Here is a 55,111-nt window from a genome sequence, read left to right on the forward strand (position 1 = left end):
GTGGGCTTATGAGGCTCTTGAGGCGCCTGGGCGGGCCCGGAGGGGCGGCGACGGGGCCCCGCGGGCGGGCGTCAGACCTTGACGACCGCCTTGCCGACGTTGTCGCCCCGCAGCAGCATGCCGAGGAAGGCGTCCAGCCCGTTCTCGATGCCCTCGGTCACCGTCTCGCGGTACTTGAGCTTGCCGGAGCGGATCCAGGCGCCGGCCTCCTCGACGAACTGCGGGCGCAGGTCCTCGTGGTCGCCGACCAGGAAGCCCTCGATGCGGCCGCGGGTCTGGATCAGCCGGGCCAGGTTGCGCGGGCCCGGGACGGGCTCGGTGGCGTTGTAGACGGCGATCATGCCGCAGACCGCGATGCGGCCGCCCACGTTGAGCGAGCCGAGCGCCGCCTCCAGGTGGTCGGCGCCCACGTTGTCGAAGTAGACGTCGACACCGTCCGGCGCGGCCTCACGGAGCTGCTTGCTCACCGGGCCGTCCTTGTAGTTGAAGGCCGCGTCGAAGCCGTACTCCTCGGTGAGCAGCCGGACCTTGTCGGCGGAGCCGGCCGAGCCGATCACCCGGGAGGCCCCCTTCAGCTTCGCCATCTGGCCCACCTGGGAGCCCACCGCGCCGGCCGCGCCGGAGACGAAGACGCTGTCGCCCTCCTTGAACGAGGCGACCCGGAACAGGCCCGCGTAGGCGGTCAGGCCCGTCATGCCCAGGACGCCCAGGTAGGCGGAGAGCGGGACGGCGTCCGGGTCCACCTTGGTGGCGTGCCGGGCGTCCAGGGCGGCGTAGTCGCGCCAGCCCAGCATGTGTACCACGGTGTCGCCGACCGCGAGGTCCGGGGAGTTCGAGGCGACGACCTCGCCGATCGCGTGGCCCTGCATCGGCTTGTCCAGCTCGAAGGGGGCGACGTAGGACTTGGCGTCCGACATCCGGCCGCGCATGTAGGGGTCGACCGAGAAGTACAGGTTGCGGACGAGGACCCGGCCGTCCTTCAGCTCGGGCAGCTCGCTCTCGACCAGGGCGAAGTCGGAGGGCTTGGGCTCGCCGACCGGACGGCTCAGCAGGTGCCAGGCGCGGGTCTGTGCGGGAAGTTCAGGTGTATGGGACATGGGTTCCATGGTGCCTGGTCGCTGCGGAAGACGCAGCGCTAGAGTTCCCGGCATGCGTGATCTCGGGGTCGGTTTCGGATATCTGTTCAAGGGCCAGCGGTGGGTGGCCAGGCACGGCAGGCAGTACGGCTTCGGGCTCATCCCGGGGCTGATCACGCTGGTCCTGTACGTGGGCCTGCTGGTGTCGCTGGCCGTCTGGGGCGCCGACCTGGTCGCCTGGGCGACGCCGTTCGCCGACGACTGGTCGCAGACCTGGGCCGACGTGGTGCGCGTGGCGTTCACCGTGCTGCTCTGGGCGGCGGCGCTGCTGGCGGCGGTGCTCACCTTCACCGCGATGACCCTGCTGATAGGCCAGCCGTTCTACGAGGCGCTCTCCGAGCGGGTCGACCGCGACGTGTCGCCCGACGGCACGGCCGCCGTCTCCGACCTCCCGCTGCTGCGGGAGCTGTGGATCTCCGCCCGGGACAGCCTGCGGGTGATGGTCCGCGCGGCGCTGTGGGGACTGCTGCTGTTCTGCTGCGGGTTCGTCCCGGTGGTGGGGCAGACGGCGGTGCCGGTGATCGGGCTGTTCGTCACCGGGTTCTTCCTCACCGAGGAGCTGACCGCGGTGGCCCTGCAGCGGCGGGACGTCCGGCTGCGGGAGCGGCTGCGGCTGCTGCGGTCGCGGAAGCTGCTGGTGTGGGGGTTCGGAGCGCCGCTGGCGGCGTGCTTCCTGGTGCCGTTCGTGGCGGTGTTCCTGATGCCGGGAGCGGTGGCGGGGGCGACCCTGATGGCCCGCGACCTCCTCGGCGAGGACGAGCCCGCCCGCGACGCCGCCACGCTGGACCTCACCAAGCCCTGACCCACCGAGCCTTGACCCACCGAGCCCTGACCTCGCCCTGTCGCCCCGAGGGGCGGGGGCGGTGCCCGGGGCCCCGCCGGTGCCGCCGAAGGCGGGGCCGCCGTGTCCGGGGCCCCGCCGGGCGTCAGCGGGTCGTGAAGCCGTAGACCGTGCGGGAGCGGAACGTCTCGCCGGGGCGCAGGACCGTGCTGGGGAAGTCCGGGCGGTTGGGGGCGTCGGGGAAGTGCTGGGTCTCCAGGGCCACGCCGTCGCCGGGGGCGAACCCGCCCTCCAGGAAGTCCCCGGTGTACACCTGCATGCCCGGCTCCGTCGTGGCGACCGTCAGCACCCGGCCCGTGGACTCCTCCCACATCTCGCCCACCGGCTCCGCCTGGGCGGTGACCCCCTTGTCGAGGACGAGGTTGTGGTCGTAGCCCTCACCCGTGAGACGCCCCTCGGCCCCCCGGAAGTCGAACCGCGTGCCCTCGACGTCCGCCACCGGGCCGACCGGGATGTTCGCCTCGTCCACCGGCGTGTACCGCGAGGCCTCCAGCCGCAGCCGGTGCCCCCGCGCCGTGCCGGACCCCGCTCCCGCCAGGTTCCAGTACGTGTGGTTGGTCAGGTTCACCACCGTCGGCGCGTCCGTCACCGCCTCGTACGTCAAGGACAGCGACCCGTCCTCCTCCAGCGCGTAGACGGCGGAGACCTCCAGACGGCCGGGGAAGCCGTCCTCGCCCGCCGGGCTCACCCCGGTCAGCCGCAGCGCGTGCGCACCGTCCGGCTCGACGTCCCAGACCCGCTTGTCGAAGGCCTCGTCCCCGCCGTGCAGGCAGTTCTCCCCGTCGTTGCGCGGCAGCGCGTACTCGGCGCCGTCCAGGGTGAACCGGGCGCCCGCGATCCGGTTGGCGTAGCGGCCGATCAGCGCGCCGTAGAACGGGCCGGTGAACTTCCGGTACCCGTCGAGCTCGTCGAAGCCGAGCGCGATGCCCGCCATGCGGCCCTCGCGGTCCGGCGTCTCGACCGACTGGACGATCCCGCCGTACGACAGGACCCGCACCCGCACCCCGGCCCGCTCCAGGGTCCATCGGTGCACCGAGGCGCCGTCGGGAAGGGCGCCGAAGATTTCGCTGTTCATGATCGCCACCCTAGGCCGTGACCGTGCGGTAGGCGATGTCGGCCAGCCTCGCCTGGCCGTCCACGCCCGGATGGAAGAGGTCCCACCGGCTCAGCTGCCGGGCGCCGAACCGGTACGCGTAGACGGCCCCGCCGTCCGTCCGGCACCGCCGGTCCCGCGCGCACACCTCGGCCAGCGCCTCGTTGTACTCCTCCACCCGCTCGCGCACCTTCTTCCGGCGCTCGACGGCCTTGCGGTCCATCGCCTCAGCCTCCCCCAGCATCGTCGGGCAGATGCCCAGCTTCCAGATCTCCTGTGCCATCGACGTCCCCCGGCCGACCTCCCACAGCCGCTTCAGGTCCGGGATCGACGCCACGTACACCTGCGTCTTCGGGGACTCCCGGCGCAGCGTGCGCAGGGCCGCCCCGAACTGCTCGCGGAACGTCTCCACCGGGGTCATCCCCTTCACCGACCCGCGGCAGGCGTCGTTGGCGCCGGCCAGAACCGTCACCAGCTCCGGCCGCCGGGCGGCGGCCAGCCGCATCTGCCCCTCCAGGTCGGACATCCGGGCGCCGGTCTCCGCGAAGTTCCAGCTGCGCGCGCGGGCCGACGCGCCGTCACCCAGCAGACGGGCCGCCAGGCTCCGCACCTCGGGGGAGTCCCCCGTGGACCAGGACACGCTCGGGCAGTCGGAGAGGACCTGACAGGAGTCGAACCCGGTGGTGATCGAGTCGCCGACGGCGGCCACCGAATCGGGCGAGCGGTCCCAGGAGGAGGGCGACGACGAGACCTTCGGAGGGGGCGCCGCGGCACCCTCGCCGCCGCCGCACGCGGCCGACGCCGACAGCGCGGCGAGCGCCAGGGCCGCGACGCCGGCGCGCCTCGGCCTCACGCGGCAGGGGGTCGGCATGCCCGGGGCTCCTTCCGGTGCTCTCGTGGTCCGTGGTGGTCATGGTCGCGGAATACGGGGGCACAGGTCGTTCGTGTCCCACACCATGAGAACGCGCGGGAGTTCCCGGTGCCGCCCGGAGGCCGCCCCGCCCGCCCGTACAAGCGTCCCACCGGGTGAATGGCGGCGTTTCGCGGCCGTGGGACCGACGGTACGTCACTCCCGCCACCCGTCGGCACGGTAGCCTCGCTGCGTGGCTCCCCCGACACGCCGTCAGGACGCTGTCCGGGAACCCGGGAGCCCGTCCGTCCGTTCTGTCCGTGGCGAGCGCGCCGCTTCGAGGAGGTCTCGGTGACGACACGTGGGGTTCTGTACGTGCACTCCGCTCCCCGCGCGCTGTGCCCGCACGTCGAGTGGGCGGTCGCCGGAGTGCTCGGCGCCCGCGTGAACCTGGACTGGATCCGGCAGCCCGCCTCCCCCGGCACCTGGCGCTCGGAGCTGTCCTGGCAGGGCAAGGCCGGCACGGCCTCCAAGCTGGCCTCCGCGCTGCGCGGCTGGCAGATGCTGCGCTTCGAGGTCACCTCGGAGCCCTGCGCCGGAGCCGAGGGCGAGCGGTACAGCTGCACGCCCGGGCTCGGCATCTTCCACGCCGTCACCGGCGTCCACGGCGACATCATGATCCCCGAGGACCGGCTGCGCGCCGCGCTGGCCCGCGCCCGCAAGGGCGAGACGGAGCTCGAGGCCGAGGTGGCGAAGCTGCTCGGCAAGCCGTGGGACGACGAGCTGGAGTCCTTCCGCCACGCCGGAGAGGGCGCCCCCGTCCGCTGGCTCCACCAAGTCGTCTGACCGCCCGCGCACACACCGCGCACAGCACGCGGCGCACCGAACACCGCGCACGGAAGACCGCGCGACGGAACGCGAGAGGGCCCCCGCCGGAGCGGGGGCCCTCAGCCGTGCGGGCGGTCTCAGACCGTCCGGAAGGCCAGCACCACGTTGTGGCCGCCGAAGCCGAAGGAGTCGTTCAGCGCGGCGATCCGGCCGTCGACCGGAAGCTTGCGCGCCTCGTCGCGGACCACGTCGGCGAGCCCCGCGGCCGCCGGGTCCAGCTCCTTGATGTTGATGGTGGGCGGCGCCACCCGGTTGTACAGCGCCAGCACCGTGGCGACCGACTCGACACCGCCGGCGCCGCCGAGCAGGTGACCCGTCATCGACTTGGTGCCGGAGACCGCGATGTGGTCCGCGTCGTCGCCGAACACCGCGCGCAGACCCTTGAGCTCCGCGATGTCACCCGCGGGCGTGGAGGTGGCGTGCGCGTTGACGTGGACCAGCTCGGCCGGGTCCAGGTCGGTGGAGGCCAGCAGGTTGCGCAGCGCGGCCTGGATGCCGCGGCCCTCGGGCTCCGGCTGCACGATGTCGTGGCTGTCGGCGGAGATGCCCTGGCCGACCGCCTCCGCGTAGACGCGGGCGCCGCGCGCGGCGGCGTGCTCGGCGGACTCCAGGATCAGGACACCGGCGCCCTCGCCCATCACGAAGCCGTCGCGGTCCGTGTCGTAGGGACGCGAGGCGCCCTCGGGGTCCTCGTTGTTCTTGGACATCGCCATCATGTTGGCGAACGCGGCCATCGGCAGCGGGTGGATCGCCGCCTCGGTGCCGCCCGCGACGACCACGTCCGCGCGGCCGCTGCGGATCATCTCGATGGCGTAGCCGATGGCCTCGGCGCCCGAGGCGCAGGCGGAGACCGGCGTGTGGACGCCCGCCCGGGCGTTCACGGCCAGACCCACGTTGGCCGAGGGACTGTTCGGCATCAGCATGGGGACGGTGTGCGGGGAGACGCGGCGGACGCCCTTCTCCTTCAGCACGTCGTACTGGCCCAGCAGGGTGGTCACGCCGCCGATGCCGGAGGCGATGACGGCGCCCAGACGCTCGGGCTCGACGCCCGCGCCCTCCTCACCGGCCTTGGCGGTGAAGCCGGCGTCGGCCCACGCCTCCTCAGCGGCGACCAGCGCGAACTGCGCCGAACGGTCCAGCCGGCGGGCCTGCGGGCGCGGGATCACCTCGGTCGGCTCCACCGCGATCTGCGCGGCGATGCGGACGGGCTGCTCGGCGGCCCACTCCTGGGTGAGGGGGGTGACGCCGGAACGTCCGGCGACCAGGCCCTCCCAGGTCGAGGCTACGTCGCCACCCAGCGGTGTGGTTGCGCCGATACCGGTGACGACCACGGTGCGATTGGTCGGGCTCACGGGAACTCTTCTCCAACGAGGTACGAGGAATAACGGCGCCACCGCACAGTCACCGCGGCGGGTGCCGTCGCCCGGGGGGCTGGGCACCCCCCGCGGCGACGCTGCCGGGTGGCGGGGTCGAGCGCCAGGCGCTGAGGGTCGCTCAGCTCTGGTGCTTGAGGATGTAGTCGGCGGCGTCGCCCACCGTCTTGAGCGTCTTGACGTCCTCGTCCGGGATCTTCACGTCGAAGCGCTCCTCGGCGGCGACGACGACCTCGACCATGGACAGCGAGTCGACGTCCAGGTCGTCGGTGAAGGACTTGTCCAGCTGGACGTCCTCGGTGGGGATGCCGGCGATCTCGTTCACGATCTCGGCGAGACCGGCGACGATCTCTTCCTGGGTGGCGGCCATGTCGGCGCTCCTTCGTAGATGTATTTCTGAGGGTGTGGCGCTCTATGTCCACATGTCCGTGCCGGAACGCTTCGTCCGGAACGGAACGCCTAGGGGAGGGTAACGACCGTCGCGGCGTAGGCCAGCCCGGCACCGAATCCGATGACCAGCGCCGTGTCGCCGCTCTTGGCCTCGCCCGTCTCCATCAGCCGGTCCATCGCCAGCGGGATGGAGGCGGCCGAGGTGTTGCCGGTGGTGCGGACGTCCCGCGCGACGGTGACCGTCTCGGGAAGCTTGAGGGTCTTGAACAGCGAGTCGATGATGCGCTCGTTGGCCTGGTGCGGGATGAACACGTCCAGCTCGTCCGGGCCGATGCCGGCCGCGTCCAGGGCCTGCTGGGCGACCTTCGCCATCTCGAAGACGGCCCAGCGGAACACCGTCTGGCCCTCCTGGGTGATGGCGGGGAACTTCACCCGGCCGGCCTCGTCCAGCGGCAGGCTGGAGAGTTCGGCGCCGACGCGGTAGTCGTTCCAGGAGACCGTCTGCTTGATGACGCCGGCCTTGTCGCCCTCGGAGCCCCAGACCGTGGGGCCGATGCCGGGCTCCTCGGAGGGGCCGACCACCACGGCGCCCGCGCCGTCGCCGAACAGGAAGGCCGTCGCCCGGTCCTCCAGGTCCGTGAGGTCCGACAGGCGCTCCACGCCGATCACGACCACGTACTCGGCGGAGCCCTCGACGACCATGCCCTTGGCCAGCGTCAGCGCGTAGCCGAAGCCCGCGCAGCCGGCCGAGATGTCGAAGGCGGCGGCCCTGTCCGTCCCGAGCTTGGCGGCGATCTCGGTGGCCACGGCCGGGGTCTGCTCGAAGTGGGAGACCGTCGAGACCACGACCGCGCCGACCTGCGCGGCGTCGATCCCGGCGGCGGCCAGCGCCTTGCCGGCCGCCTCGAGCGACATCGCGGAGACGGTCTCCTCGTCGTTCGCCCAGTGCCGCGTCTGGATGCCGGAGCGCGACCGGATCCACTCGTCGGAGGAGTCGATCGTCTCGAGGATCACCTCGTTCGGCACGACCCGCGCGGGGCGGTAGCCGCCCACACCCAGGATGCGCGCGTACGGGGCGCCCTTGCTGGGCTTGATCTTCGACATGTTCGGTCGGCTCCTTCTGGGGCGTCAGGCGTGGTCGGCGATGAGCGCGCGAGCCGCGTCGAGGTCGTCGGGGGTCTTCAGGGCGAGCGTCTTGACGCCCGGCAGGGCGCGCTTGGCGATGCCCGTGAGGGTGCCGCCGGGGCAGACCTCGATCAGCGCGGTCACGCCGAGCTTCTGGAACGTCTCCATGCACAGGTCCCAGCGGACCGGGTTGGCGACCTGACCGACCAGCCGCTGCAGCACCTCGGCGCCGGAGGAGACCACCGCGCCGTCCTTGTTGGAGACGTAGGCGACCCGCGGGTCGGCCGGAGCGAGCGCCTCGGCGGCCGCGGCGAGCGTGTCGACCGCGGGGGCCATGTGGTGCGTGTGGAACGCGCCGGCCACCTTCAGCGCCACCACGCGGCGCACGCCCTCGGGCTTGTCCTCGACCAGCGCCTCGATCTGCGCGGCGGTGCCCGCCGCCACGATCTGGCCCGCGCCGTTCACGTTCGCCGGGGTCAGGCCCAGCTTCTCCAGGTGCGCGACCGTCACGTCGGGGTCGCCGCCGAGCAGCGCGGCCATCCCCGTCTCGGTGACGGCGGCGGCCTCGGCCATCGCCAGACCGCGGGTGCGCACCAGCGACAGGGCGGCGGAGTCCTCCAGCACGCCGGCGAACGCGGCGGCGGTGATCTCGCCGACGCTGTGGCCGGCGACCGCGCCGGGCGTCACGTCGCCGAGCGCGGACGCGGACAGCAGACCGGCCGCGACCAGCAGCGGCTGCGCCACCGCGGTGTCACGGATGGCGTCCGCGTCGGCCTCGGTCCCGTAATGGACGAGGTCGAGTCCGATCGCGTCCGACCACGCGGCGAGGCGGTCGGCGGCGCCGGGGAGTTCGAGCCAGGGAGTCAGGAAGCCGGGCGTCTGGGCGCCCTGGCCGGGAGCGACGAGTACGAGCACTTTCACACTCTCTCTCGGAGACGGCGGCCCCCGCCCGTGGGGACAGGGACGAAGAACGGCAAGGCTAGTTGTAGGACCTGGACAAACACTCAGGCGAGGTGATCACCCTCGGTGAGGCGCCCGAGGACCAGGGCCACCCGCAGGGCGAACGCCGAGCGGACGTCGGAGGGGGACCACCCGGTGACGTCGGTCACACGTCGGAGCCGGTAGCGCACGGTGTTGGGGTGGACGAAAAGCATGCGCGCCGCTCCCTCCAGACTGCTCGCCTGCTCAAGATAGACGCTGAGCGTCTCCAGCAGCGCCGATCCGGCCTCTTCCAGCGGTCTGTAGATCTCCTCCACCAACTGCTCGCGCGCCGTCGGGTCTCCGGCGATCGCGCGCTCCGGCAGCAGGTCGTCCGCCAGCACCGGGCGCGGGGCGTCCGGCCAGGCCGAGCACGCCTTGAGCCCGGCGGTCGCCGCCTGCGCGGAACGGGTGGCCGCCAGCAGGTCGGGCACCACGGGACCGGCCACCACCGGACCGGCGGCGAACGGCCCGATCAGGGACTTCGCCACGTGGAGCGGGTTGTCGCTGCCGCCGGCGATCACCACCAGGCGGTGGCCCAGCACGCCGGTCAACACCTGCAGCTTGGTGTGCCGCGCGGCCCGGCGGATCGCCTCCACGGTCAGCTCGCTGTCGCCCTCGGGTGCGGTGCCCAGCACCACGCAGACGTGCTCCGGCGAGTTCCAGCCCAGCGCCGCGGCCCGGCTCACCGCGCCCTCGTCGGCCTCCCCGGAGAGCACCGCGTTGACCACCAGCGACTCCAGGCGGGCGTCCCAGGCGCCACGCGCCTCGGCGGCCTGGGCGTACACCTGGGCGGTGGCGAAGGCGATCTCCCGCGCGTAGACCAGCAGCGCCTCGCGCAGCACCGACTCGTCGCCGGGCGCGGCGACCTCGTCGATCGCGGACTCCATCACCTCGATGGTGGTGCGCACCATCTCCACGGTCTGCCGCAGCGTGATCGCGCGGGTGAGCTCGCGGGGGGCCGTGCCGAAGACGTCGGTCGAGATCGCCTGCGTCGGGGTCTGCGGGCGGCGGAACCACTCGGTGAACGCGGCGATGCCCGCCTGCGCGACCAGGCCGATCCAGGACCGGTTCTCCGGAGGCATCGCCCGGTACCAGGGCAGCGTCTCGTCCATCCGCGCGATCGCCTGCGCGGCGAGGCTGCCGGACGACCGCTCCAGGCGTTTCAGCGTGGCGGAGTGACGGTGCGAGGCGGGCGGGCCGAACGAGGACGGGGCGGCTTCGGAAGGATCTGGTGCGGGCACGCCCCCAAGGGTGCCCCATGCCGGACGGCTTGCGACGCGCCGGGTGGCAGCGGTACGTGTGCGGACCGTCACACCGGGCTGGCGGCGCCCGCACGCGCACCCGGGTGGGTCGGCGCCCACCCGGCGGGAGGGCGCGGGGGCGCGGGTAGCGTGAGGGGCGTGAGCATCGACGTACGGCGGGCGGACGGCCGGTACCCGGGCGGCGACCCCGGTGCGGGCGTCACCACCCGCCACGCCTTCTCCTTCGGCCCCCACTACGACCCGGACAACCTCGGCTTCGGCCCGCTGATCGCCGTCAACGAGGAGCGGCTGGAGCCGGGCGCCGGGTTCGACGAGCATCCGCACCGGCACGTGGAGATCGTCACCTGGGTCCTGGAGGGCGAGCTCACCCACCGCGACTCCGGCGGCCGGGAGCGGCGGGTGCGCCCCGGCGACCTCCAGCACCTCAGCGCGGCCGCGGGGGTCCGCCACGTCGAGCGCAACGACGGCGCGCGTCCGCTGCGGTTCCTGCAGATGTGGCTGACGCCGCGGGAGGCGGGGGGCGAGCCGGCGTACACCCTGGTGCGCGAACTGGGGGCGGGGGCGTACGAACTGCCCGAGGCGGGCGCGGTGTTGCACACCCACCGGCTCGCCGCCGGCGCGAACGTGGCGCTCCCCGACGCGGGTTCCCTCTACCTCCACCTCGTCTCCGGCCGACTGGTCCTCGCCGGGCGGGCGTTGGCGCCGGGCGACGCGGCCCGGGTCACCGGGGAGCGCGGGCTCGTGGCCGAGGCGGCCGGGGAGGGCGGCGCGGCGGAGTTCCTGGTCTGGGAGTTCGCCGGCTGACCCGCCGCCTCAGCGGGCCTGGGCCAGCACCGCGTCGGTGAACGCGGGCCACGCGTCGATCGCCCACTGGCCGAAGGGGCGGTCGGTGAGGGCGACGCAGGCCAGGCGGGCGTCGGGGTCCACCCACAGGAAGGTGCCGGACTGGCCGAAGTGGCCGAAGGTGAAGGGGGAGGAGGCGGAACCCGTCCAGTGCGGGGACTTGCCGTCGCGGATCTCCACGCCGAGGCCCCAGTCGTTCGGGTTCTGGTGCCCGTACCCGGGGAGCACCCCCTTGGTGCCGGGGAACTGCACCGTCATCGCCTCCAGCACCGTCCGCGGGTCCAGCAGCCTCGGCGCCTGCAGCTCCGCGGCGAAGCGGAGCAGGTCGGAGACGGTGGAGACGCCGTCCTTGGCGGGCGAGCCGTCGAGGGTGGTGGCGGTCATGCCGAGGGGCTCCAGCACGGCCTGGCGGGCGTACTCGGGGAAGGGCATCTCCGTGGCCTTCTCCACATGACGGCCCAGCTCCTCGAAGCCGGCGTTGGAGTAGATCCGCCGCTCCCCGGGCGCGGCCATCACCCTGGGCTCGTCGAAGGCGAGACCGGAGGTGTGGGCCAGGAGGTGGCGGACGGTCGCGCCCTCGGGGCCCGCCGGCTCGTCGAGCTCGACCGCGCCCTCCTCGTACGCCACCAGCACCGCGTACGCGGCCAGCGGCTTGGTGACCGAGGCCAGCGGGAAGCGGTGGTCGGCGGGGCCGTGGACGCCGGCCACCGTGCCGTCGGCCCGCACGACGCCCGCCGCGGCGGTGGGGACGGGCCAGGACTCGATCATCGACAGGCTGTTCATACCGGAAGCCTAGGGCCGGTCGGGGAGCAGCGGCACCGAGGGGTCGGGCCGCCGGCCGGCACCCTGGCGCGTCGCCCGCGCCGGCACCCTGGCGCGGGTGACGCCGCCGGTCCGTTCGTCCGCCGTTCCCCTCCGACCGCGCACGAACGGACCGACGCCCCCCGCATGTCCTGCGGAGGGCCTGACCCGCTGTGACCTTGGGCTGCCCATGGGGGCCGGCGCCCAACCCTGGCTCACCCCAACAGGTGAAGCAATCGCACTTTTGTGCGGATTTACCGGACGGCGCCGAAGAGTCAGCTCCCCGAAGGAGCTGCTCCTCGACGCCGCCCGGTCACCCGTCCTGCGGGTCCCGGCCACCCGTCCTACGGGTTCGGCACCGTGTCCTGGAAGGCGGTCCCGGCCGAGCGGTAGGCGGCCACCTTGGCCGCCACCTGCGCCGGGGTGAGGACCTGGTCCTTCACGTGCAGGACGTAGTCGACCTTCTGGTCGTAGGAGCGCGGCGTGGTGCTGCTCTGGCCCGCCAGGTCGATCAGCCACTGGTTGAAGTTGATCGACATCGGCCGCTCCGGCAGGTACCGGGAGTCGTGGCGGCCGAACTCCTGGCCGTCCACGTAGTAGACGATGACGCTGTCGTCGATGGTGACGACCAGGTCGTGCCAGCCGGCGTAGCTGGTGCGGGACTCGCTGTGCGCGTTGACGGCCTCCCAGGGGTCGGGCCGGTAGGTCTCCCAGGAAGTGGTGTACAGGATGTTGGAGGGCTCGCCCCAGCCGCCGTTGGGCAGGTACTCGAAGTCGTACTCGGCGTAGTCGTCGGCCATCGGCGCCTTGAGGTCGTTGATGGTGAAGAAGGTCTGGACGAGGTGGTCGCCGTCCGGACCGCTGCGCGGGGCGTCGGAGAAGTGGACCCGGGCCGCGTAGGTGCCGTTGCGGAACTTGACCGCGCGGGTGAGGACCTCGGTCATCTCGGTGGTCGCCGCGGTGCCGGCCGTGGAGGTCTCCAGGTTCATCACCGTGGTGGAGCCGTCGCGCACGAAGGTGACGTTGTCCGGCGCCCAGGTCGCGCCGGGCACGCCGGGGCCGCCGGAGTTGGAGCGCACGCTCCAGCCGTGGGAGGCGAGCGCCGGGTCGGTGTGCGAGGTGTAGGTGAAGTCGTCGAAGAGCGTGGCGCCGCCGCCCGGCGGGTTCGTCGGCGGGTCGGTGGGACCGGTCGGGTCGGGGGAGGGGCTGTTCCCGGCGGGGGCGGTTCCCCAGACCTGGGTGCCGCCGACGGTCGCGGTGACCTTGCTCCAGTCCCCGTAGGAGGTCTGGGAGGGCCCGAAGGAGTAGTCGTCGCTCTGCACCAGCGCGCGCCAGTCGGAGCGGTGGAAGCGGAGCTGCAGGTCGCCGCTGTCCGTGCCGGGGGAGAGGCTGCCGGCCCCGGAGGTGAACCCGATCTCCAGGTACCGGTCCGCGGTGGCGGTCGGGTTGGCGAGGGTCCCGAAGGTCCCGGTGACGTTGGCGCAGCCCTTGACCGCCCAGGAGCAGCGGAAGGTGTACGAGGCGCCCGCCTCGGCCTTGAAGTAGTACCTCAGCCTCACCTGGCCGAGGGACACCGGGGAGGAGCCGGTGTTCACCACCTTGAACCAGGGCTCGGCCTGGTCGCCGCCGGTGGAGCTCTGCCGGTACTGGACCTTGACCTGCTCCCCGGCGGCGGCCGCGGGCAGGGCGGTGAGGGTGGCGCAGCCGACGCCGGCGGCCAGCGCCGCTGCGAGGAGGGTGGCGCGGATCCGGTTGCCTCCGGCGTGCGTGGGGCTCGTCGTGCTGGGGGTCATGCGGGCGTCCTCTCCTGAGGGGTGGGGGCCGGGCCGGCAGGGGGGCGCCGGACCGGAGGACGTACGGGGTGGGACGTGCGGGGTGGGGGAGCGGCGCGCACGCGCGGTGGCGCCCTACCCCTTCACCGCGCCGCCGGCCATGCCGGCGGCGACCCGGTGCTGGAGCACCAGGAAGAGCAGCAGGACGGGAAGGGCGAACAGCGTGGAGGCGGCCATGGTGGCGCCCCAGTCGGTGCCGAAGACGTTGGAGAACGAGGAGAGCCAGACCGGCAGGGTGCGGTCGTCCTGGTTCTTGATGATCAGCATGTTGGCGAAGGCGAACTCGTTCCAGGCGGTGATGAAGCCGAAGAGCGAGGTCGCCACCAGGCCGGGCGCCAGCAGCGGGAAGGTGACACGGCGGAACGCCTGCGAGCGGGTGCACCCGTCGACCCGGGCGGCCTCCTCCAGTTCCACCGGGATGCCGGTGAGGAACGACCGCAGGGTCACCACCGTGAAGGGCAGCGTGATCATGAAGTAGATCAGGGTGAGCGTCGGCAGCCGGTCGAGCATGCCGGTGTCCCGGGCGATGACGTACATCGGGATCAGCAGGGCCTCCCAGGGCGCGACCTGGGCGACGAACACCATCAGCACGAACGCACGGCGGCCCTTCCAGCGCATCCGCGCGACCGCGTACGCCGCGCCCAGCGCCACCACCAGCGCCAGCACCACGCAGGTCAGCGTCACGAGCAGGCTGTTGCGCCAGAACTGCGCGAAGCCGTCCGCCCGGGCGGCGGTCGCGAAGTGCTCCAGGGTGAGGGAGGAGGGCCAGAAGACCGGGGTCTCCGCCTGGATCTCAGGCGTCGGCTTGAACGCCGTGAGGATCATCCAGTAGACGGGGAACGCCGAGAGGACGAAGACGAGCGCCGCTCCGGCGTTCAGCGGCAGACGGCGCCGCGCTGTCCGGCTCACTCCGCGGCTCATTCCTCGGCTCATTCCTCGGCCTCCTGACGGAGCATCCGGCGCAGGTAGGGGATCAGCACGGCGAGCAGCAGCAGCACGGTCAGGGTGGAGACCGCCGCGCCGAGGTCGTAGCGGTGCAGCGACTGGGCGATCCGGTAGGCGTGGACCGGCAGCGTGGTGGTGGCCCGGTCCGGTCCGCCGCCGGTGACCGCCCAGATCTGGACGAAGCAGCGGAAGACCCAGATGATCTCCAGGCAGAGGACCAGCCCGAAGACCGGACGCAGGATCGGCAGGGTGACCGACCGGAAGATCCGCCACGCCCCCGCCCCGTCCAGCCGCGCCGACTCGTGGAGCTCGGCCGGCACCGTCAGCAGCGCCGCGTGCAGCGTGATCGCGACGAAGGGCACCGACTGCCACACCACGAGCAGGAGCAGCACGACGAAGGCGGCCCTGCCGTTCGCCGTCCAGGAGAAGTTCTCGAACGACGCGAAGCCGAGGCGGGTGAGGGCCCAGTTCACGACGCCGAGCCGGGAGGCGAACAGCCACTGGAAGACCGTGGTGGTGGCGATGACCGGGCTGGCCCAGGCGAGCACCAGCCCGCTGGTCACCACGATCCGCATCACCCGGCCCAGGCGCTCCAGCATCAGCGCCACCAGCGTGCCCAGCACCATGATCAGAAGGACGTTGAGCCCCGTCCACCACAGGGTGCGGTGGACGACCTCCCACAGCTCGGGGTCGGACAGGATCTCCCAGTAGTTGGCCAGCCCGACGAAAGGGGCGTCGCCGCGGATGAGCTCGCCCATCCCGTACTCCTGCACCGACATCAGCAGGTTCCGGACCAGGGGGTAGCCCAGCAGCAGCACGGCGCCCACGACGGTGGGGGCGATCAGCAGATAGGGCCACAGGTTGCGCAGGCCGCGCAGGCCGAGGCGGCCACGGGCGGGGCCGTCACCCGGCGGGCCGGGGCGCGCACCCGCCGCGGATGCCGGCCGGTTCATGAGTTCAGGGTCTTGGTGATGTCCTCGGAGGCCTTGCGCGCCGCCTTCGCCATGTCCTGACCGGTGAGGACGGCCGTCATGTACTCCTTGATCGGGTTGGCGGCCTCGACGGCGGCCCACTGCGGCGAGTTGGGCGTCGCCCGGCCGTGTGCGGCGGCCGCGGCCATCGCCGCGGTGCCCTCGTTGTCCTGGATCACGGAGGCCAGCGAGGTCCGGTTGGGCACGTAGCTCATGGTTCTCGCCATGTCCCTCTGCCACGTGTCGCCGGCCAGCGCCGCGATCACCTGGTAGGCGGCGTCCTGGTGCGCGGAGGCCTCCGGGACGATCAGGTCGGACCCGCCGGTGAAGGTCGCGCCCGGCTTGCCCGCCGTGTTGCCGGGGACGGGGAAGAAGCCCAGCTTGCCCGCGAGTCCGGGATTGGCCTGCTCGATGATCTTCGCGCCGCCGGGCACCGCGATCATCTGCGCGACGTCGCCCTTGGCGAACACCTCCGCCTGCGGCGGCTCGGCCTCGTCGGAGTCCCTGGGGCCCTTGCCGAGCGCCTGGAGCTCCTTGTAGAACTTCATGCCGCGCAGCGCCTCGGGAGTGTGCAGCGAACCCTTCCACGGACCCTGGGTGTGGACCGCGAGGTCGCCGCCGTCCTCCCAGACGAAGCCGGCCAGCGTGTACCAGTTCTGGCCCGGCAGGTAGATGCCCTGGACCGTGTCGCTGTTCAGCTTCTCGGTGACCTCGATCCACTCGTCCCGCGTCTTCGGGAGCTCCTTGACGCCGGCCTTCGCGAAGTGGTCCTTGTGGTAGATGACCACCCGGTTGGCCGCGTACCAGGGGATGCCGAACTGCTTGCCGTCGATCCTCCCCGGCTCGGCCAGGCCCGGCAGCCAGTCGGAGCCCTTGAGCTCCGCCACCTTGTCGCTGAGGTCCTTCACCCCGCCGCTCGCCGCGTACTGCGCGACCTGGGTGTTGCCCACCTCGATCACGTCCGGGGCGTCGTTGCCGGCCAGGGCCGCGGTGACCTTCTCCCCGATGCCGTTCCACTCCTGGATCTGGATGTCCAGGTCCAGGCCGGGGTGGTCCTTCTCGAAGTCCTTGGTGAAGCGGGCGAGGAAGTCGTCGGTGACGCTGTCCTTCATGATCCACACGGTGATCCTCCGCGGGCCGTCGCCCTCGTCGGAGGACGAACCCGAACTGCAGCTGGTGAGCGCGGCTGCCGCCGCCAGGGCGGACAGACCGGCGATGATGCGGATCTTCACGGTCACCTCGATGAGACCTGACCAATTGGTCGTCCGGCATGGAGTGGTAAACGAAGTTGGCACCGTCCCGGGGACCCGTCAATCCCCCCAGGTATTACTCAACACCCTTGTGAATACTGGCCACTTGGTGATGAGTGAAGGTGCGGCACGCCGCTTGACCAGTTGACCGGTCGGCGGGTTGGGTAGGTGACCAGCCGGTCCGCCCGCGGCCGGGGAGGGAGGCCGTCATGCGCAGCGGCTCGTCGAGCGCCATGCTCAAGCGGGAACGCGTCCGCGAGCACCTGCGCGTCCTGATCGAGGCCAGCAGGCCGGGTGACGCGATCCCCTCCGAACGCGCCCTGTGCGCCGAACTCGGCGTGTCCCGGCCGACCCTGCGCGCGGTGGTCGACGGCCTGGTGACCACCGGCCTGCTGACCAGGGAACAGGGCAGGGGTACCTTCGTCGCCCCCGCGAAGATCACCCAGGAGCTGACCTCGGACAGGGCCCCGCTCGACGTCCCCTCCGCCTCCGGCTCCTGGTCCAGCCGCATCCTGGAGCGCGCCACCCTGCAGGCCGGGGCCCGCATCGGCCGCCGCCTGCGGATCTCGCCGGCCGCCGAGCTCGTCTACATCGCCCGGCTGCGCCTGGTGGACGGCGCCCCGATGGCCGTCGAGCACCTGCACTTCCCGGCCACCCTGGTGCCGGCGTCGCTCACCTCCGAGGAACTGGAGGCCGGCGACCTCTACGACCACCTCAGGGAGCACCACGGGGTGACCGTCCACGAGGCCACCCAGTCCATCGAGCCGACCGTCGTCAACGAGGCGGAGGCCGCCGTCCTCGACGTGCCGGTGCTCTCCCCGGCGCTGCTCATCGAGCGCCTCACCACGGACACCTCGGGGCGCCCCGTGGAGTACGTGCACTCCGTCTACCGGGGCGACCGGTACCGCATCGTCTCCCGGCTGGCGCTCGGCCCTCCCGGCCCGCGCCCGCGGCCCGCAGGGCACCACCCCGGCATCCCGCCGGGGGACTTCGCCCACGACGGCATCATCACCTCGTCGACCACCGGGGACGCCTACTGACCCGGCGGGCGGAGGCCGTGCTCCGGAGGCCGTGCTCCGGAGGCCGTGCTCAGAGTTCGGCGAGAAGGTCGGCCTTCTTGGCGGCGAACTCCTCGTCGGTGACCAGCCCCGCCTGGTGCAGCTCGCCGAGGTGACGGATCCGGTCGGCGATGTCCGCCGGGTCGCGCCGGGTCACCCCGACCGCCACCGGCGTCATCCGCTCGGTCGCGTTCTTGGCCGCCGCGCCGCCGACGGCCCGCGCCGCGGCCAGGACCGCCGCCGCGAACGGGAGCGACTCGTGCACCGGGCCGTACCCGAGCCCGAACACCACCGCCGAGGGGTCCTGGTCCACCGGCACGTGCGCCCCGTGGGCCGGGGCGCCGCGCCTCAGCAGCCGCAGATGCCCCTCGAGCGCCTCCGGCGAACGCCACTCCACCCCGGCCAGGTCCGCCACCGGCACGTACTGGTCACCCGTCTTCCACTTGGCGGACGAGGCGCCCGTCCAGGACCAGCGGAAGGTCACCGTCGAGCCGTCGAAGGACGCCTTCGCGTCGTAGGCCTTGAACTGCCGCGGCGGGTCGGGCGGAGCCACCAGGCAGCTCGTCGTCGGCCCCGGATCGCCCGGCAGCAGGGCGCGCAGTTCGTCGGCGTAGTACTCGGCCAGCGTCTCCCGGTCGCCGGGCAGCACCAGCCGGTACGGGTCGCTGCCCTCCGGCAGCTGGCCGTCGGCGGCGTCCATCAGCGGATCGGCCCCCGCTCTCGGCCGGGCGCGCAGCACGACGGTGCCGCGCCGCCCGCGGGACAGCTCGACCCCGGCGAGGGCGGCGAGCGGCACACGGCGCTCGCCGAGCGCCTGGAACAGTCTCGGTGTGCGGATCCCCCGTTCGTAGCGGATGAGCACGGAGTCGGACTCGAACTCCCAGGCGGCATGAAATCCGGCCAGTACGTCACCCATGCGGCTCATCGTATGCGTGCCTCCCCCTCGCCGTCCCGTGTCCGACAGGCCCCAAATTTTTCCGGCGCTACGCGCTTCTGACCGGCGAGCCTCCGGTAGGAATGGTTCCGCACGCGTCTTCTTCGCGTGCGCAGTGCACGGCCGACGGATCACCGGCCGCGATCAGAGCGAAATTGTTCAGACTTTCGCTGCCTGGCGCGAAGTATCCGGTGTGCCCGTCGGCCCCCGCCGCGGACAGCACCCTGGCGCCGAAGGCGGGGGAGACCGGGTCGGCCCCGTGACCCAGCCCGCCGAGCTCCACGTGGGGCAGCTCGGCGATCCAGTCGTCCTCGGCGCGGGCGGCCCAGATCCGCGCCCGGGAGCCGAGCCGGGAGGCGCGCCCGGCGCGCATCCCGGGGCTGCCCGCCACCACGATGTCGGTGACCCGCCCGGGCAGCGACCGCGCGGCCAGCCCGCACACCACCGAACCGTAGCTGTGGCAGAACAGCGCGACGCCCGCCTCACCCGGCAGCGCCCCCACCAGCGCGGACAGCCGGCCGGCGCCCGCCGAGGCGTGCGTGGCGGTGGCCGCGTCCACGCCGAGCCCCTCCGGCGCCGTGTAGTCGGCCCAGGCGATCACCGCGGTGCGCACCTCGGGCCGGGCCTCCCGCTGGGCCCGGCGGAGCGCCAGCGCCATGCCGACCGGTGCGGCGCGGGGGAGGGCGGAGCGCTGGAAGGTGAGCAGGTCGGTGCCCGCGCCGGGCACCACCACGGAGATCCGGTCGGCGCGCTCCAGGTCGCCGAAGACCTCGGCCACCCGCCCGCGCCCCTCCGGGTCGAACGCCAGCACCTTGCGGTCCCCGTCCGCCAGCGAGGCGAACCGGTGCAGTCTGCGGCGGGCCTCGGCCCGGCCCTCCGCGCCCAGCCGGGGATCGCGGGGCCGGGCGCGCTCGCCGCGCAGCGCCTCGGCGAGCGCCAGCCGGTTGGCGTAGTAGCGCAGCCGCACCGGCGCGCCGTTCATGTTGCCGACGGCCAGCGGGTGGCTGCGGGCGAGGCGGCGCCGCTCCCGAGAGGTGAGGGAGGCGAAGAAGGCGGCCAGCAGGTCCGGGGGAGAGGCCGGGTCGGGCAGCGGCCGGCCGTCGATCCGGCCCCGCCCCCAGGCCGCGAGGTCCGCGGCGAGCGCGCCGGCCGGCCGGTGGTCGGGGACGGCGGCCCAGCCGGAGGTGGTCAGCAGGGCGAAGACCACCGCGAGGGCGGGCAGCGCGTGGGCCGCTCCTCGCCGCAGGCCGCGGTGCGGCGGCCCGGCGGCGGGGCGGGTCGGCGTGGTCGTCATCGAGGGAACCCTAGGAGACCGGCCCCCTCGCCGGAAAGTAACTGGCATGAGTGGCAGGCCGATTGCGGGCAATGCGAACAGTGAACCCGATAGGCGCCCCTACAAGGCAGAGGGTGCAAGGGAGTTGATATGGCCGGCTTCGGACAAGGCGCGCGCAGGCACCCCCGCTCACGTGGCGTGAACCCGTCACGGACCGGGCCGGACAGCGCGACGCTCGCGATCATCGGAGTCGTGTGCGCGGTTGCCGGACTCTTCGTCGCCGGGATCATCCTCGGCCCGGCGGCGGTCGTGTGCGGCTGGCTCGCGATGGGACGCACCTGGAAGGGCGCGAGCGCGGGGTGGCCCGCGCTGGTCGCGGTCGTCCTCGGTGCGATCGACACCGTCCTGGCGTTGATCGCTCTCGCCGGGGCAGGAACGGGCGCGGGAATCCTCTGACCCGTCCGTTCCCACGAAGGGCGCCGGAGCGCCTCCTCTCCGCTCCGGCGCCCTTCGTCATGCCCGGGCCGCGGTCACGCGCCCCCACCGCGCGGCCGGGCGGCCCCGGGCCCCGGCGACGTCGTCGGGAGGCCCGGGGTGTCAGCGGTCGTCGGGGGTCGCCGCCGAGGTGGACGCGGTGGCGGGGGCCGGGACGGGAGGGCCGGGGCGGGCGGCGGCGAGGGCGGCGACCTCGGCGCGCAGGGCGCGGACCTCCTCGGTGAGGGTGCGGATCTCCTCCGTCTGCCGCCGCTCCTCCGCGTCGTCCTTGTCGAACTGGGCGATGAACCACGCCGCGATGTTGGCGGTCACCACACCGAGCAGCGCGATGCCGGACAGCATCAGCCCCACCGCCAGCAGCCGCCCCAGCCCGGTCGTCGGCGCCAGGTCCCCGTAGCCGACCGTCGTCATCGTGGTGAACGCCCACCACACCGCGTCGCCCAGCGTCCTGATGTTGCCGCCCGGCGCGCCGCGCTCGACCGACAGCACGGCCAGCGAGCCGAAGACCAGCAGCCCCACCACCGAACCGGCGACGTACGTCGTCAGCCGCACCTGCGAGCTCAGCCGCGCCCGCTGGCCGACCAGGACCAGCGTGGAGACCAGCCGCAGCAGCCGCAGCGGGCTCAGCAGCGGCAGCAGCACCGCCAGCAGGTCCAGCACGTGCGTGCGGAAGAACTTCCCGCGGTCCTGCGCGAGCCACAGCCGCGCCGAGTAGTCCACCGCGAACGCGGCCCAGACCGCCCACTCCACCCACCGGCACGCCAGGAGCACCCACGCGGCCGCGTCCGGGTCCACGATCGGCACCGCGTAGGCGACCGCGAACACCACCGCGAGGAACAGCAGCGGCCGCTGGGTGCGCCGCTCCCACGCCGCCGCCCGGCACGGCGCCGTCGCCCCTCCCGTCGCCGTCCCGGAGGCCGCGGAGGCCGGGGGAGCCGCGGAAGCCGTCGTTTCGTCCATGACCATCCGTGAATCGTAGGAAGGGCCCCCTCCGCCCGGAAAGGCGGTGGGGGCCCGGGACGCGCGAAGGATCAGGCGTCGCCGCCCATGGTGCCGGGGTCGGCCGCCCGCACGTCGAGGATCCGGTACCGGTCGATCGCCTGCTTCAGCACCCCGCGGTCGACCTGGCCGGCCTTGGCCAGCTCGGAGAGCACCGCCACCACCACCGACTGCGCGTCGATGTGGAAGAAGCGGCGCGCCGCCCCGCGGGTGTCGGCGAACCCGAAGCCGTCGGCGCCCAGCGAGGTGTACGGACCCGGCACCCACCGCGCGATCTGGTCGGGAACCGAGCGCATCCAGTCGGAGACCGCCACGAAGGGACCCTCCGCGCCCGACAGCTTCCGCGTCACCCACGGCACCCGCGGCTCCTCCTCCGGGTGCAGCAGGTTGTGCTCCTCCGCGTCGACCGCCTCGCGCCGCAGCTCGTTCCAGGAGGTCGCCGACCAGACGTCGGCCCGCACGTCCCAGTCCTCGGCGAGGATCCGCTGCGCCTCCAGCGCCCACGGCAGGGCCACGCCGGAGGCCATGATCTGCGCGGGGATCGAGCCGGCGGTGCCCGGCGCGTACCGGTGGATGCCCTTGAGGATGCCCTCGACGTCCACGTCCTCCGGCTCGGCCGGGTGCACGATCGGCTCGTTGTAGACGGTCAGGTAGTAGAAGACGTCCTCGCCGTGCGGGTGCTCCGGCGAGGAGCCGTACATCCGCCGCAGACCGTCCCGCACGATGTGCGCGATCTCGAACCCGAACGCCGGGTCGTAGGCCACGCAGGCCGGGTTGGTGGAGGCCAGCAGCTGCGAGTGGCCGTCCGCGTGCTGCAGTCCCTCACCGGTGAGCGTGGTGCGTCCGGCGGTCGCGCCGAGGACGAAACCGCGCGCCATCTGGTCGGCCATCTGCCAGAACTGGTCGCCGGTGCGCTGGAAACCGAACATCGAGTAGAAGACGTACACCGGGATCAGCGGCTCGCCGTGCGTCGCGTGGGCCGAGCCGGCGGCGATCAGCGAGGCGGTGCAGCCGGCCTCGGAGATGCCGTCGTGCAGCAGCTGACCGGTGGGCGACTCCTTGTAGGCGAGCAGCAGGTCACGGTCGACGGACTCGTACTGCTGGCCCATCGGGTTGTAGATCTTGGCACTCGGGAAGAACGAGTCCATGCCGAACGTGCGGTACTCGTCCGGCGCGATCAGCACGAACCGCCTGCCGATCTCCTTGTCCCGCATCAGGTCCTTCAGCAGCCGGACGAACGCCATGGTGGTGGCGATGGTCTGCTTCCCGGAGCCCTTCTTCATCGCGGCGTAGGCATGGTCGCCCGGCAGCGTCAGCGGCTTCGCGCGCAGCACCCGGGTGGGCACGTACCCGTCCAGCGCGCGGCGCCGGTCGTGCATGTACTGGATCTCCTCCGAGTCCTTGCCCGGATGGAAGTACGGGGCCTCGTAAGGGTCCTCCAGCTGCTTGTCGGAGATCGGCAGGTGCAGCCGGTCCCGGAAGCGCTTGAGGTCGTCGACCGTCAGCTTCTTCATCTGGTGCGTGGCGTTGCGGCCCTCGAAGTTCGGCCCCAGCGTCCAGCCCTTGACCGTCTTGGCCAGGATGACCGTCGGCTGCCCCTTGTGGGCCAGCGCCGCCGCGTACGCCGCGAAGATCTTCCGGTGGTCGTGACCGCCGCGCCCCAGGTGGAGGACCTGGTCGTCGGTCATGTTCTCGACCATCGCGCGCAGCCGGTGGTCGCCGCCGAAGAAGTGGTCGCGGATGTACGCGCCCGACTCGGTGGCGTAGGTCTGGAACTGGCCGTCCGGCGTCCGGTTCATCTTGTCGACCAGCACGCCGTCGCGGTCCTGGGCCAGCAGCGGGTCCCAGCTCCGGTCCCAGATCAGCTTGATCACGTTCCAGCCGGCGCCCCGGAAGACCGACTCCAGCTCCTGGATGATCTTGCCGTTGCCGCGCACCGGTCCGTCCAGCCGCTGCAGGTTGCAGTTGACCACGAAGGTCAGGTTGTCCAGCCCCTCGCGGGCGGCGATGGAGAGCTGGCCCAGCGACTCCGGCTCGTCCATCTCGCCGTCGCCGAGGAAGGCCCACACGTGCGAGCGGGAGGTGTCGGCGATGCCGCGCGCCTCCATGTACCGGTTCATCCGCGCCTGGTAGATCGCTCCCAGCGGGCCCAGGCCCATCGAGACCGTCGGGAACTCCCAGAAGTCCGGCATGGAGCGCGGGTGCGGGTACGAGGACAGGCAGTCGGGCGCCTTCGACTTCTCCTGGCGGAAACCGTTCAGCTGTGCCTCGGAGAGCCGGTCCAGCAGGAAGGCGCGCGCGTAGATGCCGGGGGAGGCGTGGCCCTGGAAGAAGATCTGGTCGCCGCCGTCACCGCCGTCCTTGCCCCGGAAGAAGTGGTTGAAGCCCACGTCGTAGAGCGAGGCGGAGGAGGCGAAGGTGGCGATGTGGCCGCCCACCCCGACGCCGGGACGCTGCGCGCGGGAGACCATCACCGCGGCGTTCCACCGGGTCGCGTTGAGGATCCTGCGCTCGATCTCCTCGTTGCCGGGGAAGAACGGCTCGTCCTTGGTGGCGATCGTGTTGACGTAGTCCGTGCTGCGCATCTCGGGCACGGCCACGCGCTTCTCGCGGGCCCGCTCGATCATGCGCAGCATCAGGTAACGCGCCCGGTCGCGACCGCGCTCGTCGATCGCGGCGTCGAGGGAGTCGAGCCACTCCCGGGTCTCCTCGGGGTCGAAGTCGGGGACCTGGCTGGGCAGGCCGCCGATGATGATCGGGGCGCGATCTGGTCCGGGTCCGGAAGCCACGGCAGTCCTTCGCTCTCGCTGGGGGTCCAGTCGTTCTCGGTGGGTATCTCCCATGGTGTACCCGCTGATCGTGAACCTCACCTCCCGCGCGTCCGGGCGGAAGTCGAGCCGATGGCCGACCCCCGTGACGCGCGGGACACGGAAAGCGAATACGCTCACTCCAGACACGTTTCGCAAAACAATTCGCACGTCGCACGCATGGTGTCCGCCGAAAGCGGCAAAGAGGACAGAATAGTGTGGCCTGCGTCACCCGGGCCCGGTATCGGCGCCCGGAACTTGCCACGGTGCCGCCGGGAACGTCACCGTTTCGGCGGTCTCGACGGCCGGGTACTTGCGCGATCGGTCCCGCCCGTGTGGACTACGGCCAATGCTTCGCGCACGCGCGTGGCTCGAACCCTTCCCCCGGCAGCCTGGAGCGAGCCGGAGGAGACACAATCGCAACATGATCAGGAGGCAACCCGTGAGCGCGACCGCGGACCACGCGGAGGAGCGGACGAACCCTGCCGCCAGGCTGGGGTTCCAGCCCGAGCAGGTGGTCCAGGAGATCGGCTACGACGACGACGTCGATCAGGAGCTCCGCGAGGCCATTGAGGAAGTCATCGGCAGCGAGCTGGTCGACGAGGACTACGACGACGTGGCCGATGCCGTGGTGCTGTGGTTCCGCGACGACGACGGCGACCTGACGGATGTGCTGGTGGACGCCACCACGTACATCGAGGAAGGCGGCTCGATCCTGCTCCTCACGCCCAAGACGGGCCGTGACGGCTACGTGGAGCCGAGCGACATCGCCGAAGCCGCGACGACCGCGGGCCTCTCCGCGACCAAGAGCGTCAGCGTGGGCAAGGACTGGAGCGGAAGCCGCCTGCTGACGCCGAAGGGCGCCAAGACCAAGCGGTGACGCCCCCGCCGGCCCCGGGCGGGCCGGCGGACGGCGGACCGACGTCCGCGGGGGGACGTCCGGACCACACGGTCCGGACGTCCCCCCGCGGTGTTTCCGCGCGCCCGCCACCGGCCGCGTAGGGTGTGATCCACCTGATCAGCAGCAACGCGGTGCCACCGAAGGGAACACGAAGAGATGGCGATCGAGGTCGGCAGCCAGGCCCCGGACTTCGAGCTGAAGGACAACCACGGCCGGACGGTGCGGCTCTCGGACTACCGCGGCGAGAAGAACGTGGTGCTCCTCTTCTACCCGTTCGCCTTCACCGGGGTCTGCACCGGCGAGCTCTGCGACATCCGGGACAACCTGCCGTCCTTCGTCAACGCCGACACCCAGGTGCTCGCGGTGTCCGCCGACTCCATCCACAGCCTGCGGGTCTACGGCGAGCAGGAGGGCTTCGAGTACCCCCTGCTCTCCGATTTCTGGCCGCACGGGAACGTGTCGCGCGCCTACGGCGTCTTCGACGAGGAGAAGGGCTGCGCGGTGCGCGGCACCTTCATCATCGACAAGGAGGGCATGGTCCGCTGGACCGTCGTCAACGCCCTCCCCGACGCGCGTGACCTCGACGACTACGTGAAGGCCCTCGAGGCCATGTGACGCGACGCCGGCGTCCGTGGCCGGTTCACCGCCCGCTGGGAGGGAACGGGTCACTACGATCGGTCGTTGACCACTTACCGACGCACCACCAGGGGCGCCCGGCCCCCGGACAGCACAAGGGAGAACTCGTGGGAGTCAGCCTCAGCAAGGGCGGCAACGTTTCGCTGAGCAAGGAGGCGCCCGGTCTGACGGCCGTCATCGTCGGCCTCGGCTGGGACGTCCGCACCACCACCGGCACCGACTTCGACCTCGACGCCAGCGCGCTGCTGCTCAACGCCGCCGGCAAGGTCGCCAGCGACGCGCACTTCGTCTTCTTCAACAACCTCACCAGCCCGGACGGGTCGGTGGAGCACACCGGCGACAACCGCACGGGTGAGGGCGAGGGCGACGACGAGCAGATCAAGGTCAACCTCGCGGCCGTCCCGGCCGACGTCGACCGGATCACCTTCCCGGTCTCGATCTACGACGCCGAGGCCCGCCAGCAGTCCTTCGGCCAGGTCCGCAACGCCTTCATCCGCGTGGTGAACCAGGCCGGCGGCGCGGAGATCGCCCGCTACGACCTCTCCGAGGACGCCTCCACGGAGACGGCGATGGTCTTCGGCGAGCTCTACCGGCACGGCGCGGAGTGGAAGTTCCGCGCGGTCGGCCAGGGCTACGCCTCGGGCCTGCGCGGCATCGCGCAGGACTTCGGCGTCAACGTCTGACGTCACCGCACGCGCCGCGGCCCGCGCCCCGGCTCCCGTCCGGCACCGCCTCGGCGGCCGCCCGGACGGGGGCCGGGGCGCGGGCGCCGTGGCGGCCTCGGCTGCTCGCCGGCCGCCCGCTCGGCGCAGCCGTCATCCGCCACGGCAGCCGTCATCCGTACGACAACCGTCATCCGTACGACAACCGTCATCCGCACGGCAACCGTCATCCGCACGGCAAGCGGCATCCGCACGACAAGGGGAGGATCCGTTCATGGGCGTCACGCTCGCCAAGGGAGGCAACGTCTCCCTCTCGAAAGCCGCCCCCAACCTCACCAAGGTGACGGTCGGGCTCGGCTGGGACGCGCGCTCCACCACCGGGGCGCCCTTCGACCTCGACGCCAGCGCCCTGATCTGCGGGGCGGGCGGCCGCATCCTCGGGGACGAGTGGTTCGTCTTCTACAACCAGCTCTCCAGCCCCGACGGTTCGGTGACCCACACCGGCGACAACCTCACCGGCGAGGGGGACGGCGACGACGAGTCGATCGTCGTGGACCTGCCCCAGGTGCCGGCGCAGTGCGAGCGGATCGTCTTCCCCGTGTCCATCCACGACGCCGACCTGCGGGGCCAGAGCTTCGGTCAGGTCTCCAACGCCTTCATCCGGGTGGTCAACGAGGCCGACGGCCAGGAGCTGGCCCGCTATGACCTCTCCGAGGACGCCTCCACCGAGACGGCGATGATCTTCGGCGAGCTCTACCGGTACCGGGGCGAATGGAAGTTCCGCGCGGTCGGCCAGGGGTACGCGTCGGGTCTGCGCGGAATCGCGCTCGACCACGGAGTCAACGTCTCCTGAGCCCCGGGCGTCACAGGAGCGCGACACGACCCTAGACTTCGGGTCAACGAAGAGTAAAGCCGGGTGCGGGGCGGTCCCCCGCCACATGATGGGGTAGCCAGTGGTACTCAAAACCTTCGGCTGGTCGTTCGCGGTCACCGCGCTCGGCCTGGTCGTAGCGGTCATCTACGGGGGATGGACGGCCTTCGGCGTCGTGGCCATCCTGTCGATCCTCGAGATCTCGCTGTCCTTCGACAACGCGGTGGTCAACGCCGGGATCCTGAAGAAGATGAGCGCCTTCTGGCAGCGCATCTTCCTCACCATCGGCATCCTGATCGCCGTCTTCGGCATGCGGCTCGTCTTCCCCGTCGTGATCGTCGCCATCAGCGCCAAGCTCAACCCGATCGACGCGGTCGACCTGGCGCTGAACAACAAGGACCTCTACGAGCAGTACGTGACGGACGCCCACCCGGCGATCGCCGCGTTCGGCGGTATGTTCCTGCTGATGATCTTCCTCGACTTCATCTTCGAGGACCGGGACATCAAGTGGCTGGCCTGGCTGGAGCGCCCGCTCGCCAAGCTCGGCAAGATCGACATGCTGTCGGTCTGCATCGCGCTGATCGTCCTGCTGATCACCGCGATGACCTTCGCGACCCACGCCCACACGCACAGCGGCCACGCGGACAAGTCCGCCACCGTGATGCTGTCCGGCATCGCCGGTCTGATCACCTACCTGGTGGTCGGCGGTCTCTCCGGCTTCTTCGAGGACAAGCTCGAGGAGGAGGAGGAGCGCGAGCACGAGGCGGAGGAGAAGGCCGCCGCCGAGGGCAAGCCGCGTTCCGCGGTCGAACTGGTCGGCAAGGCCGCCTTCTTCATGTTCCTCTACCTCGAGGTCCTGGACGCGTCGTTCTCCTTCGACGGCGTCATCGGCGCCTTCGCCATCACCAACGACATCATCCTGATGGCGCTGGGTCTGGGCATCGGCGCCATGTACGTCCGTTCCCTCACCGTGTACCTGGTCCGCCAGGGCACCCTGGACGACTACGTCTACCTGGAGCACGGCGCGCACTACGCGATCGGCGCCCTGGCGGTCATCCTGCTGGTCACCATCCAGTACGAGATCCACGAGATCATCACCGGCCTGATCGGCGTCGTCCTGATCGCCAGCTCGTTCTGGTCCTCGGTCCGCCGCAACCGCCGGCTGGCCGCGGCCGAGGGCGGCTCCGACGGCAAGGCGGAGGTCACCTCCGGGGCGTGACCCGTGTGACCCCCCTCCGTGCCCGCGTGCGACCCCGCGTGTGACCTTCGCCGCGTGTACCGCACCCCGCACGGAGGGAACGCTCTTGGGCGGGGCGGTCGTCGAGGACGGACAGTCCTCGGGGCCGCCCCGCCGGCGTGTGCGCGGGGCGGGCCGGCGGTGACGTTGCGATGCGAGGGGTGGGCGGGGATGGCTTCCACGGAACAGCGGTCCGGCGAGCGGGGGACGAGGCCGGGGTCCGCGGCGTTCTCCGGATTCTTCGACGGTCTGCGGCCCTGGCACGCGGCCGGGTTCGACACCCGGGGCGCCCGGGGCGGTCCCGTCCGGCTCACCAGCCGGCGGCGCCGGGTGTCGCTGACCAAGCAGGGCGCCGACACCGGAAACCTGCGGGTCCAGCTGGCCTGGCGGATGCGGACCTCCGACCTCGGCGGCGGCATGCGGGAGAGCCTGCTGCGCCACCCGCTGCGGGCGCTCCGGCCGCCGGAGATCGTCGGCCACACCCAGTCCATGGTCCGCGTCGACCTCGACCTGGGCTGCCTGTACGAACTGACCGACGGCTCCAAGGGCGTCGTGCAGCCGCTCGGCGGCCTCTACGGGGCGATCAACGAGGCGCCCTACGTGAAGCTGGACGGCGACGACCGGGCGGGCTCCGGGTCCGGCGAGACGATGCACATCAACCTCGACCACCGGGACGACATCCGGCGGCTGCTGGTGTTCGCCTACATCTACGACGAGACCCCCGCCTTCGACCGCACCGAGGCGACGGTCACGCTCTTCGCCGGGGCGGACCCGGTGATCGAGATCGACCTCGACGAACGCCATCCGCAGGCGCGGTCGTGCGCCGTGTTCACGGTGGAGAACGTCAAGGGCGAGATCTTCGTCCGCCGCGAGGCGCGGTACGTCTACGGCTTCCAGGCCGAACTGGACCGCCTCTACGGCTGGGGCCTCAACTGGGGCCGCGGCTACAAGACCACCGGCCGCTGACCCGCACGACGCCCCGGGGCCCCGGCCGCGCCCCGCGGGGTCAGCGGGAGAGGAACTGAGGGCCCATGGGCGGCATGCGGAACCCGTGGTCGCCCACCGGCTGGGGATACCCGTACGCGGACGGCTGCGCCGGCACCCGCTGCACCGTCGCCGGCGGCGGATACCCGTACCCCGCGGGCGCGCCACCCGCCGCCGGGGGATACCCGTACCCCGTGGTGGCGGGCGGGGCGACGACCGCCGCGGCCGTCGGTTCCTCCGCCCGCGACGGCCGCGAGAAGTCCGGCCCCGAACCGGGCGACTCGATGCCGTTCCCCGGCTGCTCGCCCGCCCCCGCCGCGTCCCCGTCGGGGTCCTCCACCGAGATCCCGAAGTCCGAGGCCAGCCCTTCGAGCCCGTTGGCGTACCCCTCCCCGAGGGCCCGGAACTTCCAGCTCCCGCCCCTGCGGTAGAGCTCGCCGCAGATCATTGCGGTCTCCTCGCCCGTCTCCGGCACGATGTCGAAGTACGCCAGCGGATCCCCGTCCGGCACGTCCGCGTCGTACAGCAGGATGCGCAGGTCCTCCACGCGGGAGAACGGCACCCCGTCCGCCGAGGCGACGATCAGAACACGGCCGACATCCGCCTCGACACCGTTCAGATTCGTCTGGACCGTGTCGGTGAGGCCCTCGGTGACGCGCTTCTTGCCGAGCCGCCAGACCTTCCCGGAGGGATGCCGTGGCTGGTTGTAGAAGACGAAGTCCCCGTCCGAGCGCACACGTCCGTCCGTCCCGAGCAGAAGCGCCGAAGCGTCCACGTCGGGCGCGCCCGGCCCCGCCGACCAACGGAGCACGGCGCGTACCGTGCCGGCCTCCAGCGGGACGTTCGACCCCTTCAGCATCGCGTGCGTCATGCGGGCAATCCTGCCCTCTGGCTCCGGCCAGGACAACGCGGGGGTCGGACGGACCGATCGGGACGGGCCCGGTCCCGGGAGGACTGTCGCGGTCCGTGACGGACATACGCCGGTCACCCGAACTTCACGGACCTCGGGGAACAGCAGAAATAGATCTGTACGTACTATTACCGGCCACCCTCTTCGGTCGCTGAATCCTCACGGGGGACCCCATGCGTCATTTCGGGCACGTAGCCCCGGAGGTGCGACAGCGCCTCTTCCACCAGGAGCCCTGCCGGTTCACGGCCGACTCGCCCGCCCCCGTGCTCGCCGCGGCGCTGGGCGCGACCCTGTACAGCCCGGCCACCCGTCCGCGGCTGGCCGACGACATCCTCAAGCAGGCCGGCCGCGGCGTCGTCTCCATGGTCCTGTGCCTGGAGGACTCCATCGACGACGCCGACGTCGAGGCCGGCGAGGAGAACCTGGTCCAGCAGTTCGCCGCCCTGGACGCCGGGCTCGGCGACACCTCCGGGGAGCGGCTGCCGCTGCTGTTCGTGCGGGTGCGGCACCCCGGCCAGATCGGCGACCTGGTCCGCCGCTTCGGCGCGTCCGCCCGGCTGCTGTCCGGTTTCGTGGTCCCCAAGTTCACCCAGCGGCACGGCACCCCCTTCCTGGAGGCGGCGGTCGAGGCCGAGGCGGCGAGCGGCCGGCGGCTGTTCGTGATGCCGGTCCTGGAGTCGCCCGAGCTGCTCCACCTGGAGACGCGGACCGAGACCCTGACGGGGATCTTCGGCACGGTCGACAAGTACCGCGACCGGGTGCTGGCGCTGCGGCTCGGGGTCACGGACTTCTGCTCCGCCTACGGCCTGCGCCGCGCCCCCGACATGACCGCCTACGACGTGCGGATCGTCGCCTCGGTGATCTCCGACGTGGTCAACGTGCTGGGGCGCGCCGACGGCACCGGCTTCACCGTCACCGGGCCGGTGTGGGAGTACTTCCGGTTGCAGGAACGTATCTTCAAGCCGCAGCTGCGGGAGAGCCCGTTCCGCGGCGAGGCCCAGGAACTGCGGGAGAACCTGATCGAGCACGCCCTGGACGGCCTGCTCCGGGAGATCGCCCTGGACCACGCCAACGGCCTGCTCGGCAAGACCTGCATCCACCCCACGCACGTCCAGCCGGTCCACGCGCTCTCCGTCGTCAGCCACGAGGAGTTCTGCGACGCGCAGGACATCCTGCGGCCCGAGCGGGGCGGCGGCGGGGTGCTGCGGTCGGCGTACACCAACAAGATGAACGAGGTGAAGCCGCACCGGGCGTGGGCCGAGCGGACCATGCTCCGCGCGCAGGTCTTCGGCGTCGCGCGGGAGGACGTGGGGTTCGTCGACCTGCTCGCCGCGGCCTCCGACGCCTGCCCGTGAGGGCCCGCGCCTCCCGGGCGCGGTCCCCGTGGGCCGGGTGCCCAGGGGCCTTGCCGCCACAGGCTGTCCGCGGGCACGCGAGCCCCACGCAGGTGGGCCGCATGCAGGTGGGGTCCATGCAGGTGGGCTCCATGCAGGTGGGCTCCATGCAGGTGGGCCGCACACGGGCGGGGCCCACACGGGCGGGGTCCACACAGGCCAAGTCCACCCGGGCCGGGCCCGTGCGGGCCAGGCACATGGGGGTCAGGCCCGTGCGGGCCGGGCACACACAGCCGGGCCTGACCCAGGCCGGGCCCACACAGCCGGGCCTGACTAAGGCCGGGCGCACACAGGCCGGACCCACGCAGGCCGGGCCCACATAGGCCCGCGGAACACACACCCCTCGGCAGTCTGGGACGACCAGGCCGCCGGGCCCCTCGCCCACCGGGGCCACCGGGGCCACCGGGCCCGTCCGGGCCCCGCGAACACGGACGGGCGCCCCGCACGCGCGCCGCAGGCGCCGCGGGAAGACGGACGCCGGAGGCGGCGGCACACGCCGCTGCGCCGGCCCGACACACAAGGGACTCATGAAGACAGCCGACACCGCCGAGGACCGCACCGGCCCCTGGACCGGCACCTGGGTGGCCGAACGCCTGGGCGTCGCCCTGGAGGGCGACCCGGCCCTGCGCGACCTGCTGGGGCTCGCCCTGCGCCGCAACCCCCGCCGCGCCCACCTGCTCGTCTCCCACGTGCTCGGCAAGCACGTGCCGCAGTCGCCCGCCGTCGTCCACGGACACGGCGTGGCCCTCGGCCGCCGGGTCCGCGAACTGCTGGGCCCCGAGGAGGCGTCGCGGGCCGTCGTCCTCGGCTACGCCGAGACCGCCACCGGCCTCGGCCACTCGGTCGCGGACGGCCTCGGCGACGCCCCCTGCCTGCACTCCACGCGTCGCCCCGTCCCCGGCGTCGACGCGGCCGGCGGCTTCGAGGAGTCCCACTCCCACGCCACCAGTCACCTCCTGCTGCCCGAGGACCCCGCCCTGCTCGCCGGGGACGGCCCGCTGGTGCTGGTCGACGACGAGTTCTCCACCGGCAACACGGTCCTGAACACCATCCGCGACCTGCACGCCCGCTACCCCCGGGAGCGGTACGTGGTGGTGGCGCTGGTCGACACCCGCTCGCCCGCCGACAGCGGCCGGCTCGCCGCGTTCGCCGCGGAGATCGGCGCCCGCGTCGACCTGGTGGCCACCGCGACCGGCCGGGTCCGGCTGCCGGAGGGCGTCCTCGAGAAGGGCCAGGCCCTGGTCGCCGCGCACGAGACCCCCGGCGCCGCCGGGCCCCGGGCCGCGGCCGCCCCGGGCGACGCGCGCCGCGAGGACCTGGTCCCGCGGCAGCGGACGACCCCGGTTCCCCGCGCCCGCCGGGTGGACCTCGGCTGGCCCGACGGCCTCCCCGACGGAGGCCGGCACGGCTTCACGCCGCAGCACCGCGCCCGGCTGGACGCCGCCCTGCCCGCGATGACCGCGCGTCTCGCCGAGGCCCTGCCGGCCGGCGCCCGCCGCGGCCGCGTGCTCGTCCTCGGCTTCGAGGAGCTGATGTACGCCCCGCTGCGGCTGGCCGCCGGGCTGGAACAGCTCCTCCCCGACGCGCGCGTGCGGTTCTCCACCACCACCCGCTCGCCCGTCCTCGCGGTCGACGACCCCGGCTACGCCATCCGCAGCCGCCTGGTCTTCCCCGCCCACGACGACCCGGCCGACGGGCCGGGCGACCGCTACGCCTACAACGTGGCCGGAGCCGGCTTCGACGCCGTGATCGCCGTCGTCGACTCCGCAGGCGACACCCCGGCGCTGCACGCCCCCGACGGACTGCTCGGGCAGCTCGCCGCGCACACCCCGCACGTACTGCTCGCCGTCGTCCCCAGCCACGTCCCGGGCCGCGCCGCCGATCACGACCCCGACCACGACCCCGGCCATGTCACCGGGCGCCGACCCGGTCACGACCACGACCCCGGTCACGACATCGCCCGCGCCGCCCGCCACGTCTCCCGCCCCGCCCCCGCACGGACCGCCCGCGAGGGCGGCGCCGCGCGCGCATCCGAAAGGCCCGCCATGCTGCCGGAGCCCCTCCGCGGACCGCACTTCTCCTCCTACGCCCCCGACGAGGTGGGCTGGCTGCTGCAGGACCTCTCCGACGTCACCCTCGAGGCGCCCACCGAGGAGCGCGAGGAGGCCATCCAGAGCGGTGGCGCCCACTACGCCGAGTCGCTGCCCGTCGAGTACCAGCCCAGCGAGGACTACCAGCGGCTCTTCCACGCCGCCCTGGACACCTCCGCGGCCCGGATCGCCGAGGCCGTCGGCGTGGTCACCGAGACCGTCCTCGCCGAACGCGGCGCGCGCTCGGGGCGGACCGTGCTGGTCTCACTGGCCCGCGCCGGAACCCCGGTCGGCGTCCTGATGCGCCGCTGGGCCCGCCACCGGCACGGCCTGGACCTGCCGCACTACGCCGTCTCCATCGTGCGCGGCCGCGGCATCGACGCCAACGCCCTGCGCTACCTCGCCGCCCACCACGACCCGCGCGACGTCGTGTTCGTCGACGGCTGGACCGGCAAGGGCGCCATCACCCGCGAACTCGCGGCCGCCATCGCGGAGTTCGAGGCGGCCGAGGGGATCACCGGCTTCGACCCGGAGATCGCGGTGCTCGCCGACCCGGGCTCGTGCGTGAGGACCTACGGCACCCGCGAGGACTTCCTCATCCCGTCCGCCTGCCTCAACTCGACCGTCTCCGGGCTGATTTCGCGTACCGTGCTGCGCTCCGACCTGGTCGGCCCGCACGACTACCACGGCGGCAAGTTCTACCGCGAGCTGGCGGACGCCGACGTCTCCGTCGCCTTCCTGGACGCCGTCTCCGCCCGCTTCGACGAGGTCGCCGACGCCGCCGAGGCCCGCGCCAAGGAACTCGTCGCCGCGGACCGCACGCCCACCTGGGAGGGCTGGGCCGCCGTCGAACGGATCAGCGAGGAGTACGGCATCCACGACGTCAACCTGGTGAAGCCCGGCGTGGGCGAGACCACCCGGGTGCTGCTGCGCCGGGTACCGTGGAAGATCCTGGCCCTCAAGGACGCGGGCGCCGACCTTGACCACGTCCGGCTGCTCGCCGCCCAACGCGGGGTGCCGGTCGAGGAGGTGGACGAACTGCCGTACAGCTGCGTCGGACTCATCCACCCGCGCTACACGCGCGGGGCCACCGGCACCGACGGACGGGCGGTGGCCGCACGATGACCGAACTCCGGACCGCACCACAGTCCGAATCCCATACCGGCGGCCCTCGCGCCGTCGTCGCCAGCGACCTGGACCGGACCCTGATCTACTCCACGGCCGCCCTCGCGCTCACCATGCCGGACCAGGACGCCCCCCGGCTGCTGTGCGTCGAGACCCACGAGCACAGACCGCTCTCCTTCATGACCGAGGCCGCGGCGGAACTCCTCGCCGAACTGGGCGAGGCCGCCAGCTTCGTGCCCACCACCACCCGCACCCGCGCCCAGTACGAGCGGATCAGCCTGCCCGGCCCCGCCCCCCGCTACGCGATCTGCGCCAACGGGGGCCACCTGCTGGTCGACGGCGTCTCCGACCCGGACTGGCAGCGGGCGGTGGCGGCGCGGCTGGCCGAGGAGTGCGTGCCGCTGGAGGAGGTCTCCGCACACCTCCGGCGCACCGCCGACCCGCAGTGGCTGCTCAAGCACCGGATCGCCGAGGACCTCTTCGCCTACCTCGTGGTCCAGCGCGACCTGCTGCCCGACCAGTGGGTCAAGGACCTCGCCGAGTGGGCCGAGAACCGCGGCTGGACGGTCTCCCTCCAGGGCCGCAAGATCTACGCCGTGCCCAAGCCGCTCACCAAGAGCGCCGCGGTCCGCGAGGTCGCCCGCCGCACCGGCGCCGACCTCGTTCTCGGCGCCGGCGACTCCCTCCTCGACGCCGACCTCCTGCTGGCGGTGGACCGCGGCTGGCGCCCCAACCACGGCGAACTCGCCGACACGGGGTGGGGGGCGCCGACGGTCGTCCCGCTCGTCGAGCGCGGCGTCCTCGCCGGCGAACGCATCCTGCGCGAATTCCTCGCCGCCACCCGCGCCTGACCCGCCGGCCTTTCCCCGCGGGCGGCGGGGAGCACCACCTCCACCGCCCGCGGGCGCCCGGGCCCACCTGCCCCCGCCCGCACGCAGCGGTCCGCTCCACCGGGGCCGGGGCCGGGTGCCAGCCGGACCTGCCCACCGTCGCGAAGAGTTGGCCCTCCGCGGGTGAACGCCGCGCATAATGACGTCATGCCTCGCTACGAGTACCGCTGCCGCAGCTGCGGCGACACGTTCGAACTCAGCCGCCCCATGGCGGAGTCCTCCGCCCCCGCCACCTGCCCCGCGGGCCACGAGGACACCGTGAAGCTCCTCTCCACCGTCGCCGTCGGCGGCCGCACGGCCGGGTCGGCGGCGTCCGCCCCCGCACCCTCCGGCGGAGGCGGCTGCTGCGGCGGAGGCTGCTGCGGCTGACCCCGCCCGACACCCTGCCGCCGACACCCCACGCCGATGAGACGCGACGACAGCCCCCCGGAGACCCGGCGGCTCCACCTGAGCCGGACCTTCGACGAGGACGCGGAGCTCTACGACCGCGTCCGGCCGGGCTACCCGCCCGAGCTGTACGACGACCTCGCCGAGCTCACGGGCGCCCGCCCCGGCGCCCGCGTACTCGAACTCGGCTGCGGAACCGGCCAGGCGACCGTGCCCCTGGCCGCCCGCGGCTACCGCGTCACGGCCCTCGACGCCGGCCCCCACATGGCCGAGGTGGCCCGCCGCAACCTCGCCCACACCCCGGCCGCGCAGGTCGTGACCACGGACTTCGAGAGCTGGCCCCTCCCCGCCGAGCCGTACGACGTCGTCCTGTCGGCGACCGCGTTCCACTGGATCGACCCGGCCGTCCGCACGGTCAAGGCGGCCGACGCGCTGCGCCCGGGCGGCGCCCTCGCCGTCGTGCGCACACAGCACGTGCGGGGCGGCACCGAGCAGTTCTTCGTCGACGTCCAGCGCTGTTACGAGCGCTTCGACCCGCAGACCCCTCCCGGGCTCCGCCCTCTCGCACCCGAGGCCGTGGACGGTGCGGACCACGCCGAGGAGGTCGCCCGCAGTGGCCGGTTCGGCCCCACGGTCTTCCGCCGCCACCTGCGGGACCTCACCTACGCGACGTCGGACTACCTGGACCTGCTCCGGACCTACTCCGGCCACTGGGCTCTGCCGCAGCCCGCCAGGGACGGGCTGCTGAACTGCGTGGCGGCCCTGATCGACGGCACGTACGGCGGCCGGGTGACCAAGCGCTACCTGCTGGAACTCGCGGTCTCGCCCCGGCACTGACCCGAGGCGCCGGTCCGGCCCCCGTCAGCCCGCACCCCGTCAGCCCGCACCCCATCAGCCCGCACCCTGTCAGCCCGCCGCCTGCTCCTCCCGTATGGCGGCGACGACCCGCGCCACGTCCTCCCGGACCGCCCGCGTCTCCTCCAGGAAGTGCCACCAGTCGGGGTGCCGTCCGGCTTCCTCGACCGCCGCCGCGGCCCGCTCCAGCCGCGCCGCCGCCGCGTCCAGCGGAGCCGCGTGCCGGGGGTCGGGCCGGTGCCGACCCGCCATCGCCAGCCGCTGGGCGTCCCGCACCGCGAACCGGGCGCGCTCGACCTCCGCCTGCGGATCCTTGCGCACCGCCTCCAGCCGCCGCAGCCGGTCCCCGGCCGCTGAGACCGCCTCGTCCGCCGAGTTGAGCAGCGCCCGCACCGTCGCCAGCAGCGCCGTCGCGTCGGCCCACCGCTGCTCCTGCCGCGCCGCCCGCGCCTCCGCCAGCCGCTCCCCGGCCTGCGTGACACCCCGCTCCGCCTGCTCCGGCACCGACTGCAGGTCCTGCCAGCAGGCCAGCGCGAACCCCCGCCGCAACTCGCTCAGGACCGGCCCGACCTGCGCCGTCCTCGTCTGCAGCGCCTCGGCCCTGGTCCGCAGCGACACCAGCCGCCGGTCGATCTCCACGGCCCGCTCCGGCAGCCGCGCCGCCTCGGCGCGCACCGCCTCCGCCTCCCGCGTGACCCGGTCGGCCCGCTGCAGCGTGGCGGCCACGCCGTGCCGTCCGGCACCCTCGTTGAGCAGCGTCAGCTCCGGCCCCAGCGCCGCCAGCCGCGCCGCCAGGTCGTCGGCCCGCAGCCCCGCGCCGCGCGTGGCGTCCAGCTGCTCGGCCGCGTTCCGCAACGCCTGCCTGGCCCGCTCCACCGCCGGGGCCAGCCGGGCCAGCTGCGTCTCCGCCTTCCCCAGCAGCGGCCCGAGCCCTTCGGCGAACCGCTCCAGCTCCCGCCGCACCTGGTCCAGCTCGTCGCGCGCCCGGCTCAACTGCTCCCGCGCCCGGCCGGCCGTGGCCGCGTCCAGGTCGTCCCGGTCGAGGTCGTGCGCGTCGATCGCCTGGATGTACCGGTGGCTGACCTCGTCGACCCGCCGCCCGAAGTCCTCGAAGGAGGCCAGCGCCCGCCGGGCCTCGGGGGAGTCGTCCACCGCCCTGATCGTCTCGACCGACAGCCGCATCTCCCGCTGCGCCGTGTCCAGCTCGTAGAACGCCTGCGCCGCCGCGTCCTTCGCCTCCTGCGCCTGCGCCCGCCGGTCGTCCGTCCGCCCCCCGAACCAGCGCCGCGTCCCCCCGCCCGCGAACGCCCCCGCCAGCACCGGCGCCAGCAACAACGGCAGCGCCATCAGGGCCACCACGTCCTTGACCGGCCCCGGCGTCCACGACTTGTCCGACACATCCACTCCCCGTCACACCGCCGGGCCGACCCCGCCATTGTCCCACCTGTGTCGACGCGCCACACGGCCCGGACAGTTCGCTCCCCGGACCGACGGTTTGCGGGAGGCCGGGCGAGGCAAGGTAGGCTGTCGGCTCGTATTGTCCTGCGCGCGTAGCTCAGCGGTAGAGCGCCGCCCTTACAAGGCGGATGTCGGCGGTTCGAAACCGTCCGCGCGCACCAGCGAAAAGGCCCCCGCGAGCAGCTGTCGCGGGGGCCTTCGGCGTGACGGTCCGGTCGCGGTGGCTCGGGTCAGAAGGCGCTCCGCCACCAGCGGTGCGGGGGATCCCCGTACGGCACGGCGTCGGGGCGCTCGAGGATCCTCGCGTCGAGCGGCCCGACGAGGGCGCGCAGCTCGCGTGCGCTCTTCCTGGGGAGCGCGCAGAGGGCCAGCTCCAGCAGGTCCCGTACGTCCGCCGGCTCCGGGCAGCATTCGGGCACGCCGCACCGGTCGGCGAACGGCCGGGGAAGCCGGTCCACGGGCGCCTTGGCGACGGCGGTCCAGCTGGACAGCGCACGCTCGACCACACCGGGCCCGAGCCGCGTGCGCTCCAGCCGGACGAGTTGCGCCTGAGCGGGTCCGGAGAGGCGGCCGATCCTCGAGCAGCGGCCCCACGCGGCGGGGAAGCGTCTGTCCTCCGCTCTGAGGCGGGCGGGGCGCCTACGCGGCACGAGCCTTTCGACGGTGAGTCACGAACGGCAGTGTGGCAGGCGTCGAGCCGTCACGCACCCGCCGTCGTTGTCGTACCCCGTCGCCGTACCCGGGGCATGACCGCCTTCCGCGACGTCGACGTCGAGCTCCTCGTCGCCTGGAAGTTCATGTACGTCGGCGGAGCCACCGGCCGGGGTGAAGGAGTTGGCCCGGGGCGACCGGTCGCCCCGGGCCCCGCCGGTCACTCCCGTCCCGTCCGGGTCAATACGTCGACGGGCCCGTCGGCGGGGCGGTCGAGCGGTCGGCCCGGGCGGCGGTCGCGGTCGCGGTGACGACGGTCTCGGTGAGGCCGGGGCCCTCGGTCCCGCTGCCGCTCGCCGCTATCGCGGTGAGGACCGCCAGGACGGCGGCGAGCCCGCCGATGCCGAACGCCTCGCCCCAGTCGACGTCGAGGATGCCGATGCCGTCGGCACCGATCGCGCCGAGGGTGCCCTGGGCGAACGTGCGGACCGCGCGCTCGGCGGTGGCCGTCCAGAACGCCTTGGTGGTGAGACTGCTCATCTGCGGTGGTCCCCTCTTGCCGGATGGGTGCGGATGGACACCCTGTTCGTGCGGGTAGGCACCCTGTTCCTCCTCCGCGCCGAGATATCCCCAACAGCCGCCCGTACGGGCCGCCTTGGCGACCGGTGGCCCGCCGCGTCCCGGCCGGGCCCGGGCGAGTCGGCCGGTCGGGCGGCAATGCGGGCCGTTGTCGGTGGGAGCTGGTAGCAGTGGGGTGACCCACGGCGGGCGTGGGCGGAAGGGAGTCGGCATGGCGGCGAAACCGGTGCTGGACGGCAAGGTCGCGCTGGTCGCGGGAGCGACGCGCGGGGCCGGGCGAGGAATCGCGGTGGAACTCGGGGCGGCGGGGGCGACCGTGTACGTCACCGGGCGGACCACGCGTCAGGCGAGGTCGGAGTACGGGCGGCCGGAGACCGTCGAGGAGACGGCGGAGCTGGTGACCGAGGCAGGCGGCCGGGGGATCGCCGTCCCCACCGACCACCTGGTGCCGGAGCAGGTCCGCGGCCTCGTCGAGCGGATCGAGGCCGAGCGGGGCGGGCTGGACCTGCTCGTCAACGACATCTGGGGTGCGGAGAACCTCTTCGAGTGGGAGAGCCCCGTTTGGGAGCACGACCTCGACAGGGGGCTGCGGCTCCTCCGGCTGGCCGTGGAGACCCACGCGATCACCAGCCACTTCGCCCTGCCACTGCTGCTGCGCCGGCCCGGTGGGCTGGTGGTGGAGATGACGGACGGGACCGCCGAGTACAACGCGGAGCGCTACCGGAACTCCTTCTTCTACGACCTCGCCAAGGCGTCCGTGCTGCGGATGGCGTTCTCCCTCGCCCACGAGCTCGGCCCGCGCGGCGCGACGGCGGTGGCGCTCACCCCGGGCTGGATGCGGTCGGAGATCATGCTCGACCACTTCGGGGTCGGGGAGGAGAACTGGCGGGACGCGGTGGAGCGCGAACCGCACTTCGCGATCTCCGAGAGCCCTTACTTCGTGGGCCGGGCCGTCGCCGCCCTGGCCGCCGACCCTGAGGTGAGCCGCTGGAACGGGCAGTCCCTCTCCAGCGGCGGCCTCGCGAAGGAGTACGGGTTCACCGACCGCGACGGCAGCCGCCCGGACGCCTGGCGGTACATCGTCGAGGTCCAGGACGCCGGGCGGGAGGCGGACGTCACGGGCTACCGGTGACGGGGACGGTCACCTGAGCGGCTGTCGCGGGGACGGTCACCCGGGCGGCGTTGGCGGGGACGGTCACCTGAGCGGCGGTGGCGGTGGCTTGTCGGTGTCGGTGTCTAGTCGTCGTTGGGCCGGGCTTGGGCGTGCTTCACGACCGAGCGCGCCTCGACGGCTTCGGCGCCCTGGAAGTTCTGCCAGAAAGGGTGGGTCGTCACGAACACCGCCAGCTCGTGCTCGCGTCGGCGCAGCTTCTCGACGTAGGCCTGTTCGTCCGGCGACCAGCCGGGGGTGGCGGGACGCTCGACCTTGCGCCAGCCGTTGTCGTCGCTGAAGCCGTCGTGGGGCGCGACGGACCAGGGGAGACGCTTCAGGAGGGCCGAGAGCTCGGCCCTGACCTGATGCAACTCCGCCTGACCGTCGAGCAGGTCGCTCGGGAAGTCGTAGGTCTTGGCCACGACGGCAATGCTACGCCTGTTCGATTTCCCGAGGCGAGTTCGACCCGGCGGTTTCCCTCGAACGGGTGTCCCGCGTTGTCGACGTTTGAGCGGGCGTCGGTGAAAAGTCCTTGGTGGATCAAGGTGGCCCGGGCGTACGGTGCGCCGCATGACGGACGAAGGCTTCAGGCATCCACGGCTTGCCGCGCTCTACGATCCGCTCGACCCCGACCGCGGTGATCTCGAGGCGTACCTCCGGATGGCGGAGGAGTTCGGGGCCCGCCAGGTCCTGGACATCGGCTGCGGGACGGGCGTCTTCGCGCTCCTGCTGGCCGGCCGGGGGATCGAGGTGGTCGGCGTCGATCCCGCCGGGGCGTCCCTCGACGTGGCCCGGGCCAAGCCGGGGGCCGGGCGCGTCCGGTGGATCCACGGCGACGCGACGGATCTCCCGCCGCTACGGGTGGACCTCGCGACGATGACGGCGAACGTGGCCCAGGCGATTACCGACCCCGAGGCGTGGGCCGGGACGCTGCGAGGGGCCCGCGAGGCGCTCCGGCCGGGTGGACGGCTCGTGTTCGAGACCCGCGACCCGGCGCGGCGCGGCTGGGAGGAGTGGAACCGGGAGGCCTCCTGGGGTGTGACGGAGATCGAGGGGGTGGGTGCGGTCGAGAGCTGGGTCGACCTGGTCGAGGTGAGCGGACCGTTGGTCGCCTTCCGCTGGACCTACGTCTTCGCGGCCGACGGGGCGGTGCTGACCTCGGACTCGACGCTCCGCTTCCGGGAGCGGGACGAGGTGGAGCGGGACCTCCTCGCCCACGGTTTCGTGCTGGAGGACGTCCGGGACGCGCCCGACCGGCCCGGGCGGGAGCTGGTGTTCGTGGCGCGACGGCCCTGACGGAGGAGGGGCGGCCGGGAGCCCGTCGCCGAGCGGTCCGGTCCATGCGGAAACGCTTCCGCGGCGGGCGGCCCGCGCGACACTTGACGTATGTGTCGCAGCATCAAGACGCTCCGTCCGCCCGTGTTGCCGGGTGAGGCCACGGAGGAAGAGATCAGGGCCGCCGCGCTGCAGTACGTGCGGAAGGTCTCGGGGTTCCGGGCGCCCGCGGCCCACAACCGTGAGGTGTTTGACGCGGCGGTGGACGCCGTCGCCGAGGCCACGGCCGAGTTGCTCGCCCACCTGGAGGTGAGAGGGGGCAAGGCGCCCGCCCCGACCGCGTAGGCGCGCCGCCTCCCCGGCGGCCAGGTCCGCCCGGCTGCCCGTGCGTCCGGCACCTGGGGCGGCAGGCCGCCGGGTGGTTCCGACCGGCCCGGTGGCAAGCCGGGCCTGGTGGCGCGCCGTCCTGGCGGTCGAGTGCCCTGGCCTGGTGGCCGACTGGCCCGGCCCGGTGGTCGACTGGCCCGTCAGCCGGCAGCTGCGGTGGTTGGCAGATCGAGCAGGCTCGGCGGCCCGGCATGCGAGGCGGCGGTCCGGCGGGCGGCCAGGCAGTGGTCGACGGGCCCGGCAGGTCGACGGGCCCGGCGACGCGCGGGGTCCACCGCTTGCCGGCACTGCCGGGACTGCCGCGCGCCCGCGCGCTGCGGATGGGCGCCGCGCGCTGGGCCGAACGGGGGACACACTTCGCAAAATGCGGCAACCGGGCCAATGCGGTGCGTACAACGGACGTGCAAGTCCATCGGGACGCGGAAACGTACCTTCCGGGCATCCGCCCGGGGTGCGTGCGTCCCGGACAGTCCATGGAGGGGATCATGCGCATCCGCCAATTCGCCGCTACCACAGTCGCCGCCCTGGCGCTCGTCGCGGGTCTGGGCGCGGGCACCGCGTCGGCCGCGCCGGCGACCTCGGCCGCGGCCACCGCGTCGGCCACGCAGAGCGTCAGCGCGGACCGGCACTGCCACCGCCACAACGGCAACCACTACTGGCGTGGTGACCGTTGCCGCGACCGTCGTTGTCACAACCACCGCGACCACGGCCGCCACCACTGGCGCGGCGAGCGCTGCCGCGACCACGGCAGGCACCACGGGCGTGACCACCGCTACGACCGCGATCGCGACCACCGCTACGACCGCGACCGTTACGACCGTGACCACCGCTACGACCGTGACCACGGTCGTCGCTGACCCTCCTACGGACCTGAACCCGCCCCCGCCGGCCTCAGCCGGCGGGGGCGGGCGCGTGTCCGGCCGGGGCCGGGCAGGAAAGGGGGAGTCCTCACATGCCCCTCGGATGTCCCCACGCGGGGCCGGCGGCGGCCGCGCCGCCCGCTTCGAGCGCCGGACGGCGGAGCAGGAGGGCGGCAGCCGATCCGGCCAGGAACAGGGCGAGCACCGAGACCGCGGTGGCCAGCCAGCCCGCGCCCAGCCACTCGCCGCCGAAGTAACCGAGGGCCACGCTGTACCCGGCCCAGCTGATCCCGGCCAGCGCCGACCAGGGCAGGAACTCCCGCACCCGCCGCTGCGCCACGCCCGCGCCGAAACTGACCACCGAGCGGCCCGCGGGGGCGAAGCGGGCGATCAGGAAGAGCGCGCCGCCGCCGCGCGCCAGCGCGACGCCCAGGCGGGCCTGCGCGGTGCGCAGCCGGCGTGAGCGGGCCATCACCTGGTCCAGCCGCCGTCCGCCGCGCAGACCGACGCGGAACGCGGCCAGATCACCGAGGACCGAGGCGGTCGCCGCACAGGCGACCAGGACCAGGAGATCGGGAAGGGCGGTGGCCGCGGCCGCCCCGTTCGCCCCGCCGGCGCCCACGGCGGCCGCGCTGGTCTCGGCAGCGGCGGCGGTGGCCGCGGCGGCGACCAGGATGCCGCTGGGCAGAACCGGCAGGAAGACGTCCAGCAGGATCGAGGCCGCGATCAGCCCGTAGATCCACGGACTGGTGGCCAGCGATCCGGCACTCTCCCACACGGCTTCCTCCCGGACCTCTCTCCCGGCTGGTGCCGGGCCGCGGCGTCGCAGGGGGCGGCAAGGGCGGCCGATGGCGGACAACTGGCAAAGACTACGCCGATCAGGTGATTGGCGTGCATGAGGGGCACGTATGCCCGCAAGATCACGTTCCTCCTTCTGCCGGTGCCGACGAGCGCGGCGGGGCCGCCTCCCGTATCAACGGAGGTGCAGACCGACGGTGAGCAGTGACGACAGCGAGGAGCGGCAGAGATGGCGGCTTGGGTCGGAGTGTGCGCGGGGGTCGCGGCGGCGGCCGTACTGGGAGCGGGCGGGGTTGCCACCGCGGACGACGGCGGGCAGCGCGGGAAGAGCGAGCGGCCGGGCTACACGATGACGACCGACGGCGTGTTCGCGGGGAAGAAGTCGGCGACGACGGCGTTCACCTACGACAAGAAGCTGGTGCCGGTCGGCTCCTGGGTGAAGGTCGGTCAGCGGACGGCGCCCGGCGGAGCGACCACGGTGTCCCTGCGGGTCAAGGGGCTGAAGGCGGGTCACACCTACGGGGTCCACGTACACGCCAAGCCGTGTGCCGCCGACCCGGCCGCGGCGGGCGGCCACTACCAGCACAGGCCGTCCACCGACCCGTCCGCGGTGAACCCCCGCAACGAGGTCTGGCTGGACTTCACGGCGGACGGCAAGGGCTCCGGCAAGGCGACGGCGCACCACGACTGGGGCTTCCGCAAGGGCGGTGCGTCCTCCGTGGTGATCCACGACAAGCCGGGTTCCTCCGGGGCCAGGGTGGGCTGCTTCACGGTTCCGTTCGGCTGGACGACCGCGCGCTGACCCGACGACCGGCCAGGGCGCCCAACGAGAGGGCGCCCGGGCCGGACACGACGAGAAGGAGGAACGACCAGCAGAAGAGGGCGGCCGGTTCGCCCCCGTTCTCCAGGGGCCACAGCCCGCGCGCCTGGTGGACGCCGAAGTACGCGTAGGCCATCGAGCCGGAGCAGATGAGGGCGGCGGTGCGGGTGCCGACCCCCAGCAGGACGAGGCTGCCGCCGACGAGCTGGATCACGGCGGCGTACCACCCCGGCCAGGCGCCGGCCGGGACGGTGCCCCCGGTTCCGTGGGTTCCGCCCAGGACGCCGAACAGGGACGCGGAACCGTGGCAGGCGAAGAGGAGTCCCGTCACGATGCGGAAGAGGGCGAGCACGTGGCGACGGGCGGCGGTTGTCCCCTGGTCCGCCACGAGGGCGAGCGAGGCGAACATCCCGCCGGTGGCTGCGGTGGCTGCGGTGGCTGCGGTGGCTGCGGTGGCTGCGGCTGACGCGGTGGGCGTGGTTGCGGCCGGAGCGTGACCCGAGGTCTCGGGGGAGACCGCGTCGGTGTCGCCGGGCCCGGGGGACGCGTCGGGGTCGGCGTGGGAGACGTCTCCGGCGGCCAGGGAGTCGGTGGCGGGACCTGCGGTGACGGTCGCGGCGGGGACGGCGCCCGGGTCCGGTTCCGCTTCGGCGGGGACGGCCTTCGGCTCCGGTTCCGCTTCGCGCCCAGGCCTGGGGTCGGGCCCGGACCGCTGGGCGGCGCCCGCCGACCCGGACGACCCGGTCTCCGACCCGGTCTCCGACCCGGGGTCGAGTTGGGCAGCTCCGGCCGACCCGGGCTCTGCCCCGGAGGCGAGTTGGGCGGCGTCGGTCGACCCGGGCTCTGACCCGGGGGCGGGTTCGGTGGCGTCGGTCGACCCGGGCGCCGTCCCGGTGGTGGTCGCAGGCCCCGGTTCAGGCACGGCCGCAGCCGCAGCTCCAGTGCCAGCCGCAGCCGCAGCCGCAGCCGTCGGCGGGGGTGAGAGCGAGGCGGCCGGCGCCGACGGTTCCCCGGACGTCCGGGTGCACGGCGCGGGAACGGTGGCTGACCGGGCGGGCGGTGCGTCGGGGGCGGAACCGGACGTCGTGGCCGGTGCCGGGATCGACGCGGACTCCGCGCCGTGCGGGGGTTGGGGCATGAGGGCTCCTCGGAGTGGGCCGATCGAGGTCAGTGTGATCGGACCGAGGAGCCGCGCCCCGGCCGTGGCCCGCCAGGTCACCGGGGAGAGTGAAGGCGGAACCGGGACCGGGGCGACGGAGCCGGACGGGAGACGGCCCGGCGCGTCAACCACCAGGAGGGAGGGACGCGCCGAGCCGGCCCGGTCACCCGGCGGGGTGGCCGGTGGCCGGTGGCCGGTGACCAAGGCCGGCCGCGAGGGTCGGTGGCGGTGGCTGGCCGCGATGGCCGTCGGCTGTGGCCGGGTGGTGGATCAGCAGCTCGCCAGGTAGCTGGTGAGCGCGCTCTTCTCGGCGGAGTCCACCGAGAGGTTGTAGTAGTACTTCACCTGCACCCAGGCGCGCACGTAGGTGCAGCGGTACGCGGTGCGGGACGGCATCCAGGTGCCGGGGTCCTGGTCGCCCTTCGCCTGGTTCACGTTGTCGGTGACGGCGATCAGCTGCGGGCGGGTGAGGTCGTTGGCGAACGCCTGGCGCTGCGCGGTGGTCCAGTTGCGGGCGCCGGAGTCCCAGGCCTCGGCCAGCGGCACCATGTGGTCGATGTCCACGTCGGAGGCGAGGGTCCAGGTGGCGCCGTCGTAGGGCGAGTACCAGCTGCCGCTGGTGGCGGCGCAGGCCGAGTCGGTCACGACGCCCGAGCCGTCGCGCTTGAGGACGGTCTCGCGGGTGTTGCAGGCGCCGCTGATGGTGATCCAGTGCGGGAAGAGGTCGCGGCTGTAGCCGGTGCGGACCTCGGTCTGGACCGGGAGGGCGGCGAGGTAGCTGCGGGCGGTGGCGGCGCTGACGGGCGTGGGGAGGGCGGCGGAGGCGCTCGGGGCGGTGAAGAGGCCCAGCGAGGCGAGGAGCCCGGCCAGCGCCGTGACTATGCCGAACCGGCGGCCGTGACGCGCGTAGAACTTGGGCATGCGAAGTCCCTGGAGTGGTGGGGAGGTGGAACGCGGACGGACGGCATGCTCGTCACGTCACGTTGCCGGCGGATGAGCAGCCGGTGAGAAGTTAGCGACGCGTACATGCCAGGACAAGAGGCCGGCGGCGGTTCCGGCGGGTTCGCCCGGATGTTCGCACCGCACGTTCACGTACGATGGGCGCAGCGGAAGGGGAGTAGCCCTACGCCGGGACCGTCGACATACTGCTCAGCTCGCTGAGCCGGCGCCCGGAGGCCGTGCACCGGTGGGAACCGGAACGGCCGGCGAGACCTTCGGCAAGCAGTGCATACCCGTGTACATCCGTGTGTGCTGCCGTGCCGAGGTGTTCGCGATCGCGCAAGCTCTCGGTGGGGTGGCCCCGACCGATTGAGGAACTGTGATCAGCATTGGTGTGACGGCGCTCGTCTTCGGCGTCGTCTTTCTCGCGGAGCTCCCCGACAAGACCGCCCTGGCCGGTCTGGTGCTCGGGACGCGTTACCGCGCCTCCTACGTCTTCGCCGGCGTCGCGGCGGCCTTCCTGGTCCACGTGGTGCTCGCCGTGGCGGCGGGCAGCGTGCTGACGCTGCTGCCGCAGCAGATCGTGCACGCGATCACCGGTGTGCTGTTCCTCGGCGGCGCGGCGGTGCTGCTGCTGAAGAAAGGCGAGGACGAGGAGGAGGTCCGCAAGCCGGAGAACCAGTCCTTCTGGAAGGTCTCCGGAGCCGGCTTCATGCTCATCCTGGTCGCCGAGTTCGGCGACCTCACGCAGATCATGACGGCCAACATGGCGGCCCGGTACGACGACCCGCTGTCGGTGGGTCTCGGTGCCGTGCTGGCGCTGTGGTCGGTCGCCGCGATCGGCATCCTCGGCGGCAAGGCGCTGATGAAGAAGGTTCCGCTGGAGCTGATCACCAAGATCGCCGCCGTGGTCATGCTGGGCCTGGGCCTGTGGAGCCTGTGGGAGGCCGTGACCGGCTGAGCCGAGCGTCGGCATGTCCACATCGTGGACCCCCGGCTGGCGTGGAGCGCGGCTGTTTTGTATCGTTGAGGAACAAAGTGGTTCCCGCTCGTCACCCCCTGACCGGCGGGCGGGGCCACCTTGGTTTTTCTCCCTCGTGTCTGGAGCCGTGCCGCATGGGTGCCGCCGTAGAACTGTCCGTACGCGCCCTGCTGCTCGACATGGACGGGACCCTTGTCAACTCCGACGCCGCGGTCGAGCGCGTCTGGCGCCGCTGGGCCGCCGACCACGGGCTGGACGGCGACCTCGTGATGAAGGTGGCGCACGGCCGCCAGGGGTACTCCACGATGGCGCTGGTGCTTCCCGACCGCCCGATGGCGGAGAACTACGCCGACAACACCCGGCTGCTGGCCGAGGAGACCGCCGACACCGAGGGCGTGGTGGCCGTGCCCGGCGCCCCCGAGTTCCTGGCCTCGCTGCGGGACGTCCCGCACGCCCTGGTCACCTCGGCCGACGTGGGGCTGTCCACCGCGCGCATGGCGGCGGCCGGGCTCACGGTGCCGGAGACCAAGGTCACCGCCGAGGACGTCGCCGTCTCGAAGCCGGACCCGGAGGGCTTCCTGAAGGCGGCCGCGGAACTGGGGATCGCGCCGGAGGACTGCCTCGTGTTCGAGGACTCCGAGGCCGGGATCGCCGCCGGCCGGGCCGCCGGGATGCGGGTGGTCGGCGTGGGTCCGCGGGCCAACGCGTACGCGCCGGACGTGGTCGTGCCCGACCTGCGCGCGATCCAGGTGTCACCTGCCGCCGACGGTTCGGTACTGGTCAGGGCCGAGCAGGGCTGACTGCCGATCGACCAACCGGGCCCGGCCCTACACCGCCCGCCGGCCGGGCCCGGTTACCAACGTCTCCGCCGCTGCCGCCACCGGCGGATCAGCGGCCCCACGACGAGCGGCCGTCGCGCTGCCCGTCGTCGTCGTGGCGCCCCGTGTGACGGCCGTCGGCGTCCCCGTCGCCCCGGGTGATGGACTCGAGGGCCGCCCGGGTGGCCGCGCCGTAGACGCCGTACTCGTCGTCCTTGATGCCGTTGATGTACTGGAAGGCGCTGACCCCGTTGCGCACCTGGTCGTCGTAGCGGCCGTCGGCGTCGCCGCTGTAGAGCCACAGCTCCGCGAGGCGGCGCTGGAGTTCCACCACCTCCGGGCCGCTGTCCCCGGGACCCAGTGAGCCGGAGACCGGCGTGGTGCCGCTCTCCGGGGCGTCGGCGGGCCGGGAGGCCGAGGTGCTGGAACGTTCCGGCTCGGGGGACTCGGAGGCGTCCGCGGAAGGTGACGGGTCAGCCGAGGCCTCGGTCGACGTGCTCGGTGACGGGGAGGGCGAGGTGTCCGGCGTCGCCGCGGCCACCGGCGAACCGCCGGCCACCGGGTCGGTGTCGGTCCGGGTCGGGTCCACGTCCGGCACGCTCGCGCGCTGCGGCAGCGAGGTCGTCCGGGACGGCACCTGGTACGAGAACAGCCCGCTGGTGACACCCGCGATCACCGCGCCCACGCCCACCACGGACCCGGCGGTCACCATGGCGACCCGGCGCCTGGGCGTCCGGCGGCGGCGGTGCGTGCCGCGCGGTCCGGCGTCCTGGCCGGCCTCCGGCTCCGCGTCCTGCGCCCCGGCTGCCTCCGGCGGCTCCGCCCCGGCGTACGCGGGCCCGGGAGCGGATGTGGCCGCCGCGCCGTGCGCCCCGTGCGGCGGGTGGCCGTCCGGGCCCTGCGGGGCGGCGTACCCGTCGTGCGGGCCGTGGTCGGCTCCCGGCGCCGGCTGCTCGGGCGGCAGGGGACCCGCGAGGGTCACCTCGGAGTCCCGGACGGCGACGATCTCGCCCTGGATCACCCGCGGCTCCGCGGCGGGCGCCGTGCCGGACGTCCCGCCCAGGCCGACGTAGGGCCTCACCCGCAGCGGGTCGAAGTCCTCCGCCTCGGCGGCCTCCCGCTCGCGCGCCTCACGCAGCGCGTCGGCGGCCCGCACCGCGCAGGCGCAGGACGGGGTCCGGTCCGCCTGGCGCGGCGAGCCGCACTCGGGGCAGTCGGTCCCCTGGTTCTCGTTCACGCGACGGTCCCCTCCCCTGTAAATCTCCCGTGATTATGCAGATTTTCAGACCATGCGAATACGCGGCCCCACAATTCCCGGCCGTCCCGGAGGACTCAACAGGCCATAACGGGTCACTCCGGCCACGATGGATGTGTAGGTCGAGAGCCCGGGAGGACCCATGGCCGACGACGCACAGCGGAGGACCGACGGCGCCCAGGCCCGCGCGGGGCACCAGGGCTCCGGCTCCGGGCCGCCTCACCGGCGGCAGGCGTCCCCGGTAGCCGCCCGGGACGCGGTACGGGCCCCCCACGCCGCCGACCGCCCCGGGCCGCCCGGCGACGCGGATCCGCACCTGCACGACGGCGGCGTCCCCGAGGAACCCACCCACGTGGCGCCCAACGTGCTGGTGTCGATCGGCGCGCTGCTGCTGGGCATGCTGCTGGCCGCCCTCGACCAGACCATCGTCTCGACCGCGCTGCCCACCATCGTCAGTGAACTCGGCGGCATGGAGCACCTGTCCTGGGTGGTCACCGCCTACATGCTGGCGGCCACCGCCGCCACCCCGCTGTGGGGCAAGCTGGGCGACCAGTACGGGCGCAAACGCCTCTTCGAGACCGCCATCGTGATCTTCCTGGTCGGCTCCGCGCTGTGCGGGATGTCGCAGAACATGCCCCAGCTGATCGGCTTCCGTGCCCTGCAGGGACTGGGCGGCGGCGGCCTGATGGTGCTGGCCATGGCCATCGTCGGCGACCTGGTGCCGCCCCGCGACCGGGGCCGCTACCAGGGCCTGTTCGGCGCCGTGTTCGGTGCCACCAGCGTCCTCGGCCCGCTGCTCGGCGGACTGTTCACCCAGCACCTGAGCTGGCGCTGGGTCTTCTACGTCAACCTGCCGCTGGGCGTGGTCGCGCTGGCCGTGATCGCCGCCGTGATGCACATCCCGCGGCGGCGGGAGAAGCACCGCATCGACTACCTGGGCACCCTGCTGATCGCCTCGGTCGCCACCTGCCTGGTGCTGGTCACCTCGCTCGGCGGCACCACCTGGGCCTGGGGCTCCTGGCGGATCGTCTCGCTCGCGGTGCTGGGCGCGGTGCTCGCGCTCGCCTTCGTCGCCGTCGAGCGGCGCGCCGCCGAACCGGTGCTGCCGCTGAAGCTCTTCACCATCCGCACCTTCAGCCTGACCGCAGTCATCAGCTTCATCGTCGGCTTCGCCATGTTCGGGGCGATGACCTACCTGCCGACCTTCCTGCAGGTCGTGCACGGCATCTCGCCGACCATGTCGGGCGTGCACATGCTGCCGATGGTGGTCGGCCTGCTGCTGGCCTCCACCGCCTCCGGGCAGGTGGTCAGCCGCACCGGGCGTTGGAAGGTGTTCCCGGTGGCGGGCACCCTGATCACCGCGCTCGGCCTGGTCCTGCTGCACCTGCTGGACCCGAACAGCTCGACCTGGGTGATGAGCGCCTACTTCTTCGTCTTCGGCGTGGGTCTCGGCCTGGTCATCCAGGTGCTGGTGCTCATCGTGCAGAACGCGGTCTCCTACCGGGACCTCGGCGTCGCCACCTCGGGCGCCACCTTCTTCCGCTCCATCGGCGCCTCCTTCGGCGTGGCGGTCTTCGGCACGGTCTTCGCCGGACGCCTCGACGACAAACTCCTCAGCAGCTTCAGCGGCGTCACGTTGCCGCCCGGGGTGACCGTGGAGGGACTGGAGGCAGACCCGCGCGGGATCGCCACCCTGCCCGCCGCCCTGCGCACCCGGGCCCTGGGCGCCTACTCCGACGCCATCACCGACGTCTTCCTGTACGCCGCCCCGGTCGCCGCCCTGGGGTTCCTGCTGGCGCTCGCGCTGCGCGAGGACCCGCTGCGCGGCTCGGTGACCGCACCGGACGGCACGGAGACGCTGGCCAGCAACCCCGTGTACCGCTCGTCCCACGACGAGGCGGCGCGAGGGCTGTCGGTGCTCGCCAGCCGCGAGGGGCGGCGCGACGTCTACCGGGGGATCACCGAGCGGGCCGGCTACGACCTGCTGCCCGCGGCGAGCTGGCTGCTGCTGCGCACCCGCCGCCACGGGTGGACCGAACCCGCCGTGCTGGCCGAGTACAGCAAGGTGCCGCTGGAGCGGATCATGGCGGCCGGACGGCAGGTCGAGGAGCGCGGACTCGCGGTCCGGCGCGGGATCGACCTGGAACTGACGCCCGCCGGGCACGAGGTGGCCGACCGGCTGTCCCGGGCGCGTGAGGAGTCCCTGGCCGAACTGCTCGGCGACTGGTGGGGGCCCGACCGGCCCAGGGACCTCATCCAGCTGGTGGACGAACTGAACGGCGAGCTGTCCGGATCGGACGCCGAACGCCCGCGCCGGGCCGGCGGATCGACCTCCCACCGCTACTGGCGGGCCGCCTGACGGACCGACGGGCATCCGGGAACCTCCGCGAGCGCGTCCCCGCGCCTGCCCTGCCGCGAATGCGCCGTTTGAGCGTTGAGGCCGAGGCAAGACGAACGGGACGAAGCGGTCCGCGTCCAGAGCGGGCCGGGAGCGACCCCGGAAGGCATCCATGTCCAAAGGCGTGATCATCGCTCTGATCGTCATCGTGGCCGCCGTCGTGCTGATCGCGGCCTTCATCGCCAAGTCCCGCAACGCCAACGGCGGCCGGAACCTGCGCAAGCGATTCGGGCCGGAGTACGAACGCACCGTCGCCCGGTACGACGGCGACACCGGCGCCGCCGAGCGCGAACTGTCCGCCCGCGTCGAGCGCCACGGCCAGCTGCGCACGCGACCGCTGGAGCCGGCCGAGCGGCAGCAGTACGAGAACCGCTGGGCGGCGGCGCAGGAGCGCTTCGTCGAGTCGCCCCGCGAGTCGGTGGCCGAGGCCGACCGACTGCTCGCCGAGGTGGCCGCCGGCCGGGGCTTCCCGGGCGGCAACGACTACGACGAGCAGGTCTCCGCGCTCTCCGTCCACCACCCGCACCACGTGAACGGCTACCGGCGCATCCACCGCGCCGCGCTCGCCGCCGCCGGCGGCGCCGCGGACAGCAGCTCGGCCACCGAGGAACTGCGGGAATCCCTCGTCGAGGCCCGCGCGCTCTTCGACGAACTGATCCACGACCGGGGCCACCGCCCGGGCGCCACCACGACCGGTGCCCGCGACACCCACGAGCAGCGCGAGCGGAGCGGCGGCACGGCCCGGTCCCACCTGCCCGGGGCCCTCACCCGCAACCACGCGAAGGGGAGCTGACGCATGAGCGACCGCATGACAGACCGCATCACCGAACGTCTCACCGGCCGTACCCACGACGACCGCACCACCGAGCAGGGGACCGGCGACACCACCGACCGCGCCCACCACGCGACCGACGGCCACGGCACCGACGGGCACTACACCGACGGACACGGCACCGACGGGCAGTACACGAACGGCCAGAACGGCAACGGGCAGTACGCGAACGGGCAGAACGGCGGCGGGCAGTACGCGGCCGGGCAGAACGGTGGCCAGTACGGCGACGGCCGGTACGGCAACGGCGCGTCGGACACCGCCGTCACCCCGGTCCGCCCGCTCAGCGACCCGGGCATCCCGCCGGGCGCGGACAACCACGACCTGCGCAACGAGAACGACCGGTCGGCCGGCCAGGGCATCAAGGACGGCAAGATCTTCCAGGACGGCCACGACTCCACCGACGGCCTCGGCGCGCGGAGCGGCCAGGGCACGCCGGGCGCCACCGGGGCCGCCGACAACGGCGCCCACAGCGTCGGTACGGACGACCTCGGCGCCCGCGGCGCCGGCACCCCCACGACGGACTCCTCCGCCACGGGTGCCACGGGTGCCACGGGCACCGCGGTCGGCGGACCGTTCGGCGGCGTCACCGGTGCGCACGACGGTCCGCACGGACACAGCGACGCGGCCCAGGGCGACCCGTCCTACGGCGACGCCTCCCACACCACCGGCACGCACACCACCGGCACGCACGGCACCGCGACCCACGGCGACAGCACCCATGGCTCGGGCACCCATGCTTCCGGCACCCATGGTGGCGAGAAGGCCCACAGCGGCCTCACCCATGGTGGCGGCGCACATGGTGGCAAGCGCCACACGGACGACGGTCCGGGCGAGACCCTGCACCGGCTCTTCCCGCACGAGGACACGGACAAGCTGACCACGCGCCTGCACCAGGTGGTCGGCGGCTTCGTCGACGCGCCCCGTGGCTCCGTGGCCGAGGCCGAGAAGGTCCTGGACGAGGTGGCCGAGCGCCTCACGTCCTGCCTGGCCGCGCGGCGCCGCACCCTGCGCACCGCCTGGCACTCCCTGGGCGACGAGACGGCCGACCCGGCCGCCGACACCGAGCAGCTGCGGCTGATCCTGCGCGACTACCGCGAGCTCACCGAGCGGCTGCTGCGCCTCTGACCCGCGCGGCGCACCGCACGGCTCACCCCCGCCGGGCCCGCCGCTCGGCCAGCACGCCCTCCACGTCGAAGGGCTTGCGGCCGAGCGGCGGGCCCGGCGGCGGCTTGTACATCATGTCGCGGATCCTGACGTTGACGTCTTCGAGGATCTTGCGCGCGGCCCGCTCGGAGGGCGCGTCCAGCGCGGCCTCGTAGGCGTCCTCCGCCTCCTTGCGCAGGGCCAGCGCCGGGGGCAGCACGGACAGGCCCTCGCGGGCCATCTTGCGCTTCACCCACCACAGGTCGTCGTGCGCGGCGCCCAGGTCCGGCAGGGGTTTCCCGGCGCCGGGGAGATCGGCGAACTCGCCGCGGGCCTCCGCCTCGCGGATCTGCCGGTCCACCCATGACTCGAAGTTCACACCGGGCGGCTTGCGATCGGTCATGGATCCATTGTCCAGGAGAGGGCGACCGGGGGACGAGCGGCATCCGGCCGATCTATCATCGGCACCGGTCCCGCCCCGTACCCACCGAGGAGCTGAGCGCAGTGCTCGAACT

Annotated in this window: 54 protein-coding genes and 1 tRNA gene (1 of these 55 cut by a window edge); 28 read left to right on the top strand and 27 right to left on the bottom strand. The window is 73.2% G+C overall.

The genetic code is table 11. The features are described 5' to 3' along the window. Positions 1-71 precede the first annotated feature (71 nt). A complete protein-coding gene (locus tag Sfr03f_RS10575; protein ID WP_108954044.1) occupies positions 72-1,097 on the bottom strand; it encodes an NADP-dependent oxidoreductase in 1,026 nt (341 codons plus the stop codon). Between the two features lie 52 nt (positions 1,098-1,149). Between Sfr03f_RS10575 and Sfr03f_RS10580 the strand changes: the two genes are divergently transcribed. Then, entirely contained in the window at positions 1,150-1,938 is a 789-nt protein-coding gene (locus Sfr03f_RS10580) for an EI24 domain-containing protein (protein ID WP_108953589.1), read from the top strand. 124 nt (positions 1,939-2,062) lie between these two features. Here Sfr03f_RS10580 and Sfr03f_RS10585 read toward each other — a convergent pair whose 3' ends face one another. Both Sfr03f_RS10585 and Sfr03f_RS10590 read right to left on the bottom strand, forming a co-directional pair. Beyond that, a complete protein-coding gene (locus tag Sfr03f_RS10585) occupies positions 2,063-3,052 on the bottom strand; it encodes an aldose epimerase family protein (protein WP_108954045.1) in 990 nt (329 codons plus the stop codon). A 10-nt stretch (positions 3,053-3,062) separates the two neighbouring features. Further along, a complete protein-coding gene (locus tag Sfr03f_RS10590; protein WP_108953590.1) occupies positions 3,063-3,941 on the bottom strand; it encodes an SGNH/GDSL hydrolase family protein in 879 nt (292 codons plus the stop codon). Positions 3,942-4,271: 330 nt separating this feature from the next. On the opposite strand from Sfr03f_RS10590, the gene Sfr03f_RS10595 reads away from it, so the two are divergent. Next, a complete protein-coding gene (locus Sfr03f_RS10595; protein WP_108953591.1) occupies positions 4,272-4,766 on the top strand; it encodes a DUF3145 domain-containing protein in 495 nt (164 codons plus the stop codon). A gap of 119 nt (positions 4,767-4,885) precedes the next feature. On the opposite strand, the gene Sfr03f_RS10600 is transcribed toward Sfr03f_RS10595, so the two are convergent. From Sfr03f_RS10600 to Sfr03f_RS10620, 5 genes are all read right to left on the bottom strand, one after another. Next, positions 4,886-6,160, bottom strand: coding sequence for a beta-ketoacyl-[acyl-carrier-protein] synthase family protein (locus tag Sfr03f_RS10600; protein WP_108953592.1), 1,275 nt, complete (start codon positions 6,158-6,160; stop codon positions 4,886-4,888). A 142-nt stretch (positions 6,161-6,302) separates the two neighbouring features. Then, the gene (locus Sfr03f_RS10605) at positions 6,303-6,551 is read right to left on the bottom strand and encodes an acyl carrier protein (protein ID WP_108953593.1); all 249 of its coding nucleotides are present in this window, start codon (positions 6,549-6,551) and stop codon (positions 6,303-6,305) included. A gap of 89 nt (positions 6,552-6,640) precedes the next feature. Continuing rightward, the gene (locus tag Sfr03f_RS10610) at positions 6,641-7,675 is read right to left on the bottom strand and encodes a ketoacyl-ACP synthase III (RefSeq protein WP_108953594.1); all 1,035 of its coding nucleotides are present in this window, start codon (positions 7,673-7,675) and stop codon (positions 6,641-6,643) included. Between the two features lie 24 nt (positions 7,676-7,699). After that, entirely contained in the window at positions 7,700-8,611 is a 912-nt protein-coding gene (locus Sfr03f_RS10615) for an ACP S-malonyltransferase (protein ID WP_108953595.1), read from the bottom strand. 89 nt (positions 8,612-8,700) lie between these two features. Next, positions 8,701-9,918 (bottom strand): PucR family transcriptional regulator, encoded by a 1,218-nt coding sequence (locus Sfr03f_RS10620; RefSeq protein WP_108953596.1) that lies wholly within the window; start codon positions 9,916-9,918, stop codon positions 8,701-8,703. Positions 9,919-10,083: 165 nt separating this feature from the next. Here Sfr03f_RS10620 and Sfr03f_RS10625 point away from each other — a divergent pair, with 165 nt between their 5' ends. Beyond that, the gene (locus Sfr03f_RS10625; RefSeq protein ID WP_108954046.1) at positions 10,084-10,743 is read left to right on the top strand and encodes a pirin family protein; all 660 of its coding nucleotides are present in this window, start codon (positions 10,084-10,086) and stop codon (positions 10,741-10,743) included. 9 nt (positions 10,744-10,752) lie between these two features. Here the strand turns inward: Sfr03f_RS10625 and Sfr03f_RS10630 are convergent, their stop codons facing one another. From Sfr03f_RS10630 to Sfr03f_RS10650, 5 genes are all read right to left on the bottom strand, one after another. Continuing rightward, a complete protein-coding gene (locus tag Sfr03f_RS10630; protein ID WP_108953597.1) occupies positions 10,753-11,565 on the bottom strand; it encodes a serine hydrolase domain-containing protein in 813 nt (270 codons plus the stop codon). Between the two features lie 362 nt (positions 11,566-11,927). Further along, on the bottom strand, positions 11,928-13,376 hold the full coding sequence (locus Sfr03f_RS10635) for a cellulose binding domain-containing protein (protein WP_108953598.1): 1,449 nt from the start codon (positions 13,374-13,376) through the stop codon (positions 11,928-11,930). Positions 13,377-13,490: 114 nt separating this feature from the next. Next, positions 13,491-14,336, bottom strand: coding sequence for a carbohydrate ABC transporter permease (locus Sfr03f_RS10640; protein WP_174721571.1), 846 nt, complete (start codon positions 14,334-14,336; stop codon positions 13,491-13,493). A gap of 8 nt (positions 14,337-14,344) precedes the next feature. Next, entirely contained in the window at positions 14,345-15,313 is a 969-nt protein-coding gene (locus Sfr03f_RS10645) for a carbohydrate ABC transporter permease (RefSeq protein WP_108953600.1), read from the bottom strand. Then, the gene (locus tag Sfr03f_RS10650) at positions 15,310-16,563 is read right to left on the bottom strand and encodes an extracellular solute-binding protein (RefSeq protein WP_108954047.1); all 1,254 of its coding nucleotides are present in this window, start codon (positions 16,561-16,563) and stop codon (positions 15,310-15,312) included. The genes Sfr03f_RS10645 and Sfr03f_RS10650 overlap by 4 nt, the downstream gene beginning before the upstream one ends. Positions 16,564-16,790: 227 nt before the next feature. Between Sfr03f_RS10650 and Sfr03f_RS10655 the strand changes: the two genes are divergently transcribed. After that, a complete protein-coding gene (locus tag Sfr03f_RS10655) occupies positions 16,791-17,621 on the top strand; it encodes a GntR family transcriptional regulator (RefSeq protein ID WP_170145062.1) in 831 nt (276 codons plus the stop codon). A 49-nt stretch (positions 17,622-17,670) separates the two neighbouring features. Here the strand turns inward: Sfr03f_RS10655 and Sfr03f_RS10660 are convergent, their stop codons facing one another. Together Sfr03f_RS10660 and Sfr03f_RS10665 are read right to left on the bottom strand one after the other, a co-directional pair. Next, positions 17,671-18,564: a DUF4429 domain-containing protein gene (locus Sfr03f_RS10660; RefSeq protein ID WP_108953601.1), complete on the bottom strand. Its 894-nt coding sequence runs from the start codon at positions 18,562-18,564 to the stop codon at positions 17,671-17,673. A 58-nt stretch (positions 18,565-18,622) separates the two neighbouring features. Then, entirely contained in the window at positions 18,623-19,867 is a 1,245-nt protein-coding gene (locus tag Sfr03f_RS10665; RefSeq protein ID WP_108953602.1) for an alpha/beta hydrolase, read from the bottom strand. Positions 19,868-19,996: 129 nt separating this feature from the next. Here Sfr03f_RS10665 and Sfr03f_RS10670 point away from each other — a divergent pair, with 129 nt between their 5' ends. Next, positions 19,997-20,302, top strand: a complete 306-nt coding sequence (locus tag Sfr03f_RS10670; RefSeq protein ID WP_108953603.1) for a small hydrophobic protein — start codon at positions 19,997-19,999, stop codon at positions 20,300-20,302. A 141-nt stretch (positions 20,303-20,443) separates the two neighbouring features. Here Sfr03f_RS10670 and Sfr03f_RS10675 read toward each other — a convergent pair whose 3' ends face one another. Further along, a complete protein-coding gene (locus tag Sfr03f_RS10675) occupies positions 20,444-21,307 on the bottom strand; it encodes a potassium channel family protein (RefSeq protein WP_108953604.1) in 864 nt (287 codons plus the stop codon). Between the two features lie 65 nt (positions 21,308-21,372). After that, complete coding sequence (gene aceE, locus Sfr03f_RS10680) at positions 21,373-24,129, bottom strand: pyruvate dehydrogenase (acetyl-transferring), homodimeric type (RefSeq protein ID WP_108953605.1); 2,757 nt, start codon at positions 24,127-24,129, stop codon at positions 21,373-21,375. A 460-nt stretch (positions 24,130-24,589) separates the two neighbouring features. Here aceE and Sfr03f_RS10685 point away from each other — a divergent pair, with 460 nt between their 5' ends. The 6 genes from Sfr03f_RS10685 (at position 24,590) to Sfr03f_RS10715 (ending at position 29,420) form a co-directional block, all read left to right on the top strand. Then, complete coding sequence (locus Sfr03f_RS10685; RefSeq protein ID WP_218028147.1) at positions 24,590-25,027, top strand: DUF3052 domain-containing protein; 438 nt, start codon at positions 24,590-24,592, stop codon at positions 25,025-25,027. Between the two features lie 177 nt (positions 25,028-25,204). Continuing rightward, positions 25,205-25,663 (top strand): peroxiredoxin, encoded by a 459-nt coding sequence (locus Sfr03f_RS10690; RefSeq protein ID WP_108953607.1) that lies wholly within the window; start codon positions 25,205-25,207, stop codon positions 25,661-25,663. Positions 25,664-25,791: 128 nt separating this feature from the next. Next, the gene (locus Sfr03f_RS10695) at positions 25,792-26,367 is read left to right on the top strand and encodes a TerD family protein (protein ID WP_108953608.1); all 576 of its coding nucleotides are present in this window, start codon (positions 25,792-25,794) and stop codon (positions 26,365-26,367) included. 253 nt (positions 26,368-26,620) lie between these two features. Continuing rightward, a complete protein-coding gene (locus Sfr03f_RS10705; protein WP_108953610.1) occupies positions 26,621-27,199 on the top strand; it encodes a TerD family protein in 579 nt (192 codons plus the stop codon). Positions 27,200-27,299: 100 nt separating this feature from the next. Further along, on the top strand, positions 27,300-28,436 hold the full coding sequence (locus Sfr03f_RS10710) for a DUF475 domain-containing protein (RefSeq protein WP_108953611.1): 1,137 nt from the start codon (positions 27,300-27,302) through the stop codon (positions 28,434-28,436). A gap of 189 nt (positions 28,437-28,625) precedes the next feature. Continuing rightward, on the top strand, positions 28,626-29,420 hold the full coding sequence (locus Sfr03f_RS10715) for a Tellurium resistance (RefSeq protein WP_245967518.1): 795 nt from the start codon (positions 28,626-28,628) through the stop codon (positions 29,418-29,420). 40 nt (positions 29,421-29,460) lie between these two features. On the opposite strand, the gene Sfr03f_RS10720 is transcribed toward Sfr03f_RS10715, so the two are convergent. Beyond that, positions 29,461-30,309, bottom strand: coding sequence for a TerD family protein (locus tag Sfr03f_RS10720; RefSeq protein ID WP_108953612.1), 849 nt, complete (start codon positions 30,307-30,309; stop codon positions 29,461-29,463). 212 nt (positions 30,310-30,521) lie between these two features. Here Sfr03f_RS10720 and Sfr03f_RS10725 point away from each other — a divergent pair, with 212 nt between their 5' ends. The 5 genes from Sfr03f_RS10725 (at position 30,522) to Sfr03f_RS10750 (ending at position 37,071) form a co-directional block, all read left to right on the top strand. Beyond that, entirely contained in the window at positions 30,522-31,703 is a 1,182-nt protein-coding gene (locus tag Sfr03f_RS10725) for an HpcH/HpaI aldolase/citrate lyase family protein (RefSeq protein WP_108953613.1), read from the top strand. A 566-nt stretch (positions 31,704-32,269) separates the two neighbouring features. After that, positions 32,270-34,957 carry a phosphoribosyltransferase gene (locus Sfr03f_RS10735; RefSeq protein WP_108953615.1) on the top strand — a complete coding sequence of 896 codons (2,688 nt, stop codon included), beginning with the start codon at positions 32,270-32,272 and terminating at the stop codon, positions 34,955-34,957. Beyond that, positions 34,954-35,808, top strand: coding sequence for an HAD family hydrolase (locus Sfr03f_RS10740; RefSeq protein WP_108953616.1), 855 nt, complete (start codon positions 34,954-34,956; stop codon positions 35,806-35,808). Before Sfr03f_RS10735 ends, Sfr03f_RS10740 begins: the two co-directional genes overlap by 4 nt. A 186-nt stretch (positions 35,809-35,994) precedes the next feature. Beyond that, complete coding sequence (locus Sfr03f_RS10745) at positions 35,995-36,216, top strand: FmdB family zinc ribbon protein (RefSeq protein WP_108953617.1); 222 nt, start codon at positions 35,995-35,997, stop codon at positions 36,214-36,216. A gap of 36 nt (positions 36,217-36,252) precedes the next feature. Then, a complete protein-coding gene (locus Sfr03f_RS10750; protein WP_108953618.1) occupies positions 36,253-37,071 on the top strand; it encodes a class I SAM-dependent methyltransferase in 819 nt (272 codons plus the stop codon). Positions 37,072-37,140: 69 nt separating this feature from the next. On the opposite strand, the gene Sfr03f_RS10755 is transcribed toward Sfr03f_RS10750, so the two are convergent. Beyond that, entirely contained in the window at positions 37,141-38,436 is a 1,296-nt protein-coding gene (locus tag Sfr03f_RS10755; protein ID WP_245967539.1) for a hypothetical protein, read from the bottom strand. Positions 38,437-38,633: 197 nt separating this feature from the next. On the opposite strand from Sfr03f_RS10755, the gene Sfr03f_RS10760 reads away from it, so the two are divergent. Further along, positions 38,634-38,708: transfer RNA gene (locus tag Sfr03f_RS10760), tRNA-Val, on the top strand. 69 nt (positions 38,709-38,777) lie between these two features. On the opposite strand, the gene Sfr03f_RS10765 is transcribed toward Sfr03f_RS10760, so the two are convergent. Together Sfr03f_RS10765 and Sfr03f_RS10770 are read right to left on the bottom strand one after the other, a co-directional pair. Beyond that, positions 38,778-39,197, bottom strand: coding sequence for a hypothetical protein (locus Sfr03f_RS10765; protein WP_159105617.1), 420 nt, complete (start codon positions 39,195-39,197; stop codon positions 38,778-38,780). 241 nt (positions 39,198-39,438) lie between these two features. Then, complete coding sequence (locus Sfr03f_RS10770) at positions 39,439-39,738, bottom strand: holin (RefSeq protein WP_108953621.1); 300 nt, start codon at positions 39,736-39,738, stop codon at positions 39,439-39,441. A gap of 250 nt (positions 39,739-39,988) precedes the next feature. Here Sfr03f_RS10770 and Sfr03f_RS10775 point away from each other — a divergent pair, with 250 nt between their 5' ends. Continuing rightward, positions 39,989-40,909, top strand: coding sequence for an SDR family oxidoreductase (locus Sfr03f_RS10775; RefSeq protein ID WP_108953622.1), 921 nt, complete (start codon positions 39,989-39,991; stop codon positions 40,907-40,909). Positions 40,910-41,013: 104 nt separating this feature from the next. Here Sfr03f_RS10775 and Sfr03f_RS10780 read toward each other — a convergent pair whose 3' ends face one another. Further along, the gene (locus Sfr03f_RS10780) at positions 41,014-41,352 is read right to left on the bottom strand and encodes a DUF8825 domain-containing protein (protein ID WP_108953623.1); all 339 of its coding nucleotides are present in this window, start codon (positions 41,350-41,352) and stop codon (positions 41,014-41,016) included. A 148-nt stretch (positions 41,353-41,500) separates the two neighbouring features. Here Sfr03f_RS10780 and Sfr03f_RS10785 point away from each other — a divergent pair, with 148 nt between their 5' ends. From Sfr03f_RS10785 to Sfr03f_RS10795, 3 genes are all read left to right on the top strand, one after another. Next, the gene (locus Sfr03f_RS10785; protein ID WP_108953624.1) at positions 41,501-42,226 is read left to right on the top strand and encodes a class I SAM-dependent methyltransferase; all 726 of its coding nucleotides are present in this window, start codon (positions 41,501-41,503) and stop codon (positions 42,224-42,226) included. A 90-nt stretch (positions 42,227-42,316) separates the two neighbouring features. Continuing rightward, positions 42,317-42,550, top strand: coding sequence for a DUF2277 domain-containing protein (locus Sfr03f_RS10790; protein WP_108953625.1), 234 nt, complete (start codon positions 42,317-42,319; stop codon positions 42,548-42,550). Positions 42,551-43,077: 527 nt separating this feature from the next. Continuing rightward, positions 43,078-43,449 carry a hypothetical protein gene (locus tag Sfr03f_RS10795; protein WP_159105618.1) on the top strand — a complete coding sequence of 124 codons (372 nt, stop codon included), beginning with the start codon at positions 43,078-43,080 and terminating at the stop codon, positions 43,447-43,449. A 91-nt stretch (positions 43,450-43,540) separates the two neighbouring features. Here Sfr03f_RS10795 and Sfr03f_RS10800 read toward each other — a convergent pair whose 3' ends face one another. Further along, positions 43,541-44,230, bottom strand: a complete 690-nt coding sequence (locus Sfr03f_RS10800; RefSeq protein ID WP_108953627.1) for a DedA family protein — start codon at positions 44,228-44,230, stop codon at positions 43,541-43,543. A 249-nt stretch (positions 44,231-44,479) separates the two neighbouring features. Here Sfr03f_RS10800 and Sfr03f_RS10805 point away from each other — a divergent pair, with 249 nt between their 5' ends. Next, positions 44,480-45,052: a superoxide dismutase family protein gene (locus tag Sfr03f_RS10805; protein WP_108953628.1), complete on the top strand. Its 573-nt coding sequence runs from the start codon at positions 44,480-44,482 to the stop codon at positions 45,050-45,052. Here the strand turns inward: Sfr03f_RS10805 and Sfr03f_RS10810 are convergent. Beyond that, the gene (locus Sfr03f_RS10810; protein ID WP_108953629.1) at positions 45,018-45,479 is read right to left on the bottom strand and encodes a DoxX family protein; all 462 of its coding nucleotides are present in this window, start codon (positions 45,477-45,479) and stop codon (positions 45,018-45,020) included. The genes Sfr03f_RS10805 and Sfr03f_RS10810 overlap by 35 nt on opposite strands. Positions 45,480-46,499: 1,020 nt before the next feature. Then, positions 46,500-47,150: an HNH endonuclease family protein gene (locus Sfr03f_RS10820; protein ID WP_108953631.1), complete on the bottom strand. Its 651-nt coding sequence runs from the start codon at positions 47,148-47,150 to the stop codon at positions 46,500-46,502. A 397-nt stretch (positions 47,151-47,547) separates the two neighbouring features. On the opposite strand from Sfr03f_RS10820, the gene Sfr03f_RS10825 reads away from it, so the two are divergent. Further along, positions 47,548-48,129 carry a TMEM165/GDT1 family protein gene (locus tag Sfr03f_RS10825; RefSeq protein WP_108953632.1) on the top strand — a complete coding sequence of 194 codons (582 nt, stop codon included), beginning with the start codon at positions 47,548-47,550 and terminating at the stop codon, positions 48,127-48,129. 155 nt (positions 48,130-48,284) lie between these two features. Further along, positions 48,285-48,950 carry an HAD-IA family hydrolase gene (locus Sfr03f_RS10830; RefSeq protein ID WP_108953633.1) on the top strand — a complete coding sequence of 222 codons (666 nt, stop codon included), beginning with the start codon at positions 48,285-48,287 and terminating at the stop codon, positions 48,948-48,950. 88 nt (positions 48,951-49,038) lie between these two features. On the opposite strand, the gene Sfr03f_RS10835 is transcribed toward Sfr03f_RS10830, so the two are convergent. Then, positions 49,039-50,205: a peptidoglycan-binding domain-containing protein gene (locus Sfr03f_RS10835; RefSeq protein ID WP_108953634.1), complete on the bottom strand. Its 1,167-nt coding sequence runs from the start codon at positions 50,203-50,205 to the stop codon at positions 49,039-49,041. Between the two features lie 415 nt (positions 50,206-50,620). Between Sfr03f_RS10835 and Sfr03f_RS10840 the strand changes: the two genes are divergently transcribed. The 3 genes from Sfr03f_RS10840 (at position 50,621) to Sfr03f_RS10850 (ending at position 54,578) form a co-directional block, all read left to right on the top strand. Beyond that, the gene (locus Sfr03f_RS10840) at positions 50,621-52,582 is read left to right on the top strand and encodes an MDR family MFS transporter (protein WP_174721579.1); all 1,962 of its coding nucleotides are present in this window, start codon (positions 50,621-50,623) and stop codon (positions 52,580-52,582) included. Between the two features lie 151 nt (positions 52,583-52,733). Further along, on the top strand, positions 52,734-53,414 hold the full coding sequence (locus Sfr03f_RS10845) for a hypothetical protein (protein WP_108953635.1): 681 nt from the start codon (positions 52,734-52,736) through the stop codon (positions 53,412-53,414). Positions 53,415-53,417: 3 nt separating this feature from the next. Further along, positions 53,418-54,578, top strand: coding sequence for a hypothetical protein (locus tag Sfr03f_RS10850; RefSeq protein ID WP_108953636.1), 1,161 nt, complete (start codon positions 53,418-53,420; stop codon positions 54,576-54,578). Between the two features lie 22 nt (positions 54,579-54,600). Here the strand turns inward: Sfr03f_RS10850 and Sfr03f_RS10855 are convergent, their stop codons facing one another. After that, on the bottom strand, positions 54,601-54,999 hold the full coding sequence (locus Sfr03f_RS10855; RefSeq protein WP_108953637.1) for a DnaJ family domain-containing protein: 399 nt from the start codon (positions 54,997-54,999) through the stop codon (positions 54,601-54,603). A gap of 101 nt (positions 55,000-55,100) precedes the next feature. Between Sfr03f_RS10855 and Sfr03f_RS10860 the strand changes: the two genes are divergently transcribed. Next, positions 55,101-55,111, top strand: partial view of an FHA domain-containing protein gene (locus tag Sfr03f_RS10860; protein WP_108953638.1) — the 5' portion only. The gene runs 382 nt beyond the window's last position; the window shows 11 of its 393 coding nt (coding positions 1-11); its start codon is at positions 55,101-55,103; the stop codon falls past the right edge of the window.

The organism is Streptomyces fragilis (assembly GCF_003112515.1).
Taxonomy (GTDB): domain Bacteria; phylum Actinomycetota; class Actinomycetes; order Streptomycetales; family Streptomycetaceae; genus Streptomyces; species Streptomyces fragilis.

What these genes read in the sequence shown, in the direction of transcription:
- Sfr03f_RS10575 (WP_108954044.1), bottom strand. Translation starts at nt 1,097, where the DNA reads ATGTCCCATACACCTGAACTTCCCGCACAGACCCGCGCCTGGCACCTG.
- Sfr03f_RS10580 (WP_108953589.1), top strand. Translation starts at nt 1,150, where the DNA reads ATGCGTGATCTCGGGGTCGGTTTCGGATATCTGTTCAAGGGCCAGCGG.
- Sfr03f_RS10585 (WP_108954045.1), bottom strand. Translation starts at nt 3,052, where the DNA reads ATGAACAGCGAAATCTTCGGCGCCCTTCCCGACGGCGCCTCGGTGCAC.
- Sfr03f_RS10590 (WP_108953590.1), bottom strand. Translation starts at nt 3,941, where the DNA reads ATGCCGACCCCCTGCCGCGTGAGGCCGAGGCGCGCCGGCGTCGCGGCC.
- Sfr03f_RS10605 (WP_108953593.1), bottom strand. Translation starts at nt 6,551, where the DNA reads ATGGCCGCCACCCAGGAAGAGATCGTCGCCGGTCTCGCCGAGATCGTG.
- Sfr03f_RS10610 (WP_108953594.1), bottom strand. Translation starts at nt 7,675, where the DNA reads ATGTCGAAGATCAAGCCCAGCAAGGGCGCCCCGTACGCGCGCATCCTG.
- Sfr03f_RS10630 (WP_108953597.1), bottom strand. Translation starts at nt 11,565, where the DNA reads ATGAACAGCCTGTCGATGATCGAGTCCTGGCCCGTCCCCACCGCCGCG.
- Sfr03f_RS10635 (WP_108953598.1), bottom strand. Translation starts at nt 13,376, where the DNA reads ATGACCCCCAGCACGACGAGCCCCACGCACGCCGGAGGCAACCGGATC.
- Sfr03f_RS10640 (WP_174721571.1), bottom strand. Translation starts at nt 14,336, where the DNA reads ATGAGCCGCGGAGTGAGCCGGACAGCGCGGCGCCGTCTGCCGCTGAAC.
- Sfr03f_RS10645 (WP_108953600.1), bottom strand. Translation starts at nt 15,313, where the DNA reads ATGAACCGGCCGGCATCCGCGGCGGGTGCGCGCCCCGGCCCGCCGGGT.
- Sfr03f_RS10655 (WP_170145062.1), top strand. Translation starts at nt 16,791, where the DNA reads ATGCGCAGCGGCTCGTCGAGCGCCATGCTCAAGCGGGAACGCGTCCGC.
- Sfr03f_RS10660 (WP_108953601.1), bottom strand. Translation starts at nt 18,564, where the DNA reads ATGAGCCGCATGGGTGACGTACTGGCCGGATTTCATGCCGCCTGGGAG.
- Sfr03f_RS10665 (WP_108953602.1), bottom strand. Translation starts at nt 19,867, where the DNA reads ATGACGACCACGCCGACCCGCCCCGCCGCCGGGCCGCCGCACCGCGGC.
- Sfr03f_RS10670 (WP_108953603.1), top strand. Translation starts at nt 19,997, where the DNA reads ATGGCCGGCTTCGGACAAGGCGCGCGCAGGCACCCCCGCTCACGTGGC.
- Sfr03f_RS10675 (WP_108953604.1), bottom strand. Translation starts at nt 21,307, where the DNA reads ATGGTCATGGACGAAACGACGGCTTCCGCGGCTCCCCCGGCCTCCGCG.
- Sfr03f_RS10690 (WP_108953607.1), top strand. Translation starts at nt 25,205, where the DNA reads ATGGCGATCGAGGTCGGCAGCCAGGCCCCGGACTTCGAGCTGAAGGAC.
- Sfr03f_RS10705 (WP_108953610.1), top strand. Translation starts at nt 26,621, where the DNA reads ATGGGCGTCACGCTCGCCAAGGGAGGCAACGTCTCCCTCTCGAAAGCC.
- Sfr03f_RS10715 (WP_245967518.1), top strand. Translation starts at nt 28,626, where the DNA reads ATGGCTTCCACGGAACAGCGGTCCGGCGAGCGGGGGACGAGGCCGGGG.
- Sfr03f_RS10720 (WP_108953612.1), bottom strand. Translation starts at nt 30,309, where the DNA reads ATGACGCACGCGATGCTGAAGGGGTCGAACGTCCCGCTGGAGGCCGGC.
- Sfr03f_RS10725 (WP_108953613.1), top strand. Translation starts at nt 30,522, where the DNA reads ATGCGTCATTTCGGGCACGTAGCCCCGGAGGTGCGACAGCGCCTCTTC.
- Sfr03f_RS10735 (WP_108953615.1), top strand. Translation starts at nt 32,270, where the DNA reads ATGAAGACAGCCGACACCGCCGAGGACCGCACCGGCCCCTGGACCGGC.
- Sfr03f_RS10740 (WP_108953616.1), top strand. Translation starts at nt 34,954, where the DNA reads ATGACCGAACTCCGGACCGCACCACAGTCCGAATCCCATACCGGCGGC.
- Sfr03f_RS10745 (WP_108953617.1), top strand. Translation starts at nt 35,995, where the DNA reads ATGCCTCGCTACGAGTACCGCTGCCGCAGCTGCGGCGACACGTTCGAA.
- Sfr03f_RS10750 (WP_108953618.1), top strand. Translation starts at nt 36,253, where the DNA reads ATGAGACGCGACGACAGCCCCCCGGAGACCCGGCGGCTCCACCTGAGC.
- Sfr03f_RS10755 (WP_245967539.1), bottom strand. Translation starts at nt 38,436, where the DNA reads ATGGCGCTGCCGTTGTTGCTGGCGCCGGTGCTGGCGGGGGCGTTCGCG.
- Sfr03f_RS10770 (WP_108953621.1), bottom strand. Translation starts at nt 39,738, where the DNA reads ATGAGCAGTCTCACCACCAAGGCGTTCTGGACGGCCACCGCCGAGCGC.
- Sfr03f_RS10775 (WP_108953622.1), top strand. Translation starts at nt 39,989, where the DNA reads ATGGCGGCGAAACCGGTGCTGGACGGCAAGGTCGCGCTGGTCGCGGGA.
- Sfr03f_RS10785 (WP_108953624.1), top strand. Translation starts at nt 41,501, where the DNA reads ATGACGGACGAAGGCTTCAGGCATCCACGGCTTGCCGCGCTCTACGAT.
- Sfr03f_RS10790 (WP_108953625.1), top strand. Translation starts at nt 42,317, where the DNA reads ATGTGTCGCAGCATCAAGACGCTCCGTCCGCCCGTGTTGCCGGGTGAG.
- Sfr03f_RS10795 (WP_159105618.1), top strand. Translation starts at nt 43,078, where the DNA reads ATGCGCATCCGCCAATTCGCCGCTACCACAGTCGCCGCCCTGGCGCTC.
- Sfr03f_RS10805 (WP_108953628.1), top strand. Translation starts at nt 44,480, where the DNA reads ATGGCGGCTTGGGTCGGAGTGTGCGCGGGGGTCGCGGCGGCGGCCGTA.
- Sfr03f_RS10810 (WP_108953629.1), bottom strand. Translation starts at nt 45,479, where the DNA reads ATGTTCGCCTCGCTCGCCCTCGTGGCGGACCAGGGGACAACCGCCGCC.
- Sfr03f_RS10820 (WP_108953631.1), bottom strand. Translation starts at nt 47,150, where the DNA reads ATGCCCAAGTTCTACGCGCGTCACGGCCGCCGGTTCGGCATAGTCACG.
- Sfr03f_RS10830 (WP_108953633.1), top strand. Translation starts at nt 48,285, where the DNA reads ATGGGTGCCGCCGTAGAACTGTCCGTACGCGCCCTGCTGCTCGACATG.
- Sfr03f_RS10840 (WP_174721579.1), top strand. Translation starts at nt 50,621, where the DNA reads ATGCTGCTGGCCGCCCTCGACCAGACCATCGTCTCGACCGCGCTGCCC.
- Sfr03f_RS10845 (WP_108953635.1), top strand. Translation starts at nt 52,734, where the DNA reads ATGTCCAAAGGCGTGATCATCGCTCTGATCGTCATCGTGGCCGCCGTC.
- Sfr03f_RS10850 (WP_108953636.1), top strand. Translation starts at nt 53,418, where the DNA reads ATGAGCGACCGCATGACAGACCGCATCACCGAACGTCTCACCGGCCGT.
- Sfr03f_RS10855 (WP_108953637.1), bottom strand. Translation starts at nt 54,999, where the DNA reads ATGACCGATCGCAAGCCGCCCGGTGTGAACTTCGAGTCATGGGTGGAC.